Below are 57,671 nucleotides of genomic sequence, written 5' to 3' on the forward strand. Positions count from 1 at the left end.
TGCAAACCGCGGCAGGCCATTCCTCACGGAACAGGTCGAGAATAACTGATCGCGCTATTACAAGGGTGGGCAAAGCGAAGCGTGCCCACCATCGTTCTCCATGAGAGAAATGGTGGGCACGGCGCTTTCGCGCCTTTGCCCACCCTACGGCAGTGTCGCGCCGCTCACTTGAACCAGTGCACCAGCGCGATGCTGATGCCGAGCAGCAGCAGCAGCGACAGCGTTACGGCCGCCGTCACCCGCCCCCCGACATTGGCAAGCACCTTCACATCGACACCCAGGCCTAGCGCAGCCATCGACACCACCGTGAGAAAACCCGTGATCCGCGTGATCGGGGCAACCACCGTGCCCGGCACGATCTCCAGCGAGCGCAATGTCGCCAGCGCAAGGAAGCCGAGGATGAACCACGGGACCAGGCGGAAAAAGCCGACATTGCTCTTCTTGGCGTCGCTGTGCCAGCGCGAGGCGGTCAGCGAGAGGCCGACGACCACCGGCCCGAGCATCAGCACGCGCATCAGCTTGACGAGCGTGCCGATCTGCGTCGAGACGAGTCCCGCCGGCACCGTCGCGGCCAGCACCTGCGGCACGGCATAGACGGTGAGGCCTGCGAGGATACCGTATTGCGTGGCCGATAGCTGCAGCAGCGGAATCAGCAGCGGCAGGCCGAGCACCATCATCACGCCGAGAATCGCGGTGAAGGAGATCGAGGATGCGATCTCGTCATTGTTGGCGCCGATGATCGGCGCCACCGCGGCGATCGCCGAATTGCCGCAGATCGAGTTGCCGCAGGCGATCAGGATCGAGAGCCGCGTCGAGAGACCAAGCAGGCGGCTGATGCCGAAGGAGACGCAGAGCGCGATCACGACGACCGCTGCGATCGAGGCCAACAGCGCGACCCCGGACGCCGCGATAGCAGCAAAGCTGATCGAGGCCCCCAGCAGCATGACGGCGACTTCGAGCAGTTGCTTGGCGCTGAAGGCGATGCCGGACTGCCAGCGCGGCGCGGGCTTCCAGAAGCTGCGCACGGCCATGCCGAGCAAGATCGCCATCACCAGCGCCTCGACATAGGGATGTTCGAAGACGCCCAATTCCGCCCGTTCGAGCAGGGCCGAAACGCCGGCCACGGCGATGCAGAGGAGGATCCCGGGAATCAGCGCGACGATCCGGCCAGTGGCCGTGGTCGGCTTGGCGTCGGCCGGGCTGGATGCTTGATTCTGCGACACAAATCTCTCCCAAGGAGAAGGATTTATACGCAGCGCCATCCGATTGGGAAATAAGTTTTCGACATATCAGGGCTCAGGGAAGTTCTATCCTCAGCCCGGAATAATCTGGCTCTGAAGGTCAGGCGCCCTTTAGAAGATCAGGCGCGCCTTAGAAGATCAGGCTCTTGGCCAGCGAGGCGACGCGGCTGAACCCATCGTAGACGCCGGGCTCGAAGAAGGCCGCACGCGCCAGCACGATGCCGGCAACCAGCGACCAGAACAGGCCGGTGCCAACCCGCAGCAGCAGCTTCGACCCGCGCGAGCGCGGTTGGGTGTCCGTTGCGGACACCAATTGCTCGCCGAAAGGCTCAAACCTGGTGCGTTCCATAGCAGTCAATCCATCAATTTCTGATGGAAATGTCGTCGTTTCGGCCCCAAACAGCAATGGAAGCGATTGGCTTTTTTGCCTCCCGGCGGGGAAACTCCTTCCGCAGGACGGGCACGGGACAATAGTTTTCTTCTTCCGGCCTGGAAAACCGCTGCGCACTTTTCCGGATCATGCTCTATGCCGCCAGCCCGCTCCCCACCGGAGCAAATTCCAGCCCGAGGCTCTCCGCCACCGCCTTGTTGGTGATGCGGCCGCGATGCACATTCAGCCCGCTGCGCAGATGTGGATTTTCCAGCACCGCGGCAAAACCCTTGTTCGCGAGCATCAAGCCGAACGGTAGCGTCGCGTTGTTCAGCGCCTGGCTCGACGTCACCGGCACTGCGCCGGGCATGTTGGCGACGCAATAATGCACAATGCCGTCGACCACATAAGTTGGTTCTGCATGCGTGGTCGGGTGCGAGGTCTCGAAGCAGCCGCCCTGATCGATCGCGACGTCGACCAGCACGGCGCCCGGTCGCATCGATGCCAGCATCGCACGCGTGACGAGCTTGGGCGCACTCGCGCCCGGCACCAGCACCGCGCCGATCACGACGTCGGCAGCGAACACCTCCTCCTCGACTGACTCGATGGTGGAGAAGCGGGTGCGCACGCGCCCTGCAAAGAGGTCATCAAGCTCCCGCAACCTTGGAATGGAGCGGTCGATCACGGTGACCTCGGCGCCAAGGCCCGCGGCCATGCGCGCGGCTTGCGTTCCCACCACGCCGCCGCCGAGCACGACGACCCGCGCCGGCTGCACGCCGGGAACGCCGCCCAGCAGCAGCCCGCGGCCGCCGGCCGAACGCTTGAGCGCGGCGCCGGCGGCCTCGATGGCGAGGCGGCCGGCGACTTCGCTCATCGGCGCAAGCAGGGGGAGGTGACCGGCCGCGTCGGTGACGGTTTCATAGGCTATCGCAGTACAGCCGGAGGCGAGCAAACCCCTGGCCTGTTCGGGATCCGGCGCAAGATGAAGGTAAGTAAACAGGATCTGGCCTTCGCGGAGCTGGGCCCACTCGCTTTTCTGGGGCTCCTTCACCTTCACGATCATGTCGGACTTCGCGAAGATGTCGCGCGCGCTGTCGGCAATGGTGGCCCCTGCCCGCCTATAGACTTCGTCGGATGCGCCGATGCCGCCACCCGCGCCGCTCTCGACGGTCACCTCGTGCCCGGCCGCGACATATTCGCGGACTGCGCCCGGGGTGAGCCCGACGCGATATTCCTGCACTTTGATTTCCTTGGGCACACCGACGCGCATCCCTGGCCTCCTTTTGATTCACCTCATGATCGTAGCGACCTGCCCGGTTTGGTTTCGTGCAAATATCCGCTAGCTTTGCCATCCCTGCGCCGGTTTCCGGCGCGCAAACGCCCTTTCACGCTGGAAACGAAACTTTGGCCCTCGACCGGAAAGATCTCGCAATCCTCGCGGAACTCACGACCAATGCGCGGGCCAGCCACACCGAGCTCGCCAACAAGGTTGGGCTATCAAGCACCGCGCTCGCGCGGCGCCAGAAGGCGCTGGAAGACGACGGCTATATCCAGGACTATCAGGCCACGCTCGACCTCGCGCAGTTCGGCCTTACCACCACGGTGCTGGTCCGCATCGCGTTGGAAAGCCAAAGCGACGAGGCGTTGAAGGCGTTCGAGGCGGAAGTGGTGAAATGCCCGTCCGTCGTGCGCTGCTTCCTGATGTCGGGGACCGACGACTACATCCTGATTGTGCTCGCCCGCGACATCCAGGATTTTGAGCGCATCCACCGCATGGAGCTGTCGCGCCTGCCGCGCGTCGCGCGGGTACAATCGAGCTTCGCGCTGCGCGAGGTCGTCAACCGCGCCGTGCCGAATGTGGTGTTCGGCGAAGCGAAGCGCTGATCGCAACCTCTCGGAAAGGCGAACTACCGGCAAGGGAATCAAAAGGAACCAACCGGTCGGTGGTCCGTTGGGCGCTATTGGCCGGCGGAGGCGTGCCCCCGCGTCAACACGGCTGACGTCCGGCACGGTCGCCGTCGCAGGGAGCAGGACATGGGCGATGTCACGCATCAAATTTCCGAACGCATTCCGATCCATTTTGTCGTCAACGGCGTCAGTCACACGCTCGATCTCGTGCCATGGACCACGCTGCTCGATGCCTTGCGCGACCATCTTGCGCTGAGCGGCACCAAGAAGGGCTGCGACCATGGTCAGTGCGGCGCCTGCACGGTGCTGGTGGACGGCCGGCGAATCAATTCCTGCCTCACGCTCGCCGTCATGAAGGACGGCGCGAAGATCACGACCATCGAAGGCCTTGCCAACGACGGCGCGCTGCATCCACTGCAACAGGCGTTTATCGACCATGACGCCTTCCAGTGCGGCTATTGCACGCCGGGACAGATATGTTCGGCGGCCGGACTGCTCGTCGAAGGCCGTGCCAAAGATACCGACGAGATCCGGGAGTTGATGAGCGGAAACCTCTGCCGCTGCGGCGCCTATCCGAACATCGTCGCCGCCATCCAGCAGGCAATGGGCCAGCCATGAACAACTTCCAATACGCCCGAGCCAATGATGTCGCCGACGCGATTCGCCTGCTCGCCGCCGATCCCAGCGCAAAACTCATTGCCGGCGGCACAAATCTGATCGACCTGATGAAAGAGAATGTCGAGCGCCCCTCCCGGCTGATCGACATTTCCCGCCTGCCGCTGCGCAAGGTCGAGGAGACGTCCGACGGGTCCCTGCGCATCGGCGCGCTGGTGCCGAACTCGGACCTCGCCTACCACCCACTGATCGAGCAGCGCTATCCCCTGCTCGCCAGCGCCATTCTGGCCGGCGCATCGGCGCAATTGCGCAACATGGCCTCCGTCGGCGGCAATCTGATGCAGCGAACGCGCTGTGCCTATTTCTATGACACGGCCACGCCCTGCAACAAACGACATCCCGGCAGCGGCTGCTCGGCGATGGACGGCCTCAACCGCAACCATGCGATCCTGGGTACGAGCGCCGCCTGCATCGCGACCAATCCATCCGACATGAGCGTGGCGCTGGCCGCGCTCGATGCGCGCGTGCACATCGCAGGTCCCTCCGGCGAACGCAACATCGCGCTGACCGATTTCCATCGGCTGCCCGGCGACAAGCCTCATGTGGATACCAATCTCGGCACCGGCGAGATCATCACGGCGATCGAGCTGCCGCAGCGCGGCTTTGCTCAAAACTACAGCTACCTCAAAATTCGCGACCGCATGTCCTATGCTTTTGCTCTGGTCTCGGTTGCCGCCGCGCTCGAATTGGAGGGCAACGCAATCAGCGGGGCACGCGTGGCGCTCGGCGGCGTGGCTCACAAGCCCTGGCGCAGCCTCGAAGCCGAAGCTGCGTTGCGCGGTCAGGCCGCGACGCCCGATCACTTCTCGCACGCCGCGGATCTCTTGCTCCAGGGAGCAACGGCCCGCTCACATAACGGCTTCAAGGTCGAGCTCGCACGCCGCGCCATCGTGCGGACGCTGACACAGGCGGCGAACGCCACACCGCAATCCCAGGCTCACAAGAAGATCGCGTGAGGACCCTATGAACGCTTATGTCGGAACGCCAACGTCGCGTGTCGACGGCCGAGCCAAGGTCACCGGGGCCGCCAAATACGCCGGCGAATTTCCGGCGGACGGGCTCCTCCATGGCTTCGTGGTCGAGGCCACCATTCCATGCGGGCGCATTGCCCGCCTCGACACCAGTACGGCACTCCAGGTCGAAGGCGTACTCGACGTGCTCACGCATGCGAACCGTCCGCCACTGGCCGACAAGGACGATTCGTGGAAGGACGAAGTAGCGCCCGAGGAAGGCTCGCCTTTCCGTCCGCTTTATGATGACACGATCAAGTTCAATGGCCAGCCGATTGCGTTGGTCGTGGCGGAGGACTGGGAAACCGCGAAATTTGCCGCGACTCTCGTGCGGGTCGAATATGAGCAGCATGGTTTTGCGACCGACCTCGAAGGCGAGCGCAGCAACGCTGCCGAGAAGGACAAGCCGCACAAGCCGCGGGGCGACGCCGTAGCGGCTCTTGCGGGAGCTTATGTGCGCCACGAGGCGGACTACGTGATACCGACCGAGCATCACAATCCGATGGAGCTCTATGCGACTACGGCGGTCTGGGACAGCAATGGCAAGCTCACGATCTACGACAAGACTCAAGGCGTCCAGAACGTCCACAAATTTCTCTGCGGGGTGTTCGACAAGAAACCGGATGACATTCGCGTGGTCTCGCCATACGTCGGCGGCGCCTTCGGCTCCGGCTTGCGGCCGCAATATCAGGTGGTGTTGGCAACGCTCGGCGCGCTCGCGCTGAAGCGGTCCATTCGCGTCGTGCTGACGCGGCAGCAGATGTACGGGCTCGGATACCGGCCGATGACCATCGAGCGCGTCGCGCTCGGCGCAAAATCGGATGGTACGCTCGACGCCGTTACGCACGCGGCCATTGCCGTCACCTCGCGCTACGAGGATTTTGCGCGCAACGATACCGGCTGGGCCGAACAGCTCTACAAGAGTCCGAACAGCCGCTTCGCGCACAAGCTGGTTCACCTTGACGTCTCCACGCCTTGCGATATGCGCGCACCGGGCGCGGCGTCGGGCGTCTGCGCGCTCGAATGCGCCATGGACGAGCTCGCCGTCGCGCTCAAGCTCGACCCGGTCGAACTGCGGCTGAAGTGCTACTCGGATCGCGACCAGAGCGAAAACCTGCCCTACACCAGCAAGCAGTTGCGCGAATGCTACGCGCGCGGCGCGGACGCCTTCGGCTGGAGCAGACGCAATCCTGTGCCGCGCTCGATGCGCGACGGCAAGGAGCTGGTCGGCTGGGGCATGGCGACGGGTGTGTGGGAAGCACTGCAGATGCCGGTCGCCGTCCGTATCGCGCTGACGTCGAACGGACATGCCGAGGTGTCATGTGCCGCATCGGACATCGGCACCGGCACCTACACCATTGTCGCTCAGGTCGCAGCCGACGCACTCGGCCTGCCAATCGAGAACATCAGCGTCAGGCTCGCAGATTCCAGTCTGCCGCAGGCGCCTGTCGAGGGCGGCTCCTGGATGGCCGCCTCGAGCGCACATGCGGTGCTCGCAGCCGCCGAGGAAGTGCGCAAGGAGCTGTTAGCTCTGGCCGGGAAGATGCCAGGCTCGCCGGTCGCCGGCGCCGAGCTTGTCGATACGGTGCTGACCGACGGCAGCATTGCCAGCGCCAGCGACAACAGCCGCGCAGTCTCGATCGCCGACGCGATGCGCCATGGCGGCGTCGAGCGCATCGAGAAGGAGAAGCTCAACCAGTTCGGTGAGGACAAGAAACACGCGCGCAACACCCATTCGGCCGTCTTCGCCGAGGTCAAGGTGGACGAAGAGCTAAACGTCATTCGCGTGACGCGGGTCGTGAGCGCCGTTGCGGCCGGGCGGATTCTGAACACCAAGACCGGCCGCAGCCAGATCATGGGCGGCGTGGTCTGGGGGATCGGGATGGCGCTCCATGAGGAGACGGTGATGGATCATCGCTTCGGTCGGATCATGAACGCGAACATCGCCGAGTACCACATTCCCGTGAATGCGGATGTTCACGACATCGACGTGATCTTCGTCGACGAGCCGGACGCGCACATCAACGGGCTCGGCATCAAGGGCATTGGCGAGATCGGCATCGTCGGCGTCCCGGCGGCGATCGCAAACGCCGTCTATCACGCCACCGGCAAACGCATCCGCCGCTTCCCGATCACATTGGACAAGCTGCTGGACTGAGCCGATGGTCATCCGACCCGGCCCGCTCGGGATCGCGCTCCCTGTCATCCAGCTGTCATCAAATGTGTCGAGACCTGTCGGTCTCGCACATTCGGGACATGACATGGACTATTTCAAGCGCTTCAACTTCCTGTTCGCCGCACCTGTGTTCGACGCCGACGACCTCGAAGGTGTCCGCTTCAACCAGATCATCGAGGAGATCCAGCGTTCCGGCTTCGAGGTCGTTCGCGCCCGCAAGCTGGAGGACGCGGAGATGGCGGTGCAGACCGATGCCGCAATCGGCTGCATGGTGGTGGACTGGGGCAAGAAGGGCCTGGAGGGCAAGACCTCGGCGCTGATCAATTTGATGCGGCGGCGCGGCCTCGATTTCCCGATCATCCTCCTGATCCGGCGCAAGCGGTTCGAGGATCTGCCGGTCGAGGTGCTCGACTTCATCGACGGTTATGTCTTCCTGTCCGAGGAGACACCGACCTTCATCGCCAAGAACCTGATCAGCCGTCTGAAGCAATATGCGGAGACGCTGAAGACGCCCTTCTTCGGCGCGCTGGTCGATTATGCCGAAGAGGGCAACCAGCTCTGGACCTGTCCAGGCCACAATGGCGGCGTGTTCTACAACCGCAGCCCGATCGGGCGGGTGTTCGTCGAACATCTCGGCGAGTCCGTGTTCCGCGACGACCTCGACAATTCCGTGCTCGACCTCGGCGACCTCCTCACCCACGAAGGTCCCGCGCTAAGGGCGCAGAAGGAAGCCGCCCAGATTTTTGGCGCGGAAAAGACCTATTTCGTGCTCAACGGAACCTCGACATCGAACAAGATCGCGCTCGGCGCTCTCGTCACCGACGGCGATCTCGTGCTGTTCGACCGCAACAATCACAAAGCCGCTCATCATGGCGCGCTGATGATCAATGGCGGCGTTCCGGTCTACGTGCCGACCATCCGCAACGCCTGGGGCCTGATGGCCCGATGCGCTGGGACATGCTCGACGAGAAAACCTTGCGCGAGACGATCCGCAATCATCCCTTGGTGACGGACAAGGACGCCTGGCGCAAGGAGCGGCCGTTCCGCGTCGCCGTGGTCGAGCAGTGCACCTATGACGGCACCATTCACAGCGCCGAGATGATCTTGAAGCGCATCGGCCATCTCTGCGAGCACATCCTGTTCGACGAGGCTTGGGCCGGCTTCATGAAATTCCACCCGCTCTATGCCGGCCGCTTCGCCATGGGGCTGACCAACCTTCCCCCCGAGGCTCCCGGCATCATCGCGACGCAGTCGACCCACAAGCAGCTCGCGAGCTTCTCGCAGGCATCCCAGATCCACATCAAGGATCGTCACATCCGCGGCCAGAAACGGCGCGTCGAGCACCGCCGCTTCAACGAAAGTTTCATGCAGCACGCTTCCACGTCGCCATTCTACCCGCTGTTCGCCTCGCTCGACGTCGGCGCACAGATGATGAAGGGCCGCTCCGGCGAAGTGTTGTGGGACGACACGATCCGGCTCGGCATCGAGTTGCGCAATAAAATCCGCGCGATGCGCCGGGAGTTCGAGGAGAAGGAGCAGACTCCGGACCGCCGCTGGTTCTTCGAACCCTTCGTCCCCGACCGCGTCGCAATTCCCGACGTCAGCCGCGCCGGCGCCGCCCACAACGTCGCCTGGGAAACACTCTCCACCGACGAACTCGCCACCAACCCTGCGCTGTGGCAGCTCTCCCCCGACAGCGCCTGGCATGGCTTCCCTGGCCTCAGCGAGGGCTTTGCCATGACCGATCCGAACAAGCTGACGCTGCTCACGCCCGGCTTCGATCGCATCACCGGCGCCTATGTCGAGCACGGCATCCCCGCGCCGGTCGTCGCGCAATATTTGCGAGAGAACCGCATCGTCCCCGAGAAGAACGACCTCAACTCCCTGCTCTTCCTGCTCACTCCGGGCGTCGAAGCAAGCAAGGCGGGCACGCTGATCTCCGGTCTCGTCGCATTCAAGCGGCTGCACGACGACAATGCGCTGCTGGCCGACGCCATCCCGGAGTTCTGCCAGCGACGGCAGGCGCGCTATGCCGGCGTGCGGCTGCGCGATCTCTGCGGCGATATGCACCGTTTCTTCCGTGCCGCCGACGTCAGCGCACTCCAGGCCCGGCAGTTCATGCCCGAGCACATGCCTGACATCGCGATGTCGCCCCGCGATGCCGCGCGCTACCTGTTCCGCAACGATGTCGACTATCTGCCGATCGAGGCGATCACGGGCCGCATCGCCACCACGCCCTTCGTGGTCTATCCGCCCGGCATCGCAACCATCGTGCCCGGCGAGCGGCTGACGGAACGGGCCAAGCCCATGCTGGATTATCTCAAGATGTTCGAGACCTGCTTCAACACGTTCCCGGGCTTCGATGTGGAAATCCAGGGCGTCTACAAGGAGATCGATGCGCAGGGGCGCATCGGGCTCTATACTTACGTCGTTGCCGGGTAGGTGCCGATGAACGAAACTGCGATTGCGCGCCCGGATGACGGGCCAGTCGTGGTCCGGCCCTCACGCGAGAGCGACGTCGATGCGATGCTGGCGATCTACCGCCATCACGTCCGCAACGGCGTGCCGCGCGATGTCGAGGGAACCGGTGCGCCCGAGCCGGACGATCTGCGCGATCGGCGCAAGAACCTGAAGCAGACCCGCCTGCCGCATCTGGTCGCGACCTTTCGTGGTGAAGTCGTGGGATATGCCTATGCGGTACTGTTCCGCAAGCGTCCAGCTTATCGCTACGCCGCCAAGCATTCGATCTATGTGCACCACGACCATCTCGGCCGCGGAGTCGGACGGCTATTGCTGCAGGAGTTGATCGACGCGTGTGCGGCGGCCGGCTTCCGCCAGATGATCGGCTATATCGATGCCGACAATGCCCCCTCGCTGGCGCTGCACGAGAAGTTCGGTTTCGCGCGCGCCGGCCTGCTCTGCGGTGTCGCCTATCGCAACGGTCACTGGTCCGACACCGTCATGGTACAGCGCTCGCTCGGTGCGGGCGTCACCGCGCCGCCGCCCGTCACGGCGCCCGGCCGCTAGGCCCTCACGACGGAAAGTCAGCCGGTCTGACCTGGATGCGGTCGGCATGCAAGGACCAGTGGTGCAGTGCCTGGTCCTCGCAAAACCTCGCCTTCGCCCGCTCTCTGGCTTCGTTCTCGTCGGAAGCGTCGATCTCGAGCGTGCCCTGGCACACCTCGATCTGCCGGCCGTACTGGCCGAGCACGTCCTTCATGAACCTGACCACATAAGTTGACATGGGACCTCCTGCCTGCCCCGGCGGCGCTCACTCTAATCCCATTTAGCCGGATTGCGGGAGGGAGATTTTGATGCGGATCAAGGTCGGGGCGCGGTTCCCGCCCGCCGACAGTCGTCGGCTCAATCCGTCAACCACCCTCGCCCTGCCTAGGGGCCTGCGGAAGGCGCGCGCGACACGAGCGCCCGCGCCGACATCACGTCGTGATGTCGAGTAGCGACTCTGTCGTTTCTGAATAGGCCTGAATGACCTTCGCATTGGCAATGAAGCTGTACTTCGCGGTCGCCAGTTGAACGAATTCGCTGGCGAGATCGACATTCGGCGCGGCGACCAGGCCGTCCTGGTTTGCGAAGGGGGCGCTTGGGTCGGATTGTGCGGTAAAGCTCGGCGAAACCGCCGACACGGTCGTGAACGTACCGCCCGGCGTCGAGCCGCTCGATTGGTCGACCTGATCGACTCGCAACGGCACATAAGCCGCGGGAAACGTCGGACTAATGCTCGAACTGACCGCACTGGCCGATGTGCTCGATCCGCCTGACGCAGGTAGCGGGCCTGTCGTGCGAATGTTGGCGATATTGCTCGCGGCCACGTTCACACGCAAACTCGCCGCGGAAAGTCCGGATGTCGCAATCGAAAATATGCTCATGAACCCTGATCTACAGGACAAGTCATACGTGTTCACTCACGCCATCAGTAAAATCCGCCGCTTTCTGTTTTCATCCTCGTAACCAGCGATCGGAGCACGATCAGACTTCGCGCGCCCTACGCCGGCATCACACCAAACGCCTGCTTGAACCGCTCCGCATAGCGCGGCCAGACCTCGGGATTGATGATGCGCGGCGGGCGCTTACCGTCGAGCGTATCCAGCACCTGCTCGGCGGCGATGCGGCCCATGTTCTGGCGCGCCTCGATCGTGACGCCGGCCGTATGCGGGCTCGCCAGCACGTTGTCGAGCTGGAGCAGCGGATGCTCCGGCGGCGGCGGCTCCTTCGACCAGACGTCGAGACCGGCGCCCGCAATGCGCTTGTCACGCAACGCCTGGAGCAGCGCATCCTCATCGTGGATGAAGCCACGCGCCGTGGTGATAAAGTACGCATGCGGCTGCATCAACCCAAACTCGCGCACGCTGATCATATTGCGGCTGCCCTTGTCGAGCGGACAGGAGATCGAGACGAAGTCGGCGCGGCGCAAGAGCTCGTCGAGCTCGACCTTCTCGCCGCCCCGCTCGGCCATCATTTCGGCCGTCAGGTACGGATCGTAGGCCAGCACCTTCATGCCGAACAGGCCCTTGCACAGCGCGGCGATGCGGCGACCGACATTGCCGAGGCCGATGATGCCGACGGTCTTGTGCTCGATCTCGTTGCCGACGAGTTCGTTGCGGTTGACGTTGGACTCCCTGCGGAGCTTGCGGTCGGACTGGATGATGCGCTTGGACAGCGTCAGCATCATCGCCAGCGCATGCTCGGCGACGGAATGGGCGTTGCCGCCGGACTGGTTGACGACCAGCACGCCGGCATCGGTGCAGGCCTCGACGTCAACAGGATCGAATCCAGCGCCGTTGCTGGAGACGAGCAGCAGGTTCGGCGCGCGCTTCAGGAAGGCAGCATCGACATGGAAATGCGGGGCCAGTTCGTCACGGGCGGCGCCGATCTGGTAGACATGAGCCGCTTCGATGATCGGCGCGAAATATTCCTCGGGGCTCTCGTTCTCGATGCGATCGAGCCGGACGTCGGGCCGCGCCTTCAGAATGTCGATATAGATCGGATTGGCCAGATATTTAACGTAGAAGACGCGCTTGCTGTTGACGGACATCAGGACCCTTCCGGCTTTCTCCAGGAGATCCGCAGGGCCAGCGCGGCGCGCGATCCTTTCATACGTTCCTCCGTTCTCTTGTTATTGCCGCTTATGACACGGCGGCACCGGCCGCGGCAGGCCGTCTGGCGCAGATCACGGTGCAGCCCGGACATGTTGACAATCCCGCTGCCTGCGTCAAGTTCGGCAGACCGCCGCGACGGCCAAGACGATGGCCACGACAAAGGCAAAAGACCAAGAAGCATGCGCGGCCGAAGGGAGAACGCAATGCCGATTGCGGAGCAACAGACCTCGTCCGAGGCGGCGCAGACCTCCAGCGACAAGAGCTGGCACGGCATCGTCCTGCAAACGCTGAAGCGGAACGAGATCAGCCTCGTCCCTTACGTGCCCGACCGCGTGCTGACGCCGCTGATCAAGAACCTGCACGCCGATCCGTTCTTCACCACCTTTGCCACCGCCCGCGAGGAGGAGGCCGTCGGCATCGTCTCGGGCGCCTGGATGGGCGGACGACGGGGCGCGGTGTTGATGCAGACCTCGGGGTTTGCGACGCTCGCCAACGTGCTGGCCTCGCTTGCGGTGCCCTACCAGATTCCGCTGATCATGTTCGTGTCTGAGCGCGGCACGCTCGGCGAATTCAATTACGGCCAGTCACTGGTCTGCCGCACCATGCGTCCGGTGCTGGATTCCCTGGCGCTGGAGCATCACACCATCACTCGGCTCGACGAGCTCGAATTCATTGCCGACCGTTCGATCAAGCAGGCCATCACGACGCAGGCGCCAGTCGCGCTGATCCTCAACCCGCTGCTCACGGGCGGCAAGGTGTTCGACAAGTGAGGACGGCCAAATGAAGACAGACGCGCGCAACACCAAAGTGATGAGCCGCTTCGACGTCACCTCGCGCCTGATCGCGAAACTCGAGCACGAGGAAGCCGTGATCGGCGGCATCGGCAACACCAATTTCGACCTCTGGGCCGCCGGCCACCGTCCGCAGAATTTCTACATGCTCGGCAGCATGGGCCTCGCCTTCCCGATCGCGCTGGGCGTGGCGCTGGCGCAACCGGACCGGCGCGTCTTTGCGCTCGAAGGCGATGGTTCGCTCCTGATGCAGCTCGGCGCGCTCTCGACGATCGCGGCGTTGAAGCCGAAAAATCTCGTCATGATCGTGATGGACAACGGCATCTACCAGATCACCGGCGCGCAGCCGACACCGGCCGCGAACGTAGCTGACATCGTCGCCATCGCGACCGGCTCCGGGCTTGCCAACAGCGCCTGGGCCGCGGACGAGGAGGATTTCGAGCGTCTGGTCGAGGAAGCCATGTCGGCTGGCGAGCCCAGCCTGATCGCCGTTCGTATCGATGACAAGCCCGGCGTCGGCGCCACCCGACGCGATCCCGTACAAATCCGGGAACGCTTCATGCACGGCCTGGGCGTGCGCGAGCCGCTTTAACGTTTCGTCATTAACTACACGGCGATCTGATCCCGGCGCCTCGGCAAGCTGCTGCAATCCGTGCTAAGCGGTGCGGATGTCCATTTTGGTTCGCTCCTCTGCCTGGCTGCTTGCCGCCGCCGTCGCCTTTGCAACCCTCGGTCCGCCCGGCCTGCGGCCCCATTCCGACCTTGGCCAGGACGGCGAACATGCCCTTGCCTTCGTCCTGGTGGGACTAGCCTTCGGCTTCGCCTATCCGCGCCGCCGCCTGTCGGCGACAGCCATCGCCGTGGTGCTGATCGGCCTGCTCGAACTGATGCAATTCTGGGCACCGGGACGACATCCGCGGCTGGAGGACTTTCTGGTCGATGCCGGCACCACCTGCATCGGCTTCGCGCTGGCGGCCATCGCCGATTGGGCCATGACGCGGTTTCGCGTAAATTCGGCCCTCTCGAGTCAAGGCCCCGCGGAGTGACGCTCCGCAGGGCCCGTCTCTTCAAAGCTCACGCTCCGATCGATCAGTCGATGATCTTGACGACGCGGCGCGTTCGCGGCTCCACGATCACGCGGCGGTCGTTTACGACCGCATAGCGATATTCGGTGTAGTTCGGCACGGGCCGCAGCACCACGGTCGGCGGCAGCGGCTCGCCGACCACGACGCGCTCGTGGACCACAACCGAATCATCACGCGGAATTCCGCCGAGGATCGCATTCGGGATTTCCAGACCAGCGCCGACCGCCGCCCCGACGGTACCACCGACCATCGCTCCGACCGGGCCGCCGATGTCGCCGCCCGCGCGTGCGCCGTTCCTGGCGCCCTCTTCGGTCGTCGACTGAGCAAAGGCCGCACTCGACGCCAGCAGCGACGCGGCAGCCAACGAAATCGCAAGACGGGTTTTCATGTGCTTATGTCTCCAGTGATTGTTGTGCGCCTTCAACCGCGGGGCCGGATCATTGTTCCGGTTCCCCGCCCGATCTAGACGGCACCAAAACCGGAGACTGTTACCCGGTAACAGTTCAGGCCGCCGCGATCTCGTGGCCCGCCATCAGTTCCAGCGCGCGCACCATCGCCGAGTGATCCCAGCCCTTGCCGCCATGCGCGGCGCAGGACGAGAATAGTTGCTGCGCCACTGCCGTGCTCGGCAGCGACAGGCCGAGCGCGCGGGCGCCTTCAAGCGCGAGGTTGAGATCCTTCTGGTGCAGCTCGATGCGGAAGCCGGGATCGAAATTGCGCTTCACCATGCGCTCGCCATGCACTTCGAGAATCCGGGACGACGCAAAGCCGCCCATCAGGGCCTGCCGCACCAGCGCCGGATCCGCACCGGCTTTCGACGCGAACAGTAGCGCTTCGCTGACCGCCTCGATCGTCAACGCGACGATGATCTGGTTGGCGACCTTCGTCGTCTGGCCGTCGCCATTGGCGCCGACGCGGGTGACGTTCTTTCCCATCCGGTCGAAGATCGGCTTCATGGTGTTGAAGGCGCGCTCGGGGCCACCGACCATGATGGTGAGGCTTGCCGCCTTGGCACCGACCTCCCCGCCTGACACCGGTGCATCGAGATAATCCGCGCCGAGCGCCTCGATCTTCTTCGCAAATTCCTTGGTCGCCAGCGGCGAGATCGAGCTCATGTCGACCACGATCTTGCCCTTGGAAACGCCGCCCGCGACGCCGTCCTTGCCGAACAGCACGGCCTCCACATGCGGGGTATCCGGCACCATGATGATGACCGCATCCGCCTCCTCCGCGACCTCCTTGCTTGACTTGCAGTCAACGCCGCCGGCCGCGATCAGCTCGGGTGCGACCGGCCCGACATCGTGCAGGAGAACGCGATGGCCTGCGGCCAGAAGATGACCGGCCATCGGCCGTCCCATGGTGCCAAGTCCGATAAAGCCGATGTCGATCATGTCTACGGTTTCCTCAGGTCTCGAAAGTCTGCGCGGCGTGCCAGGACAGGCCTTCCAGCGTCGTAGTGCGCGGCTTGTATTCGCAACCGATCCAGCCGCGATAGCCGATCGCGTCGAGATGGCGGAACAGGAAGGGAAAGTTGATCTCGCCGGTGCCGGGCTCGTGACGACCTGGATTGTCGGCGAGCTGGATGTGCGCGATCTGCGGCAGATATTCCTGCATGGTACGGGCGAGATCGCCCTCCATGATCTGCATGTGATAGATGTCGTATTGGACAAACAGATTGTTTGAGCGCACCTCGGAGACCAGCTGCACGGCCTGCTCGGTGCCGTTGAGGAAGAAGCCGGGAATGTCGAGCGTGTTGATCGGCTCGACCAGAAGCTTGATGTTCTCGCGCGCCAGGGTCGAAGCTGCAAACCGCAGATTCCCGACCAGCGTTTCGTTGAGCTCACGCGGGTCGGCATCGACAGGCGCGATGCCGACGAGACAGTTGAGCTGCTCGCAATCGAGTGCCTTGGCATAGTCGATGGCGCGAAACACGCCGTCCCGGAACTCGCTGACACGATCCGGCAAGATCGCGATGCCGCGCTCGCCTGCCGCCCAATTGCCGGCCGGCAGATTGTGCAGCACCTGCGTCAGCCCATGGCGGTCGAGCTGCTCGCGCAAAAGCGCCTTGTCGAAATCATAGGGGAAGAGGTACTCGACCCCGGAAAAGCCCGCCGCTTTGGCCGCGGCGAAGCGGTCCACGAACGGCATTTCGTTGAAGAGCATGGTGAGGTTGGCGGCGAATTTCGGCATGATGCTATCTCCCTATTCCGCCGGCTGCAGCACGCCGGGCCGCGCGGTCGCGACGTCGTCGAGCGGCAGATCCAGCACCTCCTCGAATTCGACGATGTTGTCGATCTCGGTGCCCATCGCGATGTTGGTGACACGTTCGAGGATGAACTCGACCATCACGGGCACGCGATGCTTGGCCATCAATTCGCGCGCGGTCGCGAACGCCGCCTGCGAGTCTTTCGGGTCGGTGACGCGGATCGCCTTGCAGCCGAGGCCTTCGGCGACCGCAACATGGTCGACGCCATAGCCGCCGAGCTCGGGCGCGTTGATGTTCTCAAAGGAGAGCTGGACGTGATAGTCCATGTCGAAGCCACGCTGGGCCTGGCGGATCAGGCCGAGATAGGAGTTGTTCACGACGACGTGGATGTAGGGCAGATTGAATTGCGCCCCGACCGCGAGCTCTTCGATCAGGAACTGGAAGTCGTAGTCGCCGGAGAGCGCGACGATGTCGCGATCCGGACACGCCGCGCGCACGCCGAGCGCCGCGGGCAGCGTCCAGCCGAGCGGCCCGGCCTGCCCGGCATTGATCCAGTTGCGCGGCTTGTATACCCCCAGAAACTGCGCCCCGGCAATCTGCGACAGGCCAATCACGGAGACGTAGCAGGTGTCACGGCCAAAGGCCTTGGTCATCTCCTCGTAGACGCGCTGCGGCTTGATCGGAACGTTGTCGAAATGGCTCTTGCGCAACATCGTTTTCTTGCGGTCGCGGCAGGAAGCGGGCCACGCCTGGCGCTCGCGCAACCTGCCTGACCGGCGCCACTCCCTGGCGACGGTGACGAAAAGCTCAAGGGCGGCCTTGGCATCCGAGACGATGCCGAGGTCGGGGTTGAACACGCGCCCGATCTGGGTCGGCTCGATGTCGACATGCACGAAGGTGCGGCCCTTGGTGTAGGTCTCGACCGAGCCGGTGTGGCGGTTGGCCCAGCGGTTGCCGATGCCCAGCACGAAATCGGATTCGAGCATGGTGGCATTGCCGTAACGGTGGCTGGTCTGAAGACCGACCATGCCGGCCATCAGCACGTGGTCATCGGGGATGGCCCCCCACCCCATCAGCGTCGGCACGACCGGCACGTTGGCGATCTCGGCGAATTCCACCAGCAAATCCGAGGCGTCGGCATTGATCACGCCGCCGCCCGCGACGATCAGCGGCCGTTCGGCCGCGTTGAGCATCTCCAGCGCCTTCTCCACCTGCTTGCGCGTCGCGGTGGGCTTGTAGACCGGCAACGGCTCATAGGTCTCGTCGTCGAACTCGATCTCGGCGAGCTGCACGTCGAGCGGCATATCGATCAGGACCGGGCCAGGCCTTCCCGAGCGCATGATGTGAAAGGCCTGGCTGAACACGCGAGGCACCAGCCCGGGCTCGCGCACGGTCACCGCCCATTTGGTCACGGGCTTTGCGATCGATTCGATGTCGACGGCCTGGAAATCCTCCTTGTAGAGCCGCGCCCGCGGCGCCTGGCCGGTGATGCAGAGGATCGGGATGGAGTCGGCGATCGCCGAATAGAGCCCGGTGATCATGTCGGTGCCCGCCGGCCCCGAGGTTCCGATGCAGACGCCGATATTGCCCGCCTTGGCCCGCGTATAACCCTCGGCCATGTGCGAGGCCCCCTCGACATGGCGCGCCAGGATATGGCGGATCGAGCCGCGCTTCTTCAGCGCCGAGTAAAGCGGATTGATCGCGGCCCCGGGAACGCCGAAGGCAGTCGAGATGCCTTCCTTCTCCAGAATTCGCACGGCAGCATCGATGGCTCGCATCTTCGCCATATCGGACCTCGCTTGAGTTGCATTGGCTCGAGCGAGATCATCGGGCCCGCGAGGGCTTCACTCAACGAGATCGATTTTATTTTCCACGATGCGGCAGCCGCGAAAAAATCGCGGCGGCTTCAGTCGGTTAGGTCGAGACTCGCGTGAAAGCGCTCACTCGAACAGCGGCGCCAGCTCCATCTGCGGCACCAGCACGAGGCCCTTGTCGGTGATGCGAATTTCCGGAATGACCGATAGAGGAATCAAATTGAAGCCCATGTAGGGGATGGTGCAGCCGGCTTCCGCCCATTCTTTCTTCAGCACCTTGACCTCTTCCGCCACTTCGGTAACGCGCTTGTCGGACAGCAGACCGGCGATCGGCAACGGCACCAGCGCCCTCACCTTGCCCTCGGCGACGAGGCAGACGGCGCCCTGTTGCTCCTTGATGGCGGCCACCGCGACCTGCATGTCGGCCTCGTTGGTACCGGCAACGATGATGTTGTGGCTGTCGTGCCCGACGCTGGAGGCGACCGCGCCGCGCTTCAGGCCAAAGTCCTTCAAGAGGCCATAGGCGACATTGCCGGCCGATTTGCCGTGGCGCTCGACCACCGTGACGAAGCACAGGCTGTAGCGCGCGAACAATTCCGGCCAATCCTTGGCCGGCTCGATCTCGATCTTCTCATGGATCAGCGTGATGCCGGGCAACGCGGTCTTGATGGCGTTGACGGTGCAGGCCTTCGCCGGCAGCTCCGGCGTCAGCTTCAGCTTCTCCGGCAGCTTCACGGTCGCGTAGGCCGCCTTCGGGTATTGATATCGCTGCGACAATGCCTGATCGAGCCGCGGCGTGATCTTGCGGTTCTCGACCACCAGCTCGCCGCCATACCAGGTGCATTGCGGCTTCAGATTGTCGTCCATCAGCACCAGATCGGCGCGGCGCCCCCCGCCGAGCCCGCCGATATCGCTGTCCATGTTGAAGCGCGTCGCGCCATGCAGCGAGCCCATCGACCAGGCCTGCTCGGGCGACATTCCCGCCTTCACCGCCTCCCGCACCACCCAGTCGAGACCGAACAGCAGGAGATCATCGGCGTCGCGATCGTCGGTGCACGCGGCCGTGCGCTTGTGCGAAGCGCCGAGCTCGGTGATAGTGCGGATCGCCTGCGGCAGCGAGTGCCACGGTGTGGTCGGCGGTCCCCCGCGCAGGAAGACCCAGACCCCGGCATCGAGCAAATCGTCGGCGATGTCGCGGTCGATCGCCTCATGGGTATCCGTGACGCCGGATGCCGCATAAGCCGCAACGAATTCGCGGCCATAGACATGGCCGGACACCGGCCGCCCACGCTTCAGGGCGGCGGCGAGGATGGCGTGGCTGCGCTCATCGCCCATGGTCACGGGCACGAAATCCATCTTCTCGCCGAGCCCGACAGCCTCCGGCCAGCGGTCGAACAGGCCGGCGATCTTGTCCGGCGTGAGGTCGCCGCCCGCAGTCTCCAGTGCGGCCGAAGTCGCGGGCACCGTGCTCGGCACTGTCAAGAAGATCGACAGCGGCGCCTCGCGCGCGTCCTCCAGCATCGCCTCGACGCCGGCGACGTCCATGACGTTGCCGATCTCGTGGCTGTCGCAGAAGATCGTGGTGGTGCCGTTGAGCAGGGCGGCCTCGGCATAGGCGCAGGCCGTCACCATCGAGGATTCAATGTGGATGTGCGGATCAACCAGGCCCGGCGCGATAATGCCGCCCGCGGCATCGTAGGTCGTGACGCCGCTCCAGGCCTTCTTGGCTATTCCAGCCGGCTTCACCGCCGCGATGCGGCCGCCGGTGATCCAGACCTCACGTCCCTGATGGATGCGCTCCGAATAGGTCGAAAGCACCCGCGCGCCGGTGACGACGAGATCCGGCGCGACCCGCGCCGAGGCCACATCGGCGAGACGCCGGGTCATCGAATGCAACGGTGCGACGGCGAAGCGGGTAAGTCTGGTCATCGGGACCCTCGCGTGGCGTTACGGTCCCGCGATGGTTACGCCCTGCGCCAGACCGGGCAAGCGCAAATATAACGGCACGCCCTGCTTACGCTTTAGGCGGCGAAGCGCCTGCCGCCCCTGACCTCGCGGGCCTGCGCGAGTTCCGTCGTCTCGGGGCCGCTGCGGCAGTGGGCTTGACCCGAATCCGCATTGACCTCCCGTTCTGCTCGTCGATCTCGAAGGAATTGGTCTTGCGCACGAGGTCGCTCAGCTTGCGGAAGCCGAACGTTCTCGGATCGAAATCGGACGCGAGATTGGCAAGTTGGCGGCCGACTTCCCCGAGCGTGACCCAGCCGTCCTCGCTCTCCATCTGGGTGATGACCTTCTTGATGATGGGGGTCGCGGCATCGAGCGGCTGAAGCGATTTCGATCTCGAAGCGGCGTCCTGGGTGTGCGCCGGCGCGGCAAGCAGGTTCTCCGTGTAGACGAACCTTCGGCAGGCCTGCCGGAAGCTCTCCGGCGTCTTCTGTTCGCCGAACCCAAAGACATCGATGCCCTGCTCCCGGATCCGGGCGGCCAGACGGGTAAAATCGCTATCCGACGACACCAGGCAAAAGCCGTCGAACCGGCCGCTGTGAAGCAGGTCCATCGCGTCGATGACCAGGGTGATGTCGGAGGCATTCTTTCCGGTCGTATAGGCAAACTGTTGCTGCGGGATGATGGCGTGTTTGGAAAGGATGTCGGCCCAGCCCCTGGACCTGGCATTGGAGAAGTCGCCGTAGATGCGGCGAACGCTGGCCTCGCCGATCTTGGCAATCTCCTCGAACAGTCCATCGGCAATCTTTGCCGAAGCGTTGTCGGCATCGATCAGGACAGCGAGACGGGGCGAACGGAGCTCTGACGGCATGACTTTTCCTAAAAAGGAGGCGACAACGGTGCGTGGATATACCGATGTCGGGGCAGCTGCCGCCAGAGCTGATTTCTTCAACGGGCCACGACGGACCGCGAACCGGGGTCAGGCTGGCTTCGCGACCGGGGTCACACCCCCGAGCGCGGCCGTCAGTTCCGCCGCAACCTCGCGCACCACACGTCCGATCTCCGGCAGCCGCGCATCGGTGACCCTGCTGGTCAAGCCGGAAACGGAGATCGCCGCCAACGGCTCGGCAAGCGCGTTGTAGACCACGGCGGCAACGCAGCGCAGGCCGATCTCGGCTTCCTCGTCGTCGATCGCAAAACCCTGCTTGCGGATGGTCGCGAGCTCCTTGAACAGGTCGCTTGGTCGCACGATCGATTTCTCGGTCAGGCGTGGCATGCCGTGATGGCGGATGACGGCACCGACGTCCTCGTCGGAATAGGTCGCGAGCACCGCCTTGCCGACGCCCGACGTTACCATCGGAACGCGGCCGCCGACCTTGGTCAGCGAACGCATGATTTCACGGCTCTCCATGCGGGTCAGCACGATGATGAACTCGTCGTCGACCACGGCGAGATTGGCGGTCTCGCGGGTGAGATCACGCAGCTTGCGCAAATAGGGAATAGCCTGGGCGCTGAAATTGCGCCGCCGGGCAAAGCTCGCGCCCACCGTGAAGCTGCGCACGCCGACATGCCATTTGGATTCGGCGCGGTCGAACTGCACGAAGCGGCGGCTTTCCAGCGTCGCCAGCAGGCGGTGTACGGTCGAGGCCGAGAGCCCGGTGCGAACGGCGAGATCGCTGAGGCGATAGCCTTCGTCGTCTTCGGACAATGTTTCGAGAATCGACAGCGCGCGATCAACGGATTGCACGCCGCCGTCGCGCGCGTCGTGGTCAGGCTCCGATGACGATCGGGGCTCGATCGATTTGCGTCGGATCACGTTCTTGCTCATCGCGACCTGCATTGCCAATCAGACAAGACGCGAGCCGCCTGCCCTCCCTCGCCCCGTTCTAACGGGGAGAGGGTCGGGGTGAGGGGCTATCTCCGCGAATACGGTGAGAGACGGACTTGTGGAGAGTGCCCCTCACCCGGAATTTGCTGTGCAAATTCCGGCCTCTCCCCGCAGGCGGGGAGAGGCGAAGGCAGCCTCAGAGCAGCCCTGCTCCGCGCGCCCATTTGTACTTGGCGCCGAGGACTTCGACCGGCAGCTCGGTCGAATACGCATAGGCCGGGATGCCGTTCTGGTAGAGATATTCGGCGGCCTCCTCGACCTCGACGTCGCCGGCGAGCGAGGCGACGATCGGCTTCACGAAGCCCTTGGCCTCCATCTCCTTCTTCACCTCGACCATGTTGCGGGCGAACACCATCGGCGGCGTGACGATGGTGTGCCAGTAGCCGAGGATCAGCGAATGAATGCGCTCGTCCGTCAGGCCGAGCTTCACCGTGTTGACGTAGGTGATCGGCGGCTCGCCGCCGGTGATGTCCACGGGATTTCCGGCCGCGCCAAACGGCGGGATGAACTTGCGGAAGGCAGCATCGAGATCTGCCGGCATCGACATCAGCGACAGGCCGTTGTCGACGCAGGAGTCCGACAGCAGCACGCCCGACCCGCCGGCACCGGTGATGATCAGCACGTTCTCGCCCTTCGGCGTCGGCAGCACCGGCACGCCGCGGGCGAATTCGAGCAGTTGCCGCAAGCTACGGGCGCGGATCACGCCGGACTGCGCGAGGACGTCCTCGTAGATCTTGTCGTTGCCGGCGAGCGCGCCGGTGTGCGACGAGGCCGCCTTCGCGCCGGCCGAGGTGCGGCCGGCCTTGAGCACGATGACCGGTTTTTTCTTGGAGACGCGCTTTGCCGCTTCCGCAAAGGCGCGGCCGTCCTTGAGGTCTTCGCAGTGCTGCGCGATCAGGTTGGTGTTCGGATCCTGCTCGAAGAAGGCGAGCAGATCGTCCTCGTCGATATCGGACTTGTTGCCGAGGCCGACGATCGCGGACACGCCCATCTTGGCCGAACGCGAGAAGCCGATGATGGCCATGCCGATGCCGCCCGACTGCGAGGACAGCGCCGCGTGGCCCTTGACGTCATAGGCGGTGCAGAAGGTCGCGCAGAGATTGGCAGGCGTATAATAGAAGCCGTAGATGTTCGGGCCCATCAGGCGGATGTCGTACTTCTTGCCGACTTCGACGATCTCGGCCTGCAGCTCCGGCGCGCCGGCTTCCGCGAAACCGGACGGGATCAAGACCGCGCCGGGAATTTTCTTCTCGCCGCATTCGGTGAGCGCCGCGGCGACGAACTTCGCGGGAATGGCGAACACTGCGGTGTCGATCACGCCGGGCACGTCCTTGACGCTCTTATAGGCCTTGTAGCCGAGGATCTCGGCGGCCTTGGGATGAATCGGGTAGATGTCGCCCTTGTAGCCGCCGTTGATGAGGTTCTTCATCACGGAATTGCCGATCTTGCCGTCTTCGGCCGAAGCGCCGACCACGGCAACCGCCTTCGGCTGCATGATGCGGCTCATGGCCGCGACGATCTCTTCGGTCGGGCGCGGCTTCGGCTTGGGCACGTAAGCGAAGTCGACGACGATGCGGACGTCGGCCGCGATCGCGTCCTTGGCCGTCGCGAACACCGGGTTGAGATCGAGCTCGACGATCTCGGGGAAATCGGTGACGAGCTGCGAGACCTTGACGATGACATCCGCAAGCGCGGTGCGGTTCACCGGCTCGCCGCCGCGAACGCCCTTCAAAATCTCATGCGCCTGGATGCCGTCGAGCATCGACAGCGCGTCTTGTTTGGTCGCGGGCGCGAGGCGGAAGGTGATGTCCTTCAGGACTTCGACCAGCACGCCGCCGAGGCCGAAGGCAACCAGCTTGCCGAACGAGGCATCGGTGATCGACCCGACGATCACTTCGGTGCCGCCGGCCAGCATCTGCTGCACCTGGACGCCCTCGATCTTGGCGTCGGACTTGTACTTCCTGGCGTTGGACAGGATCGTCTCGTAGGCCTTCTCGGCGTCTTCGGCCGTCTTGAGGCCGACGATGACGCCGCCGGCTTCGGTCTTGTGGAGAATGTCCGGCGAGACGATCTTCATCACCACTGGAAAGCCCATCGAGGCGGCCATTTTGCCGGCCTCGCCGGCCGATTTCGCCACACCCTCCTTCGGCACTGGAATGCCGTAGGCGTCGCAGACCAGCTTGCCTTCCGGCGCGGTCAGGCTGGTGCGCTTGTCCGCCTTGACCTGGTCAAGCACCTTGCGGACGGCATCTTTGGAATTGGACATGTGGCTCTCCCTTGACCTTGGTTCTTGCGTTCTCAAAGCGCGCGCGTGTTGCGGCTGCCCGTGATGCTTTCCATTCGCCGCGCTCTGTTCCATGTCGCGGAACGGAGTGGCATAAAGCCGAGATTACTCCGCCGGCTTGGATCAAAAATGGCTGGCGATGGCATTTGGTATGCCAGAAGCCAACTTGTCAAGCTGCAGCGCACCTTAGAACGCTGCAAAAAATAGGCAGCTTGACATTCTGGTATTTGGTATGCCAAAAACTTTCCCGTTAATAATCCTGTAAAAGACGACTCCCACTGGAGGAGATTCGTCGTGTCACTGCGGAAACCAACCAAGGCGTTGCCGAACATGGCCGAGGCAGATATCGCAATCGTTCGTATTGCCCCGGAGTCGAGCTTCAAGAACAAGGCGTATGACGCCTTGAAGGAAGCCATCCTCAAGATGGACATCTACTCGACACCCGAGCCGGTGATGCTCGACGAGCGGGCGTTGTCCGAGCGCCTGGGTGTGAGCCGCACGCCGATCCGCGAAGCCATCGCGATGCTCGAGCAGGACGGCTTCGTGAAGACGGTCCCGCGCCGCGGCATCATGGTGGTGCGGAGGACCAAGAGCGAGATCGTCGACATGATCCGCGCCTGGGCGGCGCTGGAGAGCATGGCGGCCCGCCTCATCACCGCCACAGCGCGAAAGAAAGACATCACGGCGCTGCGCGACTACTTCAAGGATTTTGGTAAAGACCGCCTGCCCGAGGATCACGTCGAGGAATATTCGCGCGCCAACATCGCCTTCCACCAGGCGCTGATCTCGCTGTCGGAATCACCGGTGCTGGTCGATCTCACCAACGACTTGCTGCTGCACGTGCGTGGCTATCGGCAACTGACCATCGGACGCAAGGACCGTACCGCGACGTCGCTCCCCGAGCATCTCGGCATGATCGAAGCCTTGGAGGCGCGCGATACCGAGCTCGCCGAGAAGCGCGCCCGCGATCACACCCTTGGCCTTGCCGCTTACGTCGAAGCGCATGGTCAGGAACTCTTCTAGCCAGCAACGTTCACCAGAAGGGCGAGGCATCGCCCCTAAAGCCTGAAACGGCATCTTGAGACCAGGGAGACAAGGCCCATGCTGAATACCGCGACCAAGTCCGAAGCACCGGGCACCGAGCAGGAATTGACGGATGGCTTTCATCTCGTCATCGACGCGCTCAAGCTGAACGGCATCAACACCATCTACAATGTGCCGGGCATCCCGATCACGGATTTGGGCCGCATGGCCCAGGCGGCCGGTATTCGCATGATCTCGTTCCGCCACGAGCAGAACGCCGGCTATGCGGCGGGCATCGCCGGCTACCTCACCAAGAAGCCCGGCATCTGCCTCACCGTCTCCGCTCCCGGCTTCCTCAACGGTCTCACCGCGCTCGCGCACGCCACCACCAACTGCTACCCGATGATCCTGATCTCAGGCTCCTCCGAGCGCGAGATCGTCGACCTCCAGCAGGGCGACTACGAAGAAATGGACCAGCTGGCGATCGCCAAGCCGCTGTGCAAGGCAGCCTATCGCGTGCTGCACGCCCAGGACATCGGCATCGGTCTTGCCCGTGCCATCCGTGCCGCCGTCTCCGGCCGTCCGGGCGGCGTCTATCTCGACCTGCCGGCAAAGCTGTTCGGCCAGGTGATGAACGCCGATGCCGGCCGGAAGTCGCTGGTCAAGGTGATCGACGCGGCTCCCGCGCAGATCCCCTCGCCCGCTTCGATCAAGCGCGCGCTTGATGTTTTGAAGAGCGCAAAACGTCCGCTCATCATCCTCGGCAAGGGCGCGGCCTACGCGCAGGCCGACGAGGAGATCAAGACCTTCGTCGAGAAGAGCGGCATTCCCTTCCTGCCGATGAGCATGGCCAAGGGCCTCCTCTCCGACACGCATCCGCAGTGCGCAGGCGCCGCCCGTTCGACGGTGCTGAAGGAATCCGACGTCGTGCTGCTGATCGGCGCCCGACTGAACTGGCTGCTCTCGCACGGTAAGGGCAAGAACTGGGGCGAAGCGCCCAAGAAGTTCATCCAGGTCGACATCGAACCGCGCGAGATGGACTCCAACGTCGAGATCGTCGCGCCCGTCGTCGGCGACATCGGCTCGGTCGTTTCCGCCTTCAACCAGGCGATGGCGTCGGGCTGGACCGCGCCGCCGGTCGAATGGACCAAGGCGATTTCGACCAAGCGCGAAGAGAACGTCGCCAAGATGGCGCCGAAGCTCATGAACAACAAATCGCCGATGGACTATCACGGCGCGCTCGGCGTGCTGAAGAACGTCATCAAGGATCATCCCGAGGCGATCCTCGTCAACGAGGGCGCCAACACGCTCGACCTCGCCCGCGGCGTCATCGACATGTATCGCCCACGCAAGCGTCTCGACGTCGGCACCTGGGGCGTGATGGGCATCGGCATGGGCCAGGCGATCGCGGCTACGCTCGAGACCGGCCATCCCGTGCTCGCGGTGGAAGGCGACTCGGCCTTCGGCTTCTCCGGCATGGAAGTGGAGACCATCTGCCGCTACAATTTGCCGATCTGCGTCGTCATCTTCAACAATGACGGCATCTATCGCGGCACCGACGTCAACGGCGCCAATGCCGATCCGGCGACGACGGTGTTCGTCAAGGGCGCCCGCTACGACAAGATGATGGAAGCCTTCGGCGGTGTCGGCGTCAACGCCACCTCGCCGGACGAGCTCAAGCGCGCCGTCAACGAAGCCATGGCCTCGGGCAAGCCGACGCTCATCAACGCCGTGATCGATCCGGCCGCCGGTTCCGAGAGCGGCCGCATCGGCAACCTCAATCCGCAGAGCGTTCTGCAGAAGAAGAAGTAACCAGCCGCCGGGTCATTCCCCGCGCAGGCGGGGAATCCAGTAATCGCCAGATCATCCTTGAGGCGAGCACTGAGGCCCAACTGAACCTTCAGCGAATAATGGATGCCCGCCTTCGCGGGCATGACGGAAACAGAAGAGTAACAGGAGCAACACGATGACAAAAGCGCTCGAGGGCGTTCGCATTCTCGACTTCACCCACGTCCAGTCCGGGCCGACCTGCACGCAGTTGCTCGCTTGGTTCGGCGCCGACGTGATCAAGGTAGAGCGCCCGGGCGTGGGTGACATCACCCGCGGCCAGCTGCAGGACATCCCGAACGTGGACAGCCTGTATTTCACTATGCTCAACCACAACAAGCGCTCGATCACGCTCGACACCAAGAACCCCAAGGGCAAGGAAGTCCTCACCGAGCTCATCAAGAAGTGCGACGTGCTGGTCGAGAACTTCGGCCCCGGCGTGCTCGACCGCATGGGCTTCCCCTGGGAGAAGATCCAGGCGATCAACCCGAAGATGATCGTCGCCTCGATCAAGGGCTTTGGCCCCGGACCGTACGAAGACTGCAAGGTTTATGAGAACGTCGCACAGTGCACCGGCGGCGCCGCCTCCACCACCGGCTTCCGCGACGGGCTGCCGCTGGTCACCGGCGCGCAGATCGGCGACAGCGGCACCGGTCTGCATCTGGCGCTCGGCATCGTCACCGCACTCTATCACCGCACCCATTCCGGCAAGGGCCAGAAGGTGACGGCTGCGATGCAAGACGGCGTGCTCAACCTCGCGCGCGTCAAGCTGCGCGACCAGCAGCGCCTCGCCCACGGCCCGCTCAAGGAATACAGCCAGTTCGGCGAAGGCATTCCGTTCGGCGATGCCGTGCCGCGTGCCGGCAACGATTCCGGCGGCGGCCAGCCCGGCCGCATCCTGAAGTGCAAGGGCTGGGAGACCGATCCCAACGCCTACATCTACTTCATCACCCAGGCCCCGGTCTGGGAGAAGATCTGCGACGTGATCGGTGAGCCCTCCTGGAAGACCGATCCGAACTACGCCAAGCCGGCCGTCCGCCTGCCGCGCCTGAACGAGATCTTCGGCCGCATCGAACAGTGGACGATGACGAAGACGAAGTTCGAGGCGATGGAAATCCTCAACAAGGACGACATCCCCTGCGGCCCGATCCTGTCGATGAAGGAGATCGCCGAGGACCAGTCGCTGCGCGCGACCGGCACCGTGGTTGAGGTCGACCACCCCACCCGCGGCAAGTACATCTCGGTCGGCAACCCGATCAAGCTGTCGGACTCCCCCAGCGATGTGGAGCGCTCCCCGCTGCTCGGCGAGCACACCGACGAGATCCTGCGCACCGTGCTTGGCTTCTCGGACCATCAGGTGGCCGATATCCACAAATCCGGCGCGCTCGATCCGCCGCAAAAGCAGGCCGCCGAGTAAGCGGGCTCATCTTACAACGCGAAAGGCCGCCGGCTTCGGCGGCCTTTTTGTTGACGCGGAAGGGGCTGCATCGCACGATCGGCACGCTTGCCGCGCCGCGAAGGCTGGATTAAAGATTGGTTCGCGAGGAACAGACGCGGCGGCCGGCCGTTGCTCCCTCGACCGGCGTGCTCCCGGGAATGAGAGCATGCCCGGAAATGCTAGCATGCCATCTCCACAGCGAGTGCAGCACGCCTCGCAAAGACCCTGCCCCACGCTGAAGAACTGGTCGCCTTCGCTTCCGAGGATGGCAAGTCGGCCTTTCAGTTCGGGCACGGGTGGCGTCGCGTCCGGCACTCGCCAGGACCACGCTCTTTGATCAAATTGAGGGCTTAAATGTCGAAAGATCAATCCTCTGATCGCGCCAAGCGTGAAGCCAACAAGGCGTTCAAGCCTGCGACAACGCAGAAGCCGATCAATGATTATGCGAAGGACCAGAACTCCTTCAACGAAAATCGCGAACGGCTGAAAGCGGAGCGATTGGCCCGCGAAGCGAAGCCGGGAAGCCGTTCCGAATAAGCGCGGACGGTACCAGGCTCCGACGGCGAATTCCGCTGAAGCGGGGGCGCCGAAATCCGCCTGATCTACAGCATCGAGAGCACGACGATTCCGTCTTCAACTGCCCCGGAAGCGAGCTGCGCCCGCGCCATGCGCTCTAACTCGGTCCGGTTCTTGCGAAGATAACTGAAAGCCTGCTTCTGCGTCAGGAACGTCGTCGCAAGACGGCACATCTGTCGTCCTGCGCCAAGCGCGAGAAAGAAGGTGATGGTGCCACCGCCATCCGACTTGATTCTAGGCACGATCCGCACTCTTTGGCATGTGATCGGCCCTCTCCGAATTGTCGTCGCCGCAATGGAAGGCAGCTATGGCGTCACCTTCTTCTTGCGTTTCGTCGGGGTGGCCGCGGGCAACGATGCCTGAAGGGCGGCGTCTGCCGCTTCCTTGGCTTCGCGCAGCTCTCGAAGCCGCGCCATGTTCTTGCGAACATCGACGGCTTGCTTTCCAACATCCACCATCGCCCGAGCGCCTTCCTCAGCGGCCAAACGCTGACGGTTAGTACGCGCGATGCTTTCGGGTGACGGTTCGGCCGGTCTCTTGGCGCTCATTATTCACCCTGCTCTGCAACGGACAAAAACCCGCTCAATCCTGGGATCGAGCGGGTGGCATGGCCGTTTCAGTACATCCGTGAAACGGCACCAAGGCTTTAGGCCAGCGAGAGATTCTCAGCGCTGACCTTGCCCCGCATCTTGTCGGTCTTGAGCTCGAAGTTGACCTTTTGGCCTTCAGCGAGACCTGCAAGACCAGCCCGCTCGACCGCGCTGATGTGAACGAACACATCGTTGCCGCCGTCGTTCGGCTGAATGAATCCAAAGCCCTTCTGGCCGTTAAACCACTTCACAGTACCTGTCGTCATTTTCTTCTCCAAAGCGCATACGCGCAGGTTCCGCGTGATCGTCACGCAGAACAAATTCTATTCGTCGATGTCTATGGAAAAGGAGCCCGCGGGCGCATTCAACAAGGCACAGCGGCTGAACGAACAGCCTCAACGTATACCTCATCCTCACCATTTGCAAGGCTTGACCGAATTTAACGCCTCGGGAGCCCGGCTAGGGACATGACGCCACGCTGCCGAGCACTCATCGTTCGGCGCCAGCTGCTCTGGGAGGGCTGCCGAGCGCCACATGCGTCGGCTCCGCCGCACGGAGACCAGATCGCGCCCGATGAAGCTTTCGTAGCGGCTCTGATTTTCTCGGCGACGATCTGCAACCCAACCCGATCACGGTTTGCAATATCCGAATTCAGAGTATTTTGGGGGCGCTCGACGCGTTCTCCAATTCAGAACGCATGTATCGCAATAATGCATTTTCACAAAACGAGGGGGTAATCTAGGCTTGATCGATGCCAAGCCGTACGGCGCGCAATGGAGCGCGACGACGGAGGGACCGATACCGACCGATGCGGCTATTTTTTACTCAGACGTCGCCATACGCCCGCAAGGTAAGAGTCGCCATTCATGAGCTCGGATTGAGGCTTGCCGACTGGTTTGAACGCGCGCGCGTTCGCTCATCCATGATCGCGATACGGCCATGCTGAGTTTCGAACCCGGAACGGTCTTCAGCAGCCGTCACCTCGCCGACATTTTCAGCACCGCCCCGATGCGCACAATTTTCGGTGAGCGCAATTCGCTTGAGTCCATGCTTCTGGTCGAGGTCGCGCTGGCGAAGGTTCAAGCGCAGCTCGGTGTGATTCCTGCCGAGGCTGCTGCTGCGATCGCCTCCGCTGCACGTGCTGAACTACTCGACCTCGACGAATTGGCGGCGGGAACTTTGCGCGCTGGTTTGCCGGTCGTGAATCTGGTCGAGCAGTTGATCCGACTCACCGGCAACCCCCATGGCGAATTCGTCCATTGGGGCGCCACGAGTCAGGACATCATGGACACCGCGCTCGTGGTGCAGATCCGCGACGCGCTCGAGCTCATCCACCGCGATCTGGAGCGCCTGATATCGACGCTTGCGGATCTGGCGCGTACCCACCGCGATACGCCCATGGTCGGCAGGACGAAACTTCAACACGCGATTCCGATCACCTTCGGATTCAAGGTTTCCGTCTGGCTGTCGGGCCTGCTGCGCCACAGGCAACGTCTCGCCGAACTCAAACCAAGAGTCCTCCAGGTCCAGTTCGGCGGTGCGGTCGGCACTTTCGCATCACTCGGCGACAATGGCGACAGCGTCCGCGCTGCGTTGGCCAGCGAACTCGAACTCGGCGAACCTCTGGTGGCATGGCACGCCGCGCGCGATAGTTTGGCCGAGACGGTTTGCCTGCTTGGGCTGATCTCCGCGACCTTGAGCAAGATCGCGACCGATGTCGTGTTGATGGCGCAGACTGAGGTCGGCGAAGTGCTGGAGCCAGGCGGCCAGGGCCACGGCGCCTCCAGCACCATGCCGCACAAGCGCAACCCAATCATCTGTGAGCAGATTCTCAGCACCGGACTGTCGTTGCGCCGGCTCGCGAGCGCCATGCTCGACGCTTCGGTCCACGACCATGAACGGGCGACGGGACCGTGGCAGGCCGAATGGTCGCTGCTGCCGGAAGCATTCGTACTGGTCTCCCGGGCCTTGGACAACGCTGTTCGCCTCTGCGGCGGACTGGTCGTCAGACCCGATGCGATGCAGGCCAATCTCGGGCGGACACAGGGTCTCATCGCCGCCGAGGCCGTCATGATGGCGCTGGCTCTACACGTCGGGCGCCATCATGCGCACGAGATGGTGAGCGCGGCATGCACGCACGCGATCGCTTCGGGCCTGACATTGGCCCAGAGCCTTTCGCGCGATCCGGCCGTGACGGCCCACATCGCCCTGCATGAGATCGAGGCGGCTGCGGACCCGGCTCGATACATCGGCCTGTCCGCCCGTGAGGTCGATCGTGTCCTCGCGGCCTGTGCCGATCGACCGGCCAGTGCTGCGCAAGACGACGCCCCTGATGCGGAGTGAGGCCATATGATTCTGAAACGCAAGCATACGGCCCTCCTCGCAGCTGCGATGCTGTCAATGTTGAATGCGGCACATGCCGAGTCGCCCTTCCCATCACGGCCGATCACGTTGATCGTCCCGTTCGCGGCTGGCGGCCCGAATGACGTGATGAGCCGGATCGTGTCCGAACACATGTCGCGAAAACTCGGGCAGCCGATCATTGTCGAGAACATCGCCGGGGCGGGCGGCACGACCGGCTCAGCGCGCGTCGCAAAAAGCGCGCCCGACGGTTATACGCTCGTCAGCGGTCACGTCGGGACGCATGCGGCATCGGTCGCGCTGTATCCGAATCTGCGTTACGACCCGCTGGTTGATTTCACGCCGATTGGCCTGGTCGCGGAAACGCCGATCCTCGTCGTCGCTCGCCGCGACCTTGGCGCGGACAGCATGGCGTCGTTCATCGCGATCGCCAAGGCGCGCGGCCCGGACCTCACCTTGGCCCATGCGGGTGTCGGTTCGATCAGCCACATCAGCTGTCTGCTGTTCACCTCCGTGATCGGATTCAAGCCGGTCGAGGTGCCATATCGGGGATCAGCACTGGCGATGACCGACCTGATCGCCGGCCGCAGCGACTTCAGTTGTGGATTGTTGGGCGACGTTCTTCCCTTCCTGGGTGACAACAATCTGCGTTTCCTGACCGTTTCGGCCGCAGCGCGGGTTCCGCAATTGCCGGAGACACCGACGGCCAGGGAAGCAGGGCTTCCACAGTTTGTCGCATCGAGCTGGTTCGCGTTCTACCTGCCGAAAGGCGCGCCTGACGCCATTCGCGACCGGTTCTCGGATGCGCTTTGCGCAGCGCTCGACGATGACGGCGTGCGGAGACGGCTCGAACTGGTAGGCTTGATCCTGCCACCGCCGGACCAGCGAGGCCCCGAACCGCTCAAGCGACGGATGACCGAAGAGATCGCGCGCTGGCAGGACATCGTCAAAACCGCGCAGATTCGACTCGATCAATAAGTGCGACCGATGCAGTCGAGCGCGTGATCGCCGGCCAGCTTTCGCCGTCGGCGCATCAGCCGCAGGCGGGCGGAACAATCCGACGATCCCCGGCTACAATCTCGCATTCACCATGACGCCGCACGACGTGGCGGCAGTCTGCCAATCATCCATCAAAAAAATCGAGACGCCCTGTCGGATCGGCGGTATCTGATCCGTCATCTAGACATGAATGGGCAATAGACGCTGACGTCGAGCCCGGCGATTCATGAGGAAGATGATCATGCCCAGCACTGTCCGCCTGCACCGCGTTTTGACGACCAGCCCGGAGAAAGTCTATCGCGCCTTCCTGGAGGCGGATGCGCTGGCGAAATGGCTTCCGCCGAACGGCTTCACCTGCACGGTCCATCATTTCGAGCCGAAGGTCGGGGGTACGTTCAAGATGTCGTTCCGTAACTTCACGACGGGCAACAGCCACGCCTTCGGCGGCGAATATCTCGAGCTCGTTCCCGGCGAACGTCTCCGCTACACCGACAGGTTCGACGACCCCAATCTGCCCGGCGAAATCCAGGTCACCGTGATCCTGAAGAAGGTATCCGTCGGCACTGAGCTGGATATCACGCAGGCCGGCATCCCCGACGTCATTCCGCCGGAGGCTTGTTATCTCGGCTGGCAGGAATCGCTGCGCAATCTGGCGAAGCTCGTCGAGCCTGAGATCAAGCAATAGCGTCTGAGGTAGAGCGAGCGCCTCGTCCTTCGAGACGACCGCTCCGCGGTCTCCTCAAGATGAGGCTAGCGGCAACAGCGCTCGTCGAGACTGCGGCCACATACTCCGACCTCATCCTGAGGGCCCGCCAAAGGCGGGCGTCTCGAAGGATGGGCCGCCGAAACGGTCGCCAAGTGCGATGGCCAGCTCACGACGGGAACCAGCGATCGAGTGTCATCTCAGCGAGCCTACGCCCCTGCCTTCGGCGCAATCCCGCCGCTTGCGGTCCAGCGGTCGGGGTCCGGGCTGTGTCCGATCAAAGCAAGGCCGTAGGCGATCGACTCGAACTGATCGCCCGACATCAGCCGTTCGTTGCCGAACCGCTCGGCGAACAGTTTTCGAACGGCCGGCACGAAGGACGTGCCGCCGGTCAGAAACACCTTTTCGATCTCGCGCGCGGTGATGCCGGCTTCGCCAAGCACCTTGTCGACGGTGGCCCCGAGCCTCGCGATATCGTCGGCAATCCAGGCTTCGAAATTCTTCCGCGTGATGGTCGAGCCAATGTCGACCCCGCCGCCTTTGAAGCGGAACTCCACCTGATCCTGCGCCGACAGCGCGACCTTGGCGTCGGATACCGCGCGGTACAACGAAAAGCCGAGGTCGAGATCGACGATGGTGATGAAATCCTCGAGCAGAGCCGGCTTCACCGCGGTGCGCGCAAGCTCCCGGAGTTCGCGCAGGTCGCCGTTGCTCTTCATCATCGCAAGCTGATGCCAGCGCGCGAGATTGGTGTAGTGGCCGGTGGGGATCGGCAGCACCTTGTCGAACGAGCGGAAGCTCGAGCCCTTGCCCAGCCGCGGCGAGACGACGTGATCGACGATGCGGTAATCGAACGTGTCGCCCGCAATCCCGATGCCGGCATGGCCGAGCGGCTCGGCGCGCAAGGCGCCGCCGGCACGCGAGAACCGCATCACGGAGAAATCGCTGGTACCGCCCCCGAAATCCGCAACCAGCACGGTCGCATCCCGCTCCAGGCGGCGAGCGAAGGAGAACGCTGCGCCCACGGGTTCGTAGACATAGCGCGCGTGGCCGGCGCCAAGGCGCTCGAACGCGGCCCGGTAGCGCTGCATCGCGAGCGCCTCGTCAGGATTGCCGCCGGCGAAGCGGACGGGGCGACCGACCGTGATGGTGGACGTCTCGAAGCCGAATTTATCGCCGCCATGGCGCGCCAGCGTCCGCAGGAACGCCGCCAAAATGTCCTCGAACTTGTAGCGCTGCCGGAACACCTGGGTGGTGTTGAAGCTGGAGCTCGCGGCGAAGGTCTTGAACGACTGGAGGAAGCGGTAGACATGCCGCCCTTCCAGGAACTGCTCGATCGCCCACGGGCCGCCTTCGGCCTGGGCGCCGGCTCCCGGCCGGTCCTCCCAGAAACACAGCGCCGATACGAAGACACTGTGGCGCTGTCCGCCATGGTCGAAGCGGATGGCCTCGACCCGGCGGTCGTCCGCCGCAAGGGCCACGACCGTGTTGCTGGTCCCAAAATCGATGCCGATCGAGACGGCGGGCGAGGCGCTCGACATGAACCACTCTGACAGATGATTGGAAGGGGGCAGACCACTAGCGGCTTCGTGTGCCGCTGCCAAGGCTCCGTTTTTGGACATCGACGGTCAAATGGTTCAGTTTCGGCGGGGTTTGGGCATATCCCCGCTCAAATCGGCCCATTTAACGGATTATTATGCTGCAATGCGAAGAGCTAAATGCTGCTATGCAATGGCATGTATAGACATTGGCATCTGGTATACATAGATTGCCCTTCGAAATGAGACAGCAGCACTGACCGTCTCAAGAAAGGGATTTTCGATGTCCAAGACCGCTTCCGTCGCTCTCGCGCCCTCATCCTCGCTGTTCGCCCGCTTGATGGCCACGATCGACCGCCTCCTGATGGCGAGCGCCGAGATCTCGAATCACAATGGCGACCTGCCGCGCTTCGGCCTGTAAGCCGGGCAGCCTCCCGCGCCGCCGCGCAGCGGCACGGTTTTAAATCGGTTCGCATACGACTTTTGATGAATGGCCCCGGATGACGGGGCCATTTCTACTTGTGCTGTCCTGAGTCACAGCCGCCACCGGGCAAGGTGCTGCGGCATTTGCGCACGGTGACCGGACCAGCGCTTGAAGCTTGGCATAATGCATACAAGAATGCCGTTCCAGCGCTCGCAGAAAAATGAGAGGCGCCACGGGAGGCTTTATGACGGACATGGTGCAAGCAACCGCCCCGACAGCCGCGCGCGTTAGCGACACGTATCGCTGGACGCAGTTGGCGGTTGGCGTCGCGGCGATGGTGATGATCGCCAACTATCAATATGGCTGGACGTTCTTCGTCCCCGACATCCAGAAGAAATTCGGCTGGGATCGCGCGTCGATCCAATGGGCCTTTACGCTGTTCGTGCTGTTCGAGACCTGGCTCGTGCCGATCGAAGGATGGTTCGTCGACAAATACGGTCCGCGCATCGTGGTGCTGGTCGGCGGCGTGCTTTGTGCCGCCGGCTGGGCGATCAACGCGGAGGCGACCACGCTCAACGGCTACTATCTCGGCATGATCATCGCAGGCATCGGCGCCGGCGGCGTCTACGGCACCTGCGTCGGCAACGCCTTGAAGTGGTTTCCGGACAAGCGCGGTCTTGCCGCGGGCATCACCGCCGCGGGCTTCGGTGCAGGCTCCGCGCTCACCGTCGCGCCGATCCAGGCCATGATCAAGGACAGCGGCTTCCAGACCACATTCCTCTATTTCGGCCTCGGACAAGGCATCATCATCTGCATCCTCGCCTTCTTCCTGCTGGCGCCGAAGGCAGGCCAGGTGCCGAGCGTGGTGGCGAACGCCAATCTGCAACAGAGCCGCCGCAACTATCAGCCGACCGAGGTGCTGCGTCAGCCGATCTTCTGGCTGATGTACTTCATGTTCGTGATCGTCGGCGCCGGCGGCCTGATGGTGACGGCCAATTTGAAGCCGATCGCGGCCGACTGGAAGATCGACAACGTGCCGGTCACGTTGATGGCGGTGACGATGACCGCGGTGACCTTCGCGGCCACGATCGACCGCGTGCTCAACGGCCTGACGCGTCCGTTCTTCGGCTGGATCTCCGACATGATCGGCCGCGAGAACACGATGTTCATCGCCTTCGGGATGGAAGGTATCGGCATCTGGATGCTCTACCTCTGGGGCCACGATCCGCTCTGGTTCGTGCTGCTCTCGGGCTTCGTGTTCTTCGCCTGGGGTGAGATCTACTCGTTGTTCCCCTCGACCTGTACCGACACGTTCGGCGCCAAGTTCGCGACCACCAATGCCGGCCTGCTCTACACCGCGAAGGGGACGGCCGCGCTGCTGGTCCCGATCGGCAATTACATGCAGCAGTCGTCGGGCAGTTGGGACAACGTGTTCATCATCGCGGCCGGCGCCAACATCCTGGCCTCGGCGCTGGCGATCGCGGTGCTCAAGCCCTGGCGCAAGGTCGTGGTCGCGCAATCGACCGTCTGACGCACTCCAAAAGCGCTTCTCGCGCAAGACGCCCCGGCCCCCCCGCCGGGGGGGGGGGGTTTGGGGGGGGGGGGGGGGGCCCCCCCCGCGCGCGCCCCCCCCCCCCCGTTTTTTGGGGGCCCCCCCCCGGGCCCCCGGGGGGGGGCCCCCAACCCCCCCCCCCCCCCCCCCCAAACCCCCCCCCCCCCCCCCCCCCCCCGCCCGCGGGGCGGGGCGTCTTCGTTTTGCGCGAAGCTTGCGCGATCCCGCCGTGCTGCAAACGGAACTCGCATTTTGTCGCCGGCCCGCCAAGATAAGGCTTGCAATCTGGGATATGGTATACCAAGCTCGCGATCGCGCTTGCGACGATAAGCCACAATATTGCGACATCAGGTCATCTTGTGACCGGTGCCGAACCAGACAGGCGCTCGGGAGGTTTTTGATGATTTCCAGCACCGATGGCGCTGTCACAGCCGCGCCTCTTCGCACAGGTTTCCGTTGGCTCCAGCTCGTCATGGGCATCGTCTGCATGGCGATGATCGCCAACCTGCAATATGGCTGGACGCTGTTCGTCGATCCGATCGATCACGCGCACCATTGGGGACGCGCCGCGATCCAGCTCGCTTTCACCATCTTCGTCGTCACCGAAACCTGGCTGGTGCCGATCGAGGCCTGGTTCGTCGACAAATACGGCCCGCGCATCGTCATCATGTTCGGCGGCGTCATGATCGCGCTGTCGTGGATTCTCAACTCCTATGCCGATAGCCTCACCTTGCTCTACGCGGCCGCGATCATCGGCGGCATGGGCGCGGGCGCGGTGTACGGCACCTGCGTCGGCAACGCGCTGAAATGGTTTCCCGATCGCCGGGGCCTTGCCGCCGGTGCGACTGCCGCCGGTTTCGGCGCAGGCGCTGCACTCACCGTCGTGCCGATCGCCGCCATGATCGCAACGAGCGGCTATCAGCACGCGTTCCTCACCTTCGGCATCGGCCAGGGCGTCATCGTCTTCGTGCTCGCCTTCTTCATCCAGCCGCCGCGGATTTCGATCCCGCCGAAGAAGAAGCAGCTCAATCTGCCGCAGACCAAGATCGACTTCACACCGCCCCAGGTGCTGCGCGCCCCTATTTTCTGGGTGATGTATCTCGTTTTCGTCATGGTCGCCTCCGGCGGCCTGATGACCGCGGCGCAGATCGCCCCGATCGCGCACGACTTCAAGATCGCCGACACGCCGGTCACGCTCGCCGGCTTCCAGATGGCGGCATTGACGTTCGCGATCTCGCTCGACCGCATCTTCGACGGTTTCGGACGGCCCTTCTTCGGCTTCGTCTCCGACACGATCGGCCGCGAGCACACCATGTTCATCGCCTTCGGCACCGCCGCGCTGATGCTGCTGACGCTGTCGGCCTATGGCCACGTGCCTGTCGTCTTCGTGCTCGCCACCGCGGTCTATTTCGGCGTGTTCGGCGAGATCTACTCGTTGTTCCCTGCCACGTGCGGCGACACCTTCGGCTCGAAGTTCGCGACCACCAATAACGGGATGCTCTACACGGCGAAGGGGACGGCGTCCCTGCTCGTTCCGCTCGCGAGCGTGATCTCGGCCACGTATGGCTGGAAGGCCGTGTTCGTGGTCGCGGTGGCACTGAACGCGACGGCGGCGCTGATGGCGCTATTCGTGATCAAGCCGATGCGCCGCTCCTTCATCCTCGGCAAGGAAGCCGAGAGCGCCAACGCCGCGACGGGGAACGCCAAGACCGAGACGGCATAACGAACACGCATCTTGCACGGGTGAGACAGGGGCGCAGCGATGCGCCCCTTTCTTTTTGGCTTACGGCAAACGTCAGCATTGCTGCCGCAAGATTTTTCGGATGAGCCAAATCGAGTGCTTGACGATTGGCATTATGTATACCACACTTGCTTCATCATTCACCCAAGGAGGTTGCAATGCTGGTCGGAGACATTCTGCGCAAGAAGACACCGCGCGTTGTCACGGTGCGAATGAACGAAACCGTGGGTATCGCCGCCAAGCTGATGCGCGCCAACAATATCAGCGCACTGGTGGTGAAGGACGTGGTCCGCTCCGAGGGCAATACCGCGGTCGGCATGTTCACCGAGCGCGACGTCGTGCGCGCCGTCGCCGAGCACGGCGCCAATGCCGTCAACGTCAAGGTCTCGCAGCTCGTCTCGGTGCAGCAGCTCGTATCCTGCACGTCGAGCGACACGATCGAGCACGTCCGCCATCTCATGAACCGGAATCACATCCGGCACCTGCCCGTCATCGACGATTACAGCCTCGTCTCGGTCATCAGCATGCGTGACATCGCGTCCTTCATGGACGAAGCGATCAACGGCACGCCGCAAGCAGCTTAAAGCGCCTCACTTCCCCTGCGACTACCGGACCCGGCTCGGAGCCTTCCGAGCCGGACCGGATCTTTCGTCCCGAAATCCGGCTTCCGCTGCTTCGCGAGGATTCCATGAAGATCTGCATCTACGGCGCCGGAGCAATCGGCGGATATCTCGGGGTTCAGCTCGCGCGCGCGGGCGCCGACGTCAGCCTGGTCGCACGCGGCGCGCACCTTGCCGCGATGCGCGAGCGCGGCCTGACGCTGCTCGCGGGCGAGGAGCAGCACACCGTGCATCCGCGCTGCACCGACGATCCGGCCGAGCTCGGCGTGCAGGACTATATCATCATCACGCTGAAGGCGCACTCGATCACCGGCGTGATCGAGACGATGCAGCCGCTGCTCGGCCCCCACACCCGCATCGTCACCGCCGTCAACGGCATCCCCTATTGGTACTTCTACAAGCATGGCGGCCAATACGAGAATTCGACGCTGGAGAGCATCGACCCCGGCGGACGGCAGTGGCGCGAAATCGGCGCCGAGCGCGCCATCGGCTGCATCGTCTATCCCGCCACCGAGATCGAGGCGCCCGGCGTGATCCGTCACGTCTACGGCAACAACTTTCCGCTCGGGGAGCCCTCCGGCGAGACCACCCCGGACGTGCAACGCCTCGCCGATCTCTTCGTCGCAGCCGGGCTGAAAGCGCCGGTGCTCGACCGCATTCGCGACGAGATCTGGCTCAAGTTGTGGGGCAATGTCTGCTTCAACCCGATCAGCGCACTCACCCATGCAACACTCGACGTGATCTGCACCGATCCGGCCACTCGCGCGCTGTCGCGCGCGATCATGATGGAGACGCAAGGCATCGCCGAGACGTTCGGCGTCAAATTCCGCGTCGACGTCGAGCGCCGCATCGAAGGCGCCCGCAAGGTCGGCGCGCACAAGACCTCGATGCTCCAGGATCTCGAGCGGGGCCGCCCGATGGAGATCGACCCGCTCGTCACCGTCGTGCAGGAGATGGGCCGCCTCACCGGCGTCGCCACCCCCGCGCTCGATTCCGTGCTGGCGATGGTGACCCAGCGCGCCCGCATCGCCGGTCTCTACGACGGCATCTCGACGCCATCGGATCCGCGTGCACTGGCGGTGGCGTGATGGCTGGCGAGATCAAACATTGGCTCCGCTTCCGCAAGAGCGGTACGACCGGCTTCGGCACGCTGAATTCGTCAGGCATCAGCGTGCATGAGGGCGAGATGTTCGGCCGCCATGCAGCCACCGGCAAAACGCTGGCGCTGTCGGAGGTCGAACTGCTCGCGCCCTGCGTGCCCAGCAAGATCGTCGCGCTCTGGAACAATTTTCACGCGCTCGCGGCCAAGCTCAACCAGCCCGAGCCGCCGGAGCCGCTCTACCTCCTGAAGGCCACCACCAGCATCACGACACCCGGCGCGGTGATCCGCCGTCCCTCTTATTACGACGGCAAGACCACGTATGAAGGCGAGCTCGGCATCGTCATCGGCAGGACCTGCGCGCGGGTGTCGCCGGCGGAAGCGGACGGCTTCATCTTCGGCTACACCTGCGTCAACGACATCACCGCCAACGACATCCTGACCAGCGATCCCACTTTCCCGCAATGGGCACGGGCCAAGGGCATCGACGATTACGGCCCGTTCGGCCCCGTCATCGCCACCGGTCTCGATCCGGCAAAGCTGGTGGTGCGCACCATCCTCAACGGCGCGGAGCGGCAGAACTATCCGATATCGGACATGATCTTCACCGCGCAGGAGCTGGTCAGCAGGATCTCCCATGACATGACCCTGCTCCCCGGGGACCTCATTGCCGTCGGCACCTCGGTCGGCGTCGGCGTGATGAAAGAGCCGGTGAACACGGTAACCGTCGCGATCGAGGGCATCGGCGAGCTGACCAACGAGTTTCGGCTGTAGGGCACTCTGTCATTCCGGGGCGCGGGCAGCGCCGAGCCCGGAATCCATTGGGCGGTAGAGACTGCAGTTCAACGGATTCCGGGCTCGCGCTGCGCGGGTCCCGGAATGACGGCGGAGGGAGCCAGCGCCCCCGCGGAGGAAAACCCGGCAACTTCCACACCCGCGCTCCACCGATCGGCTGACGCATTCAGCCGTGGATCGTGCGACTGGACCTGTCCGGCAAGCCTCCGCCGCCCTTGATCTCGGTTCCGCTCTCCAATAGCAATTATGGCGATAATGTGTGCCGGCGTGAGGAAGTCACGATGTGGCTGTTTTTCCTGGTTGCCTGGTTTGTTCTGCTCACTGCCATTGCGATCTTCGCCCAGCAGGCGCTCGGTTACGATATCGGCCACCTGCCTGCCTGGTTCGGAGGCCTGCCTGTCCCGCAACGCATTGCGACCGGCGCGATCCTGGCCTTGGCGCTCGCATTGATCGGCGCCTCCGCTTGGCGGCTCTCGCGCCAGGACCGGCGCCTCGACACATTGCGCGACCGCCTCAAGAAGACCCGCGAGGATGTCGTCGTCGCCCACGCCCTGCAAAACCACCTCGACGCCACCGTCCGGCACCTGATCGAGAGCGATCCGCGGGAGGCCGTCTCCGCCCTGCACGACAAGCTGGGCGAGACCGAGCAGCGGGCCCTGCTGCAGCGGGGCCGCAACGAATCCACCGACATGCACGACCAGCTCGCCGAAATCCGCCGGCGCCAGCAGGAACTGCGCGACATGGTCGGCAAGGTCGCCGAGCAGCGCCGCGCCGTCGAGCCGGTTTTCACCGAGATCCGCGACCGCCAGAACCAGCTCGAACGCTCGCTGCACAACCTTGAGACCGACGACCGCAAGAACAACCTCGCCGACCGGCTGAAGGACATCGCGCGCGACGTATCGACGCTGCTGTCCCGGGTCGGCACCGTCCAGAACACCTTTGCGACCCTGAACCAGTACAAGGAAGATCTGGCGAAGTCCCACGCCGAGCTGGTGCCGTTGCGCGCGTCGGACGCCGGCCTCAATGCCTTGATCGGCGAGCTGAGCCTCGGTCATGAGCGCCTCGCCAAGAGCGTCGACGAGCTCGAAACCGGCGGCGAAGCCCCTCTCGGCGCCCGCGTCGAGACGCTGTCGAAGAACAAGATCGAGATCGAGCAGCGCCTGGCCCGCATCGACGACAGCTTCCACATCCTAAAAGGCATCGGGCTCGATTTCGAAGAGCTCGGCCAGCGCCAGGCCCAGCTCGAGCGCTCGCTCGCCGGTGTCGAGACCGACGCCGACGGCAAGACGCTTGTCGACCGCCAGAATGCGCTGAACGATTTTGTGCTCCAGTCGCGCCAGCGCCTCGGCGCGTTACAGGAAACGCTGGCGACGCTGAACGCCTTCAAGGCGGAGCTGTCGAAGTCGCAGGCTGACCTCGTCCCGCTGAAGGCGCCCGTATTCGGAATCGAAGCCATGATCGCGGACGTCGGTACCACGCGCGATCTCCTCGCCAAAACCGTCGGCGAGATTGAGGCGAGCGGCGACGTCACCCTCGCCTCGCGCGTCGACGCGCTGACCAAGAGCAAGCGCGAGGTCGAAGACCGCATCGCCCGCATCTTCGACAATTTCAACGCGCTCGACGGCTTGCGAAAAGACATCGGCGGCATCTTCTCGACGATCCGGAACAGCCTCAACCGGATCGGGTGAAGGCACCCGATCCTTCGGGATGGTTCGAACCGCGATCCCCATCCGCGCGACCAATCCGGACATGCGCTTGATCCTCGGCCTCCTCTCCGCCCTCCTCGGCGCGCTCGCCGGCTGGTTCGCCCTTGCCGCACTGGTGATCGCGCTGGCCGGGCCAGACCGCGATGGCGGCATCGCCATGGGCGCCTTCTTCGACATCGGTCCGATCGGCGGTGTGGTTGGCCTGATCGCCGGCATCTGGCTGTTCGTGCGCTTCGGCCTGGTCCGGAATGCAACGCCACAGCCGCCCGCGGAAACCTCCGACACCACGCCTCACCGCACCACGCGGCTCTCCGCACCCTTTGCTCTCACTGTTCTACTCATCGCGGCAATCCTTGGCTATTGGGGCTGGTACGAACTCATCCGCTCGCCCTATCTCAGTCACGGCTACATGACGCTCCACATCGAGTTTCGCCTTCCCGCTGGCATGACGCTGCCGGACAAGGCGGAGGATGTGCACATCGAGGTCGAGGAAGCGACCAGGTATGCCAATGCCGATTTGCCTCCGAACTGGCGCGCGCATGAAGGCGAGCGCAAAGCGATCATTGCCTCCACGTCGTTGTCGTACAAAACGCGTCATCGCGCCGTTAGCCTGACGCTTCCGGGTTCGCCGACGCAGAGCTGGCCGATCGATCTCCCCTCCGATCCTGATCCCACCCCTGGCTTTTCACCCTGGCGCGTGGCGGGCGACCCCTCACCGGCGAAGATCGAGATGCATTTCCGCCTCAGCGCCGATCACTGAGCGAACGAGTTGCGCGAGGGCGAAACATTCAGACACATCACATTTCGGCGCGCCCGGCAGATGCCGCCAACATGTCGCGCGGATGCCGCACTGTGGTCGCATTCGGCCGCCCTTCTGTGAGGCGTGTCTGGGGGCACGGCGGTGCCGTGTTTGGACCAAACCTTCTAGGGGTATGACTGTGAAGAAGATTGTATTTGTCGTGGGTGCTACGCTTGCTCTGGTGACGGTTGCGAATGCTGCGGATCTGCCGCGCCGCCAGCCCGTTCCCGTCTATTCCGAGCAGGCGCCGATCGGCAAGATGCCGATTGGCAAGAGCCCGGTTGGAAAGGCCCCGATCGGCAAGGCGCCCGGCCCCGTCGCGGCGCGCTACTGACGCGTTAGCGAAATACGCGCAGAAGCAAAGCTAGACTCTGCGTGAGTGGCCGACAGTCGAGGGGCATAGCGTGACGAACAAACCTGATCGATCGGGACCCTGCATCCTTGCGGGATTCGCGCTCGCGGCCCTGCTCGCGTGCACGACACCCTCGGCCTCCGCCCACGAAGCGAACAAGCGCGTTGCTGACGCAAACGCGCTTGCCACCACCGACACCGCATCACGGCCGGCGCCGCAAACGGCGCGGCGCGCGGTCGCGCGCGCGGAGAAAGGTCCGTACTACGTCGATTTCCGCGCCCGCACGGCAGCGAGCTGGGGCCACGCCTTCGTCTGGTACGGCAAGACCAGCGAGCGCGCCGTCGAGGTGGCAGGGCTCACGCCGGCCGGCGACACCTGGGCCTATGTGCTCGGTCACCTCACCTGGGTGCCGGCGGAGACCGGCGCGAGTTACGGCGATCTCGACCCGGACTATCTGACCGCGAACTACCGCGTCTATCTGAACGAAGCCGACGCCAAGCGCGTGTTTGCCTATATCAAGAAACTGCAGGCGAGCTCGCCGGTCTGGAACGCCGAGACCACCAATTGTACCGGCTTCATCGGCGACATCGCCGAGTACATGGGATTGAAGGTCCCCTACCGCTGGCAGCGCCCGGAAAACTTCGTCAACAGCCTCAAGGAAATGAACGGCGACCGCCAGATGGTGCGGCTGTCGACGGAGTAGCCCCCCAGGGCGCACCACGCGACGCCGTCATTGCGAGCGCAGCGAAGCAATCCAGAGTCCCTCCACGGGTAGAGTCTGGATTTCTTCGCTGCGCTCGTAATGACGATGCCGAAGCAATTGGGGCACGATGGATTGGCGGAGTGCCCGTCGGGCAAAACACCCGCACAAATTTCCCACCCCGCCTGTCAATCCCCATCGTCCAAAATATTCCACTTTACCGAAATTCGGATTTGTCGTATCTACGACACACCCTGACCCGGGACAAGGGGCGGATCGCGATCGTCACGAACCGCGGGTTAGGCAGCGATGGACGCGACGGCGTCGAGCGCGGGGAGCCTTGCAGGGCGGGAAACCGTGAGCACAGGCTTTCGCGCCTGCGACACGGCGCCGACAGCGTCTTCGCATGGCTTCGGGTGCGAGCACACGCCAGCTCTCGAAGGCCCAGCGAGGACGTGCGCGGACGGCGAAGTCGTGTGGTCCTGACGCCCGGGGTCTGTGCGTCAAGTCCTGTAGTGATGCGTGCTGCCCGACTGGGCGGACGCGTCAGCCATCTGCGGGGCGACGGGGGCAATAGTGCATCGCTCCCCGGGGAGAGCACGAAGTAAGCCGTAAACCACCGCGCAGGGAAGGCCGGGCGATTGGCTGACCTGTGGTCCACCCCGTGTGCATTCCTTTGGCGCACGGACTTGCGGGTGCCAGCCGGCGCCCGGCCTTCCCTGCGCCCTTGTTACCGCAAGGGTGATGCGACCAAGCAAAGCTCGGGCGGAATACGCCGCGAGAGGGCGAAGGCGTGCCTTGCGAGAAAATGCAAGTTGATGGTCTCCGAAAGCTCCTCATCCTCCGTCGGTGTTGAAGCAGCGGCGCACAAAAACCCTCGTGCGCCCGGTGCTACCACCTCAATTATCCGCCCTGCGGAATCCCCGCACTCCCCGCATGATCGCCCCGCCTCCACCGCACGCCCTTCCAATAGACTTTTCCCGACCTGGGCGGCATCCTGCCGCCATCAAACGATAACAGAGCGCCACACAGGCGGAGGAAACAGATCATGCTGCAGACACGGTTCACCAAACTCGTCGGTGTCGAGCACCCGATTGTCCAGGGCGGCATGCAATGGGTCGGGCGTGCCGAGCTGGTCGCCGCCGTCGCCAATGCCGGCGCGCTCGGCTTCATCACGGCGCTGACCCAGCCGACGCCGGAGGACCTCAGGAAGGAGATCGCCCGCTGTCGCGATCTCACCGACAAGCCGTTTGGCGTCAACCTCACCATCCTGCCCGCGATCAAGCCGCCGCCTTATGCCGAATATCGCGCCGCCATCATCGAGAGCGGCATCAAGGTGGTCGAGACCGCCGGCAACAAGCCGCAGGAGCATGTCGACGAGTTCAGGAAGCACGGCGTCAAGGTCGTGCACAAATGCACCAGCGTCCGTCACGGGCTCTCGGCCGAGCGCATGGGCGTCGACGCCATCTCGATCGACGGGTTCGAATGCGCGGGCCATCCCGGCGAGGACGACACCCCCGGCCTGATCCTGATCCCGGCCGCCGCCAACAAGATCAAGATCCCGATGATCGCCTCCGGCGGCTTTGCCGACGCCCGCGGCCTCGTCGCCGCACTGGCGCTCGGCGCCGAAGGCATCAACATGGGCACCCGCTTCATGGCGACGAAAGAGAGCCCCATTCATCAGCTCATCAAGGAGAAGATCGTCGCCAATGACGAGCGCGAGACCGAGCTGATCTTCCGCACCATGCGCAACACTTCCCGCGTCGCCAGGAACGAGATCTCGACCAAGGTCGTCGCGATGGAGAAGGAAGGCGCCAAGTTCGAGGACATCCGCGAGCTCGTCGCCGGCGCCCGCGGCAAGATGGTCTACGCGACCGGCAACTCGGATGAAGGCATCTGGTCGGCGGGCCAGGTCCAGGGCCTGATCCAGGACATCCCAACCTGCGCCGAACTGATCTCCCGCATCGTGCGCGAAGCGGAGGCCATCATCCGCAGCCGGCTCGAAGGCATGATCGTTCATCCGACAGCGCAGGCTGCGGAGTAATCACTGCAAGAAGCGAGAGCAACACATGAAGGCTTATGTCTACGGCCCTGGTGGCGCTACAATTTCCGACGTCGCTCAACCAAGGCCTGAAGGCACGCAGGTGCTGGTCCGCGTCCGCGCCTGTGGCCTCAATCGCGCCGACACCGGCATGCGCAAGGGCCACGCCCATGGCGCGGCCGGCGGTGCTGGGACCGTGCTCGGCATGGAATGGGCCGGCGAGGTCGCCGCGCTCGGACCGGATGCCAAAGGCGTCAAGGTCGGCGACCGCATCATGGGTTCGGGCGGCGCGGCGTTTGCCGAATACACGCTGGCCGATCACGGCCGGCTGTTCCGCGCGCCCTCGAACATGAACTTCGAGGAAGCCGCCACCCTGCCCGTCGCACTCGCGACCATGCACAACGCCGTCGTCACCATCGGCGGCGTGCAGCCCGGGCAAGCCGTCCTGATCCAGGGCGCAAGCTCCGGCGTCGGCCTGATGGCGATGCAGATCGCGAAACTCAAGGGCGCCAGGCTGGTGATCGGCTCCTCGACCGATGCGGCTCGCCGCGGCCGACTGAAGGAGTATGGCGCCGACCTCGCGGTCGATTCCTCCGACCCCACATGGGTCGACGAGGTGCTGAAGGCGACGAACGGCGAAGGTGTCGACCTCATCGTGGACCAGGTCTCGGGCAAGGTCGCGAGCCAGAACCTCGCCGCGACGAAGGTAAAAGGCCGCATTGTCAATGTCGGCCGGCTCGGCGGCACCCATGCCGATTTTAACTTCGACCTGCACGCGGCGCGCCGCATCGACTATGTCGGCGTCACCTTCCGCACCCGCACCATCGCGGAGATCCGTGAGATCTTCGACGAGGTCAAGAAGGACATCTGGGGCGCGGTCGAGTCACGAAAACTGCAGCTGCCGATCGACAAGGTGTTCGCTTTCGACGACATCGACAAGGCGTTCGAGCACATGGAGGCCAACAAGCATCTCGGCAAGATCGTCGTGACGCTGCCTTAACATTCGAGGGGCCAAAGACCTCGGTCTCGTAGGGTGGGCAAAGCGAAGCGTGCCCACAATGTGTCAGCGTCCCCGAAAGATGTGGGCACGGCGCTCCGCGCCTTTGCCCACCCTACAAAACCAGGGGGGTCATCGCTCCTGCAACTCACTAGCGTCTACGCCTGTGGATCGTCGCTTGATGTTCAGTCACAGGCTGCTAAATCCCCCGCCATGAGCTCCCAACATAACAAGACCTCGGTCGCAGCGATCTCGATCTTCGCCAGTGGCGGCATGGCGGCGGCCAAGTTCGCGGTCGGGATCGCGATCGGCTCGCTGGCGCTGATCTCGGAGGCGCTGCATTCGTCGATCGACCTGGTCGCGACCATCATCACCTGGGCGGTGGTGCGGGTATCCGACAAGCCGGCGGATGAGGAGCATCATTACGGCCACGGCAAGCTCGAAAGCGTCTCGGCGCTGGGCGTCACCGCCCTGCTCTATGTGCTCGCCGGCGGCATCCTGGTGGAGTCCTACAGCCGGCTGCGCGAGGGAACCGCGCCGCCGACCATTTCGGCCGTGCCGTTCGTGGTGCTGGTGATCGACATCGTCGTCAATCTGTGGCGCGCCCGTGCCCTGCACCGCGCCGCGCGGGAGACCAGGAGCCAGGCGCTCGCCGCCGATGCGCTGCATTTCGCCTCCGACGTGATGGGCTCGTTCGCCGTGATCGTGGGCCTGATCCTCGCTGGCCTCGGCTTCTGGTGGGGCGACGCGGCGGCCGCCGCCGCGGTGGCCGTGATGATCGCCCTGCTCGGCCTGCGCATGGCCGGCTCGACCGTGCAGACGCTGGTCGACCGTGCCCCCGAAGGCGCGCATGAGACGGCCACGGCCGCGATCCGCAGCGTACCGGGTGTGATCGACGTCGAGCGGCTCCGCGTGCGCATGGTCGGGGCCACCACATTTATCGACACGATCGCAAAGGTGCCGCGGACTTACCCCATCGACCGGGTCGAGGACATCAAGCGCAGCGCGCAAGCAGCCGTCGAGAAGGCGTTCGGCGATACCGACCTCACCTTCACCGCAGTCCCCGTGGCGCGCGACAACGAGACCGTGCGCGACCGCATCATGGTCATCTCCCACAATTCGGGCCTCGCCATCCACCACGTCACCGTGCACGACCTCGGCGCCAAGCTGATCGTCAGCATCGACCTCGAGGTCGACGCCGGGATGCAGCTCGATGCCGCCCATGACATAGCCAACACCCTGGAACGCAACATCCAGGAAGAGTTCGGCGCGGACGTCGAGGTCGACGTCCACATCGAGCCGCTCGAACCGGAACTGCCGTTCGGGGTCGACGCCGCACCGGAACGGGTGCGGGTCATTGCGGCCGCCCTGACGGAATATGCCGCCGGCGGCGAGATCCACGACATCCACAATGTCCGCGTCCGCAACACCGACGCCGGCGAGATCGTCAACTTTCACTGCCGTGCCGAGCCGTCGATGAGCGTGATCCGGGTGCACGAGCATGTCGATGCGATCGAGCGCGCGTTGCGGCGCGCGTTCCCGAGCGTGAAGCGCGTCATCAGTCACGCAGAACCGCCGCGCGCGTGACAGAGAATGTGCGAGGAGTCACACGTTCTCGTTTCGGACTCGCCGCGCACGTAAGTTTGCGGACGCGCGACGCACAAACTGCGCGTTGGATAAGAATAAATTCGCGTTAACGATTCGTTGACTCTCGACAGCCCGCGAAATCTGGATTCAAATCGACCATGATTCGGAAGCGATGTGGGGCTGCTTCCGAACTCAAGTTGCAAGCAGGTTTCCAGGGGGCTTTAGGCATGTCGCGTGCAGACGCCGCGAACGCGTGCGTCCAATCCGATTCGATCAAAGGATTGGCGCAATCGATCGCGAAACCTGCCTATCATCGGCTCCTGATCGCGGAGCCTGCGCTGCGCCGTGCCGTGCCGACGCTCATCATCGCGTTCCTGATCACGATCTGCCTCGGCGCATTCGTGCAGGTGGTCGACCAGACACGCCAGAAGCGGCTGGTGATCCGCCATGATATCGCGGCGCTCGCCGACCTGCTCGCCGAGCGCGTCGACCGCCTGACCTCCGCGCGACAGGAGCGGCTGAAGAACATCGAGAGCCTGCCGGCGCTGCTGCCCGATCTCATTCCATCCTGGGGCACCGCCTCGGGCCGCCACGTCATCGTCACCTCGGCCGGACTCGACCGCCGCATCCTCGCCCGCATCCCGGTCGACAGCGATCCCTCGGGCAACGACCGCCTGCTCGACGCAATCACGACGGCGCAACTGCTGGCGGCGCCCCCGCGCGACGGCAGCATCTCCGACATGACGCTGCCGAACGGCAACGCTGCAATGGCGACCTCGCGGCAGATCAAGTCGCTGCCCGGCTTCGTCACCGTGATCCAGGAGCGCAACGAGCCGATCTGGGGCTCGGACGCCGCGCTGTCGGTGACGCTGTCGGCCACCACCGGCTTCGTGGTCCTGATCCTCGGCTTCGCCTTCCACTGGCAGTCCACCCGTGCCCGCGAGGGCGACCTGATCAACGACGCCGTGCGCGGCCGCATCGACACCGCGCTCAACCGCGGCCGCTGCGGGCTGTGGGACTGGGACCTGTCGCGCGGCCGCATCTTCTGGTCGCAGTCAATGTTTTCGATGCTCGGCCTCGACGGCCGCAACGAGCTCCTCACCTTCGGCGAGGTCAACGCGCTGGTGAAGTCCGACGACATCGATCTGTTCGAGATCGCCGACCAGCTCATCTCCGAGAAGATCGACCACATCGACCAGACCTTCCGCATGCAGCATGTCGACGGCCACTGGATCTGGCTGCGCGTCCGCTGCGAAAAGACCAGCGGCGCGACCGACTCCAGCGTTCACCTGATCGGGATTGCCGTCGACATCACCGAGCAGAAGAGCCTCGCCGAGCGGACTGTGGAAGCCGATTTGCGCCTGCGCGACGCGATCGAGACCATTCCCGAAGCCTTCGTGCTGTGGGATGCGAGCGACCGCCTGGTGCTCTGCAATTCGCACTTCCAGCGCCTGCACAAGCTGCCCGACTCCGCCGTCATCCCCGGCACCTCCTACGAGACGGTGCTCGAGGTCGGCCGCATGCCCGAAGTCCGCACCCGGCACAACGAGACTGCGAGCCAGGGCCCGGGCGCGCGTACCTTCGAGGCGCAGCTCGACGACGGCAGCTGGCTGCACATCAGCGAGCGCCGCACCAAGGACGGCGGCTACGTCTCCGTCGGCACCGACATCACCCGCATCAAGGAGCACGAGCAGAAGCTGGTCGACAACGATCTACGCCTGCGCGCCACCGTCATCGACCTCAAGCGCTCGCAGGCAGCCCTGGAGCGCCAGGCGGGCGAACTCGCCGATCTCGCCGAGAAATATCAGCGCGAGAAGACCCGCGCCGAGGAAGCCAACCAGACCAAGTCGAAATTCCTCGCCAATATGAGCCACGAGCTGCGCACGCCGCTGAACGCGATCATCGGCTTCTCCGAGATCATGGGCTCGGGCATGTTCGGCGAGCTCGGCTCGGAGAAGTACCAGGAATACTGCCACGACATCCTAACCAGCGGGCATTACCTGCTCGAAGTCATCAACGACATCCTCGACATGTCCAAGATCGAGGCCGGCCGCATGAAGCTCGACATGGAAGAGCTCGACCTGGCGCAGACGCTGGCGGAATCCCTGCGGGTCGTCACCGGCCGGGCACAGGACAAGCACCTGACGCTCGACGCCGACATCGCGAAATCCATCTCCGTCGTCGCCGACCGCCGCGCCACCAAGCAGATCATCGTCAATTTGCTCTCCAACGCCGTGAAGTTCACGCCCGACGGCGGACGTATCGTGGTGCGCAGCCGGCAGCTCGACGACAGGATCGTGCTGATGATCGCCGACACCGGTATCGGCATCGCGCCGCATTCGCTGGCGCGGCTCGGCCGCCCCTTCGAGCAGGTCGAGAGCCAGCTCACCAAGACCTATCACGGCTCGGGACTGGGGCTGGCGATCGCCCGCTCGCTGGCGCAGCTTCATGGCGGCTCGATGCGGCTGCGCTCAAAGCTGGAGGTCGGCACCGTCGTGCGCGTCACCCTGCCCCGCGACGCGATGAAGTCGGCGTCAGGAATATCGGCTGCGGCCTGATGGCTACGATTGCAGCGACGGCGCGACTTCCCGCGCGACATTGACCAGCGCAGCGATCAGCGGCGTCATCGGATCACGCTGCGGGATCACCATGCCGATGCTGTAATTGACATCGGGATCGGTGATCGGGATCGAGCGCACGGTGTCGGACAGGCCGAGCGTCTCGGCCAGCTTGGCCGGCATCACACTGGCCCAGCGCCCCGTCTTCACATGGGTAAACAGCACGAGCAGCGAATTCGAGGTCAAGGTCGGCGTCGCCTCCGCGCCGACGGAGCGCAACGCGCGGTCGATGATGCGGCGGTTCTGCATGTCGGGTGTCAGCAGGCACAGCGGCACCTGCCCGACCTCCTTCCACGTCACTGTCTCGCGATCGCCGAACATTCCATCCGGCGCGGTGAGCAGGCGATAGCTCTCGTTATAGAGCGGAATGGTGCGCACCTTGCCGATCGGCTCGTTCTCGATATAGGTCAGCCCCGCATCCACCTCGAGATTCTCGAGCAACCCCAGCACCTCGGACGAGGTCGTGGAGCGGATACTGAAGCGCACCTCGGGATGCCTGGCGCGGAACGGCGTCGTCAGCGCAGCGACCATACCGAGCACGGTCGGGATTGCGGCAATACGGATCTCGCCCGAGAGCTGATGCTTCAGCCCGTTGATCTCGTCACGCATCGCGCGGGCATCGCCGACGATGCGCCGCGCCCAATCCAGCGCCCGCTCGCCTTCCGGCGTAAAACCCTGGAAGCGGGAGCCGCGCTGGACCAGCATCACGCCGAGGATCTCCTCGAGCTGCTTCAGCCCGGTCGACATCGTCGGTTGCGTCACGCCGCACATTTCGGCGGCCCGGCCGAAATGCCGTTCCTTCGCCAGCGCCAGCAGCAGTTCAAGCTTGTCGAGCAACCGTCATCCCCTCCGATCGTGTGGCGGCATGCAAGCTAGCATGCCCTCCCCCTTCCAACACGCAAAAACCGCCCGGCGGACGGCTCCAATCGCAATTTCAAATCGAGTGATTGCCATCGCAAATCGATCGGAATCCGCAATCGCAGCATGAGACAGCTTTATTGATCTTCGAACGATTCCAAATAGTTTGCGATCAGCAGACGCTCCGGTCGAGAACGAAGAATGACAGCGGTTTACGAGCCTTGGGACGAAACGCGCGGCGCCGAGATCATCGCCGAACACAGCAAGCAGGAAGGCGCGACGCTGGTGATTCTACACGCACTCCAGGATGCGTTCGGCTACGTGCCGGCGGCAGCCATTCCTATAGTGGCGCACGCGCTCAATCTGTCGCGCGCCGAAGTGCATGGCGTGTTCACGTTCTACCATGATTTTCGCCACAAGCCGGCCGGCCGCCATGTGCTGAAACTCTGCCGCGCGGAGGCCTGTCAGGCGGCGGGCGGCGACGCGCTGGCTGCGCGTGCGGAGGCAAAGCTCGGCGTGTCGCTCGGCCACACCACGGCCGATGACCGCGTCACGCTGGAGCCGATCTACTGCCTCGGACTGTGCGCGACCGCGCCCTCCGCGATGCTCGACGGCCGGCTGATCGGCCGACTCGATGAAAAGCGTATCGATGCTCTCGTTGCAGAGGCGCAGCGATGAGCATCCGTCTATATGTCTCTCGCGATGCGGGTGCGCTTGCGGTCGGCGCCGACGAGGTCGCGCTGGCGCTGGAGCAGGCTGCAGCCAAACGTGGCATTGCCGTCGAGATCGTCAGGACCGGCTCGCGCGGCCTGTACTGGCTCGAGCCGCTGGTCGAGGTCGCGACGCCGCAGGGCCGGATCGCGTTCGGCCCTGTGACCGAGACCGATGTGCCCTCCCTGCTCGACGCGCTCGCGAGCAACACGCCGCATCTGCTGCGGCTCGGGGCCACCGACGAGATCCCCTGGCTCAAGCGCCAGACCCGCCTGACCTTCGCGCGCTGCGGCGTGATCGACCCGCGCTCGCTCGACGACTACCGTGCCCATGGCGGCTACAAGGGCCTGGAGCGCGCGCTCTCGCTCGGCTCGGATGCGATCCTCACTGAGGTCACTGCATCGGGCCTGCGCGGCCGTGGCGGCGCAGGCTTCCCGACCGGCATCAAATGGAAGACGGTCGCGCAGGCGAAAGCGGATCGCAAGTTCATCGTCTGCAACGCCGACGAAGGCGACAGCGGCACCTTCGCTGACCGCATGATCATGGAAGGCGATCCCTTCCTCGCCATCGAGGGCATGACGACCGCCGGCATCACCGTCGGCGCGACCAAGGGTTACATCTACATCCGCAGCGAATATCCGCACGCGATCGAGGCGATGAACGCAGCCATCCAGGCTGCGAAGCGCGACGGCTATCTCGGCGCGAACATCGGTGGTTCCACGTACAGCTTCGATCTCGAGGTCCGCGTCGGCGCCGGCGCTTACGTTTGCGGCGAAGAGACCTCGCTGCTGGAAAGCCTCGAAGGCCGCCGTGGCCTCGTGCGCGCAAAGCCGCCACTGCCCGCCCATCACGGCTTGTTCGGCAAGCCGACCGTCATCAATAACGTGCTGTCGTTCGCCGCCATTCCCTTCATCCTGGCCGAGGGCGCCAAGGCCTATGCCGATTTCGGCATGGGTCGCTCGCGCGGTACGATGCCGATCCAGCTCGCCGGCAACATCCGCCACGGCGGGCTGTTCGAGACAGCCTTCGGCGTGACGCTCGGCGAACTCGTCGACGACATCGGCGGCGGCACGTTCACGGGCCGCCCAATCCGCGCGGTGCAGGTCGGCGGTCCCTTGGGCGCCTACTTCCCGCGCGCGCTGTTCGACACCCCGTTCGACTACGAGGCCTTCGCCGCGCGCGATGGCCTGATCGGCCATGGCGGAATCGTCGTGTTCGACGATAGCGTCGACATGCGCAAGCAGGCGCGTTTCGCCATGGAATTCTGCGCCATCGAATCCTGCGGCAAGTGCACGCCGTGCCGGATCGGCTCGACCCGCGGCGTCGAGACGATCGAGAAGATCATCAACGGCGAGCGCGTGAGCGAAAACCTCGCACTCGTCGAAGACCTCTGCAACACCATGAAATTCGGCTCACTCTGCGCCCTCGGCGGCTTCACGCCCTACCCCGTGCTCAGCGCATTGAAGCACTTCCGGGAGGATTTCATCCCGACCCCGACTACTCTTCAGGCCGCGGAATAGGAGAACGACAATGTCTCTGATCGAAGAAATCGACTTCGGTACGCCGCGCGCCAAATCGAACACGATGGTGACGCTCACCATCGATGGCAAGCAGATCTCGGTGCCCGAGGGCACCTCGGTCATGCGCGCGGCCATGGAATCCGGTCACCAGATCCCGAAACTCTGCGCGACCGACATGGTGGATGCGTTCGGCTCATGCCGTCTTTGCGTGGTCGAGATCGAGGGCCGCGCCGGTACGCCGGCCTCCTGCACCACGCCGGTGCTGCCGGGCCTGGTCGTGCACACCCAGACCGATCGGCTGAAGAAGCTGCGCAAGGGCGTGATGGAGCTCTACATCTCCGACCATCCGCTCGACTGCCTCACTTGCGGCGCCAACGGCGATTGCGAGTTGCAGGACATGGCCGGTGCGGTCGGGCTGCGTGACGTGCGCTACGGCTACGAGGGCGAGAACCACGTCTTCGCAAAATCCAATGGGGAGGTGAACGCCGCCTGGATGCCGAAGGACGAATCCAACCCGTACTTCACCTACGATCCCTCCAAGTGCATCGTCTGCTCGCGCTGCGTCCGCGCTTGCGAAGAGGTGCAAGGCACCTTCGCGCTGACCATCTCCGGCCGCGGCTTCGACAGCCGCGTCTCGCCCGGCATGAGCGAGAGTTTCCTCGGCTCCGAATGCGTCTCCTGCGGCGCGTGCGTGCAGGCCTGCCCGACCGCGACGCTGACCGAGAAATCCGTGATCGAGATCGGCCAGCCCGAACACTCGGTCGTCACCACCTGCGCCTATTGCGGCGTCGGCTGCGCCTTCAAGGCCGAGATGCGCGGCGAGGAAGTCGTCCGCATGGTGCCGTACAAGGACGGCAAGGCCAATCGCGGTCATTCCTGCGTCAAGGGCCGCTTCGCCTGGGGTTACACCAACCACCGGGAACGCATCCTCAACCCGATGATCCGCGAGCGGATCGAGGATCCCTGGCGCGAAGTGTCGTGGGACGAGGCATTCTCGTTTGCAGCCGACAGGATGCGCGGCATCCAGAAGAAATACGGCCGCGACGCTATCGGCGGCATCACGTCGTCCCGCTGCACCAATGAAGAAACCTATCTGGTGCAGAAGCTGATCCGCGCCGGCTTCGGCAACAACAATGTCGACACCTGCGCCCGGGTCTGCCACTCCCCGACCGGCTATGGCCTCTCGACCACGTTCGGTACCTCCGCCGGCACGCAGGATTTCGATTCGGTCGAGGACACCGACGTCGTCGTCGTCATCGGTGCCAATCCCGCTTCGGCCCACCCGGTGTTCGCCTCCCGCCTGAAGAAGCGGCTGCGCCAGGGCGCCAAGCTGATCGTGATCGATCCGCGCCGCACCGAGATGGTTGAATCGCCGCATGTGAAGGCGCTACACCTGCCGCTGATGCCCGGCACCAATGTCGCGGTGATGACGGCGCTGGCGCATGTGATCGTCACCGAAGGCCTCGCCAACGAAGCCTTCGTGCGCGAGCGCTGCGACTGGAACGAGTTCGAGGAATGGGCGGCGTTCGTCGCCCAGGCGAACAACAGCCCGGAAGCCACCGCCATCCTCACCGGCGTCGATCCGAAGGATCTGCGCGAAGCAGCGCGCCTCTACGCCACCGGCGGCAACGGCGCGATCTACTATGGTCTCGGCGTCACCGAGCACAGCCAGGGCTCGACCACCGTGATCGCGATCGCCAACCTCGCGATGGCCACGGGCAATATCGGTCGTCCCGGTGTCGGCGTGAACCCGCTGCGCGGCCAGAACAACGTGCAGGGCTCCTGTGACATGGGCTCGTTCCCGCACGAGCTTCCCGGCTACCGCCACATCTCGGGCGACGCCGTGCGGGACCAGTTCGAGGCGCTGTGGAACGTCAAGCTCAACCCCGAGCCGGGCCTGCGCATTCCCAACATGTTCGACGCCGCGGTCGAAGGCACGTTCATGGGGATCTACGTGCAGGGCGAAGACATCCTGCAATCCGATCCC

At 64.1% G+C, this 57,671-nt stretch carries 52 protein-coding genes and 1 pseudogene (1 of these 53 running past the window's edge); 34 read left to right on the forward strand and 19 right to left on the reverse strand.

All coding sequences use genetic code 11. The annotated features are described in order from the left end of the window. Window positions 1-164: 164 nt before the first annotated feature. The 3 genes from AC0L30_RS07930 to ald all read right to left on the reverse strand — a co-directional run bounded on the left by AC0L30_RS07930 (window position 165) and on the right by ald (window position 2,881). Complete coding sequence (locus tag AC0L30_RS07930) at window positions 165-1,223, reverse strand: YeiH family protein (RefSeq protein ID WP_354164478.1); 1,059 nt, start codon at window positions 1,221-1,223, stop codon at window positions 165-167. A 148-nt stretch (window positions 1,224-1,371) separates the two neighbouring features. Next, window positions 1,372-1,590, reverse strand: coding sequence for a hypothetical protein (locus tag AC0L30_RS07935; protein ID WP_007593267.1), 219 nt, complete (start codon window positions 1,588-1,590; stop codon window positions 1,372-1,374). Between the two features lie 175 nt (window positions 1,591-1,765). Beyond that, entirely contained in the window at window positions 1,766-2,881 is a 1,116-nt protein-coding gene (gene ald, locus AC0L30_RS07940; RefSeq protein WP_473365737.1) for an alanine dehydrogenase, read from the reverse strand. Window positions 2,882-3,015: 134 nt separating this feature from the next. Here ald and AC0L30_RS07945 point away from each other — a divergent pair, with 134 nt between their 5' ends. From AC0L30_RS07945 to AC0L30_RS07970, 6 genes and pseudogenes are all read left to right on the forward strand, one after another. After that, window positions 3,016-3,495, forward strand: coding sequence for an Lrp/AsnC family transcriptional regulator (locus tag AC0L30_RS07945; RefSeq protein ID WP_007593271.1), 480 nt, complete (start codon window positions 3,016-3,018; stop codon window positions 3,493-3,495). 150 nt (window positions 3,496-3,645) lie between these two features. Beyond that, window positions 3,646-4,137, forward strand: coding sequence for a (2Fe-2S)-binding protein (locus AC0L30_RS07950; RefSeq protein ID WP_473404109.1), 492 nt, complete (start codon window positions 3,646-3,648; stop codon window positions 4,135-4,137). Further along, window positions 4,134-5,150 (forward strand): FAD binding domain-containing protein, encoded by a 1,017-nt coding sequence (locus AC0L30_RS07955; RefSeq protein ID WP_473404110.1) that lies wholly within the window; start codon window positions 4,134-4,136, stop codon window positions 5,148-5,150. The genes AC0L30_RS07950 and AC0L30_RS07955 overlap by 4 nt, the downstream gene beginning before the upstream one ends. Window positions 5,151-5,157: 7 nt before the next feature. After that, window positions 5,158-7,362, forward strand: coding sequence for a xanthine dehydrogenase family protein molybdopterin-binding subunit (locus tag AC0L30_RS07960; RefSeq protein ID WP_473404111.1), 2,205 nt, complete (start codon window positions 5,158-5,160; stop codon window positions 7,360-7,362). Window positions 7,363-7,465: 103 nt separating this feature from the next. Then, window positions 7,466-9,822: pseudogene (locus AC0L30_RS07965) on the forward strand (Orn/Lys/Arg family decarboxylase). A gap of 6 nt (window positions 9,823-9,828) precedes the next feature. Next, complete coding sequence (locus tag AC0L30_RS07970) at window positions 9,829-10,407, forward strand: GNAT family N-acetyltransferase (RefSeq protein ID WP_007593282.1); 579 nt, start codon at window positions 9,829-9,831, stop codon at window positions 10,405-10,407. 4 nt (window positions 10,408-10,411) lie between these two features. On the opposite strand, the gene AC0L30_RS07975 is transcribed toward AC0L30_RS07970, so the two are convergent. Both AC0L30_RS07975 and AC0L30_RS07980 read right to left on the reverse strand, forming a co-directional pair. Continuing rightward, window positions 10,412-10,624: a hypothetical protein gene (locus AC0L30_RS07975; RefSeq protein WP_007593289.1), complete on the reverse strand. Its 213-nt coding sequence runs from the start codon at window positions 10,622-10,624 to the stop codon at window positions 10,412-10,414. Between the two features lie 193 nt (window positions 10,625-10,817). Further along, window positions 10,818-11,216, reverse strand: coding sequence for a flagellar basal body rod protein FlgC (locus AC0L30_RS07980; RefSeq protein WP_354201307.1), 399 nt, complete (start codon window positions 11,214-11,216; stop codon window positions 10,818-10,820). Between AC0L30_RS07980 and AC0L30_RS07985 the strand changes: the two genes are divergently transcribed. Next, complete coding sequence (locus AC0L30_RS07985; protein WP_354201310.1) at window positions 11,116-11,349, forward strand: hypothetical protein; 234 nt, start codon at window positions 11,116-11,118, stop codon at window positions 11,347-11,349. The genes AC0L30_RS07980 and AC0L30_RS07985 overlap by 101 nt on opposite strands. A 34-nt stretch (window positions 11,350-11,383) precedes the next feature. Here AC0L30_RS07985 and AC0L30_RS07990 read toward each other — a convergent pair whose 3' ends face one another. Further along, on the reverse strand, window positions 11,384-12,433 hold the full coding sequence (locus AC0L30_RS07990) for a hydroxyacid dehydrogenase (RefSeq protein WP_354164458.1): 1,050 nt from the start codon (window positions 12,431-12,433) through the stop codon (window positions 11,384-11,386). A 267-nt stretch (window positions 12,434-12,700) separates the two neighbouring features. Here AC0L30_RS07990 and AC0L30_RS07995 point away from each other — a divergent pair, with 267 nt between their 5' ends. From AC0L30_RS07995 to AC0L30_RS08005, 3 genes are all read left to right on the forward strand, one after another. Then, window positions 12,701-13,267, forward strand: a complete 567-nt coding sequence (locus AC0L30_RS07995; RefSeq protein WP_007593293.1) for a thiamine pyrophosphate-binding protein — start codon at window positions 12,701-12,703, stop codon at window positions 13,265-13,267. A gap of 10 nt (window positions 13,268-13,277) precedes the next feature. Then, entirely contained in the window at window positions 13,278-13,880 is a 603-nt protein-coding gene (locus AC0L30_RS08000) for a thiamine pyrophosphate-dependent enzyme (protein ID WP_007593294.1), read from the forward strand. Window positions 13,881-13,956: 76 nt separating this feature from the next. Beyond that, the gene (locus tag AC0L30_RS08005) at window positions 13,957-14,334 is read left to right on the forward strand and encodes a VanZ family protein (protein WP_354127494.1); all 378 of its coding nucleotides are present in this window, start codon (window positions 13,957-13,959) and stop codon (window positions 14,332-14,334) included. A gap of 43 nt (window positions 14,335-14,377) precedes the next feature. On the opposite strand, the gene AC0L30_RS08010 is transcribed toward AC0L30_RS08005, so the two are convergent. The 8 genes from AC0L30_RS08010 to AC0L30_RS08045 all read right to left on the reverse strand — a co-directional run bounded on the left by AC0L30_RS08010 (window position 14,378) and on the right by AC0L30_RS08045 (window position 24,491). Further along, window positions 14,378-14,761, reverse strand: coding sequence for a DUF1236 domain-containing protein (locus AC0L30_RS08010; RefSeq protein WP_007593296.1), 384 nt, complete (start codon window positions 14,759-14,761; stop codon window positions 14,378-14,380). Between the two features lie 115 nt (window positions 14,762-14,876). Next, window positions 14,877-15,764: a 2-hydroxy-3-oxopropionate reductase gene (locus AC0L30_RS08015; protein WP_219680918.1), complete on the reverse strand. Its 888-nt coding sequence runs from the start codon at window positions 15,762-15,764 to the stop codon at window positions 14,877-14,879. Window positions 15,765-15,777: 13 nt separating this feature from the next. Then, entirely contained in the window at window positions 15,778-16,563 is a 786-nt protein-coding gene (hyi, locus tag AC0L30_RS08020) for a hydroxypyruvate isomerase (protein WP_007593299.1), read from the reverse strand. Between the two features lie 12 nt (window positions 16,564-16,575). Beyond that, window positions 16,576-18,366, reverse strand: coding sequence for a glyoxylate carboligase (gene gcl, locus AC0L30_RS08025; RefSeq protein ID WP_007593300.1), 1,791 nt, complete (start codon window positions 18,364-18,366; stop codon window positions 16,576-16,578). A 153-nt stretch (window positions 18,367-18,519) separates the two neighbouring features. Further along, complete coding sequence (locus tag AC0L30_RS08030; RefSeq protein WP_473254630.1) at window positions 18,520-20,322, reverse strand: adenine deaminase; 1,803 nt, start codon at window positions 20,320-20,322, stop codon at window positions 18,520-18,522. Between the two features lie 85 nt (window positions 20,323-20,407). Continuing rightward, a complete protein-coding gene (locus AC0L30_RS08035) occupies window positions 20,408-21,208 on the reverse strand; it encodes an NYN domain-containing protein (protein WP_007593304.1) in 801 nt (266 codons plus the stop codon). Between the two features lie 108 nt (window positions 21,209-21,316). Then, a complete protein-coding gene (locus tag AC0L30_RS08040) occupies window positions 21,317-22,165 on the reverse strand; it encodes an IclR family transcriptional regulator (protein ID WP_007593306.1) in 849 nt (282 codons plus the stop codon). 196 nt (window positions 22,166-22,361) lie between these two features. Next, window positions 22,362-24,491 carry an acetate--CoA ligase family protein gene (locus AC0L30_RS08045; protein ID WP_007593308.1) on the reverse strand — a complete coding sequence of 710 codons (2,130 nt, stop codon included), beginning with the start codon at window positions 24,489-24,491 and terminating at the stop codon, window positions 22,362-22,364. A gap of 348 nt (window positions 24,492-24,839) precedes the next feature. Here AC0L30_RS08045 and AC0L30_RS08050 point away from each other — a divergent pair, with 348 nt between their 5' ends. The 4 genes from AC0L30_RS08050 (at window position 24,840) to AC0L30_RS08065 (ending at window position 29,334) form a co-directional block, all read left to right on the forward strand. Beyond that, window positions 24,840-25,532: a GntR family transcriptional regulator gene (locus AC0L30_RS08050; protein WP_197031202.1), complete on the forward strand. Its 693-nt coding sequence runs from the start codon at window positions 24,840-24,842 to the stop codon at window positions 25,530-25,532. Window positions 25,533-25,610: 78 nt separating this feature from the next. Continuing rightward, complete coding sequence (oxc, locus tag AC0L30_RS08055; RefSeq protein ID WP_007593310.1) at window positions 25,611-27,344, forward strand: oxalyl-CoA decarboxylase; 1,734 nt, start codon at window positions 25,611-25,613, stop codon at window positions 27,342-27,344. A gap of 154 nt (window positions 27,345-27,498) precedes the next feature. Then, window positions 27,499-28,776 carry a formyl-CoA transferase gene (gene frc / locus AC0L30_RS08060; protein ID WP_007593311.1) on the forward strand — a complete coding sequence of 426 codons (1,278 nt, stop codon included), beginning with the start codon at window positions 27,499-27,501 and terminating at the stop codon, window positions 28,774-28,776. 375 nt (window positions 28,777-29,151) lie between these two features. Then, window positions 29,152-29,334, forward strand: coding sequence for a hypothetical protein (locus tag AC0L30_RS08065; RefSeq protein WP_007593314.1), 183 nt, complete (start codon window positions 29,152-29,154; stop codon window positions 29,332-29,334). Window positions 29,335-29,399: 65 nt separating this feature from the next. On the opposite strand, the gene AC0L30_RS08070 is transcribed toward AC0L30_RS08065, so the two are convergent. The 3 genes from AC0L30_RS08070 to AC0L30_RS08080 all read right to left on the reverse strand — a co-directional run bounded on the left by AC0L30_RS08070 (window position 29,400) and on the right by AC0L30_RS08080 (window position 30,229). Next, window positions 29,400-29,624 (reverse strand): hypothetical protein, encoded by a 225-nt coding sequence (locus AC0L30_RS08070; RefSeq protein ID WP_007593316.1) that lies wholly within the window; start codon window positions 29,622-29,624, stop codon window positions 29,400-29,402. 54 nt (window positions 29,625-29,678) lie between these two features. Further along, a complete protein-coding gene (locus AC0L30_RS08075) occupies window positions 29,679-29,921 on the reverse strand; it encodes a hypothetical protein (RefSeq protein ID WP_007593322.1) in 243 nt (80 codons plus the stop codon). Between the two features lie 98 nt (window positions 29,922-30,019). Next, the gene (locus tag AC0L30_RS08080) at window positions 30,020-30,229 is read right to left on the reverse strand and encodes a cold-shock protein (RefSeq protein ID WP_007593324.1); all 210 of its coding nucleotides are present in this window, start codon (window positions 30,227-30,229) and stop codon (window positions 30,020-30,022) included. A 673-nt stretch (window positions 30,230-30,902) separates the two neighbouring features. Between AC0L30_RS08080 and pcaB the strand changes: the two genes are divergently transcribed. The 3 genes from pcaB to AC0L30_RS08095 all read left to right on the forward strand — a co-directional run bounded on the left by pcaB (window position 30,903) and on the right by AC0L30_RS08095 (window position 34,008). Next, complete coding sequence (gene pcaB / locus AC0L30_RS08085) at window positions 30,903-32,306, forward strand: 3-carboxy-cis,cis-muconate cycloisomerase (protein ID WP_473404112.1); 1,404 nt, start codon at window positions 30,903-30,905, stop codon at window positions 32,304-32,306. Between the two features lie 6 nt (window positions 32,307-32,312). Then, the gene (locus AC0L30_RS08090) at window positions 32,313-33,302 is read left to right on the forward strand and encodes a Bug family tripartite tricarboxylate transporter substrate binding protein (RefSeq protein ID WP_007593328.1); all 990 of its coding nucleotides are present in this window, start codon (window positions 32,313-32,315) and stop codon (window positions 33,300-33,302) included. 262 nt (window positions 33,303-33,564) lie between these two features. Continuing rightward, window positions 33,565-34,008, forward strand: a complete 444-nt coding sequence (locus AC0L30_RS08095) for an SRPBCC family protein (protein WP_007593330.1) — start codon at window positions 33,565-33,567, stop codon at window positions 34,006-34,008. Between the two features lie 227 nt (window positions 34,009-34,235). Here AC0L30_RS08095 and AC0L30_RS08100 read toward each other — a convergent pair whose 3' ends face one another. Then, window positions 34,236-35,567, reverse strand: coding sequence for an Hsp70 family protein (locus AC0L30_RS08100; protein WP_035995042.1), 1,332 nt, complete (start codon window positions 35,565-35,567; stop codon window positions 34,236-34,238). A 280-nt stretch (window positions 35,568-35,847) separates the two neighbouring features. Between AC0L30_RS08100 and AC0L30_RS08105 the strand changes: the two genes are divergently transcribed. From AC0L30_RS08105 to AC0L30_RS08170, 14 genes are all read left to right on the forward strand, one after another. Continuing rightward, window positions 35,848-35,985 carry a hypothetical protein gene (locus tag AC0L30_RS08105; protein WP_007593333.1) on the forward strand — a complete coding sequence of 46 codons (138 nt, stop codon included), beginning with the start codon at window positions 35,848-35,850 and terminating at the stop codon, window positions 35,983-35,985. 247 nt (window positions 35,986-36,232) lie between these two features. Next, entirely contained in the window at window positions 36,233-37,519 is a 1,287-nt protein-coding gene (gene oxlT / locus AC0L30_RS08110) for an oxalate/formate MFS antiporter (RefSeq protein WP_007593335.1), read from the forward strand. A gap of 421 nt (window positions 37,520-37,940) precedes the next feature. Continuing rightward, entirely contained in the window at window positions 37,941-39,263 is a 1,323-nt protein-coding gene (gene oxlT, locus AC0L30_RS08115) for an oxalate/formate MFS antiporter (RefSeq protein WP_007593337.1), read from the forward strand. A gap of 176 nt (window positions 39,264-39,439) precedes the next feature. Beyond that, window positions 39,440-39,865, forward strand: coding sequence for a CBS domain-containing protein (locus tag AC0L30_RS08120; protein WP_007593342.1), 426 nt, complete (start codon window positions 39,440-39,442; stop codon window positions 39,863-39,865). Between the two features lie 104 nt (window positions 39,866-39,969). Then, on the forward strand, window positions 39,970-40,989 hold the full coding sequence (locus AC0L30_RS08125) for a 2-dehydropantoate 2-reductase (RefSeq protein ID WP_007593343.1): 1,020 nt from the start codon (window positions 39,970-39,972) through the stop codon (window positions 40,987-40,989). Continuing rightward, window positions 40,989-41,774: a fumarylacetoacetate hydrolase family protein gene (locus AC0L30_RS08130; protein ID WP_007593344.1), complete on the forward strand. Its 786-nt coding sequence runs from the start codon at window positions 40,989-40,991 to the stop codon at window positions 41,772-41,774. Before AC0L30_RS08125 ends, AC0L30_RS08130 begins: the two co-directional genes overlap by 1 nt. A gap of 302 nt (window positions 41,775-42,076) precedes the next feature. Continuing rightward, window positions 42,077-43,483 carry a hypothetical protein gene (locus AC0L30_RS08135; protein WP_007593345.1) on the forward strand — a complete coding sequence of 469 codons (1,407 nt, stop codon included), beginning with the start codon at window positions 42,077-42,079 and terminating at the stop codon, window positions 43,481-43,483. 19 nt (window positions 43,484-43,502) lie between these two features. Further along, a complete protein-coding gene (locus AC0L30_RS08140; protein WP_007593346.1) occupies window positions 43,503-44,261 on the forward strand; it encodes a hypothetical protein in 759 nt (252 codons plus the stop codon). Between the two features lie 172 nt (window positions 44,262-44,433). Next, window positions 44,434-44,634, forward strand: a complete 201-nt coding sequence (locus AC0L30_RS08145; RefSeq protein ID WP_007608336.1) for a hypothetical protein — start codon at window positions 44,434-44,436, stop codon at window positions 44,632-44,634. Window positions 44,635-44,704: 70 nt separating this feature from the next. Next, window positions 44,705-45,355, forward strand: coding sequence for a hypothetical protein (locus AC0L30_RS08150; RefSeq protein ID WP_007593348.1), 651 nt, complete (start codon window positions 44,705-44,707; stop codon window positions 45,353-45,355). A 1,045-nt stretch (window positions 45,356-46,400) separates the two neighbouring features. Then, window positions 46,401-47,396, forward strand: coding sequence for an NAD(P)H-dependent flavin oxidoreductase (locus tag AC0L30_RS08155; RefSeq protein WP_007593350.1), 996 nt, complete (start codon window positions 46,401-46,403; stop codon window positions 47,394-47,396). A 25-nt stretch (window positions 47,397-47,421) separates the two neighbouring features. Then, entirely contained in the window at window positions 47,422-48,393 is a 972-nt protein-coding gene (locus AC0L30_RS08160; protein ID WP_007593352.1) for a quinone oxidoreductase family protein, read from the forward strand. A gap of 210 nt (window positions 48,394-48,603) precedes the next feature. Then, the gene (locus AC0L30_RS08165; protein WP_007593356.1) at window positions 48,604-49,977 is read left to right on the forward strand and encodes a cation-efflux pump; all 1,374 of its coding nucleotides are present in this window, start codon (window positions 48,604-48,606) and stop codon (window positions 49,975-49,977) included. A 227-nt stretch (window positions 49,978-50,204) separates the two neighbouring features. Then, window positions 50,205-52,535 (forward strand): PAS domain-containing sensor histidine kinase, encoded by a 2,331-nt coding sequence (locus AC0L30_RS08170; protein ID WP_007593358.1) that lies wholly within the window; start codon window positions 50,205-50,207, stop codon window positions 52,533-52,535. A gap of 3 nt (window positions 52,536-52,538) precedes the next feature. On the opposite strand, the gene AC0L30_RS08175 is transcribed toward AC0L30_RS08170, so the two are convergent. Next, on the reverse strand, window positions 52,539-53,432 hold the full coding sequence (locus tag AC0L30_RS08175) for a LysR family transcriptional regulator (RefSeq protein WP_007593359.1): 894 nt from the start codon (window positions 53,430-53,432) through the stop codon (window positions 52,539-52,541). Window positions 53,433-53,654: 222 nt separating this feature from the next. Here AC0L30_RS08175 and AC0L30_RS08180 point away from each other — a divergent pair, with 222 nt between their 5' ends. The 3 genes in view from AC0L30_RS08180 to fdhF are tightly spaced (at most 10 nt apart) and all read left to right on the forward strand, a layout consistent with a single transcriptional unit that may run on beyond the window. Next, a complete protein-coding gene (locus AC0L30_RS08180) occupies window positions 53,655-54,131 on the forward strand; it encodes a formate dehydrogenase subunit gamma (RefSeq protein ID WP_007593361.1) in 477 nt (158 codons plus the stop codon). Beyond that, a complete protein-coding gene (locus tag AC0L30_RS08185) occupies window positions 54,128-55,684 on the forward strand; it encodes a formate dehydrogenase beta subunit (protein ID WP_473404113.1) in 1,557 nt (518 codons plus the stop codon). Before AC0L30_RS08180 ends, AC0L30_RS08185 begins: the two co-directional genes overlap by 4 nt. A gap of 10 nt (window positions 55,685-55,694) precedes the next feature. Beyond that, on the forward strand, window positions 55,695-57,671 hold the 5' portion of the coding sequence (gene fdhF, locus AC0L30_RS08190; RefSeq protein WP_473404114.1) for a formate dehydrogenase subunit alpha. Its footprint extends 897 nt past the window's final position; the window shows 1,977 of its 2,874 coding nt (coding positions 1-1,977); its start codon is at window positions 55,695-55,697; the stop codon falls past the right edge of the window.

Source organism: Bradyrhizobium sp. MI1.11, from assembly GCF_055811255.1.

Bases quoted from the DNA above. Each gene is read 5' to 3' on its own strand.
- AC0L30_RS08180 (WP_007593361.1), top strand. From the start codon at position 53,655: ATGACAGCGGTTTACGAGCCTTGGGACGAAACGCGCGGCGCCGAGATC.
- AC0L30_RS08030 (WP_473254630.1), bottom strand. From the start codon at position 20,322: ATGACCAGACTTACCCGCTTCGCCGTCGCACCGTTGCATTCGATGACC.
- AC0L30_RS08075 (WP_007593322.1), bottom strand. From the start codon at position 29,921: ATGAGCGCCAAGAGACCGGCCGAACCGTCACCCGAAAGCATCGCGCGT.
- AC0L30_RS08140 (WP_007593346.1), top strand. From the start codon at position 43,503: ATGGTTCGAACCGCGATCCCCATCCGCGCGACCAATCCGGACATGCGC.
- AC0L30_RS08165 (WP_007593356.1), top strand. From the start codon at position 48,604: ATGAGCTCCCAACATAACAAGACCTCGGTCGCAGCGATCTCGATCTTC.
- AC0L30_RS08005 (WP_354127494.1), top strand. From the start codon at position 13,957: ATGTCCATTTTGGTTCGCTCCTCTGCCTGGCTGCTTGCCGCCGCCGTC.
- AC0L30_RS08045 (WP_007593308.1), bottom strand. From the start codon at position 24,491: ATGTCCAATTCCAAAGATGCCGTCCGCAAGGTGCTTGACCAGGTCAAG.
- AC0L30_RS08120 (WP_007593342.1), top strand. From the start codon at position 39,440: ATGCTGGTCGGAGACATTCTGCGCAAGAAGACACCGCGCGTTGTCACG.
- hyi (WP_007593299.1), bottom strand. From the start codon at position 16,563: ATGCCGAAATTCGCCGCCAACCTCACCATGCTCTTCAACGAAATGCCG.
- AC0L30_RS08145 (WP_007608336.1), top strand. From the start codon at position 44,434: ATGACTGTGAAGAAGATTGTATTTGTCGTGGGTGCTACGCTTGCTCTG.
- AC0L30_RS07950 (WP_473404109.1), top strand. From the start codon at position 3,646: ATGGGCGATGTCACGCATCAAATTTCCGAACGCATTCCGATCCATTTT.
- AC0L30_RS07970 (WP_007593282.1), top strand. From the start codon at position 9,829: ATGAACGAAACTGCGATTGCGCGCCCGGATGACGGGCCAGTCGTGGTC.
- AC0L30_RS07990 (WP_354164458.1), bottom strand. From the start codon at position 12,433: ATGTCCGTCAACAGCAAGCGCGTCTTCTACGTTAAATATCTGGCCAAT.
- AC0L30_RS08010 (WP_007593296.1), bottom strand. From the start codon at position 14,761: ATGAAAACCCGTCTTGCGATTTCGTTGGCTGCCGCGTCGCTGCTGGCG.
- AC0L30_RS07975 (WP_007593289.1), bottom strand. From the start codon at position 10,624: ATGTCAACTTATGTGGTCAGGTTCATGAAGGACGTGCTCGGCCAGTAC.
- AC0L30_RS08080 (WP_007593324.1), bottom strand. From the start codon at position 30,229: ATGACGACAGGTACTGTGAAGTGGTTTAACGGCCAGAAGGGCTTTGGA.
- AC0L30_RS07955 (WP_473404110.1), top strand. From the start codon at position 4,134: ATGAACAACTTCCAATACGCCCGAGCCAATGATGTCGCCGACGCGATT.
- AC0L30_RS08065 (WP_007593314.1), top strand. From the start codon at position 29,152: ATGTCGAAAGATCAATCCTCTGATCGCGCCAAGCGTGAAGCCAACAAG.
- AC0L30_RS08100 (WP_035995042.1), bottom strand. From the start codon at position 35,567: ATGTCGAGCGCCTCGCCCGCCGTCTCGATCGGCATCGATTTTGGGACC.
- AC0L30_RS08135 (WP_007593345.1), top strand. From the start codon at position 42,077: ATGTGGCTGTTTTTCCTGGTTGCCTGGTTTGTTCTGCTCACTGCCATT.
- AC0L30_RS08015 (WP_219680918.1), bottom strand. From the start codon at position 15,764: ATGATCGACATCGGCTTTATCGGACTTGGCACCATGGGACGGCCGATG.
- AC0L30_RS08090 (WP_007593328.1), top strand. From the start codon at position 32,313: ATGATTCTGAAACGCAAGCATACGGCCCTCCTCGCAGCTGCGATGCTG.
- oxlT (WP_007593335.1), top strand. From the start codon at position 36,233: ATGACGGACATGGTGCAAGCAACCGCCCCGACAGCCGCGCGCGTTAGC.
- AC0L30_RS07985 (WP_354201310.1), top strand. From the start codon at position 11,116: ATGCTCGAACTGACCGCACTGGCCGATGTGCTCGATCCGCCTGACGCA.
- AC0L30_RS08095 (WP_007593330.1), top strand. From the start codon at position 33,565: ATGCCCAGCACTGTCCGCCTGCACCGCGTTTTGACGACCAGCCCGGAG.
- AC0L30_RS08040 (WP_007593306.1), bottom strand. From the start codon at position 22,165: ATGAGCAAGAACGTGATCCGACGCAAATCGATCGAGCCCCGATCGTCA.
- AC0L30_RS07935 (WP_007593267.1), bottom strand. From the start codon at position 1,590: ATGGAACGCACCAGGTTTGAGCCTTTCGGCGAGCAATTGGTGTCCGCA.
- AC0L30_RS08130 (WP_007593344.1), top strand. From the start codon at position 40,989: ATGGCTGGCGAGATCAAACATTGGCTCCGCTTCCGCAAGAGCGGTACG.
- AC0L30_RS08105 (WP_007593333.1), top strand. From the start codon at position 35,848: ATGTCCAAGACCGCTTCCGTCGCTCTCGCGCCCTCATCCTCGCTGTTC.
- AC0L30_RS07960 (WP_473404111.1), top strand. From the start codon at position 5,158: ATGAACGCTTATGTCGGAACGCCAACGTCGCGTGTCGACGGCCGAGCC.
- ald (WP_473365737.1), bottom strand. From the start codon at position 2,881: ATGCGCGTCGGTGTGCCCAAGGAAATCAAAGTGCAGGAATATCGCGTC.
- oxlT (WP_007593337.1), top strand. From the start codon at position 37,941: ATGATTTCCAGCACCGATGGCGCTGTCACAGCCGCGCCTCTTCGCACA.
- oxc (WP_007593310.1), top strand. From the start codon at position 25,611: ATGCTGAATACCGCGACCAAGTCCGAAGCACCGGGCACCGAGCAGGAA.
- AC0L30_RS08050 (WP_197031202.1), top strand. From the start codon at position 24,840: ATGGCCGAGGCAGATATCGCAATCGTTCGTATTGCCCCGGAGTCGAGC.
- frc (WP_007593311.1), top strand. From the start codon at position 27,499: ATGACAAAAGCGCTCGAGGGCGTTCGCATTCTCGACTTCACCCACGTC.
- gcl (WP_007593300.1), bottom strand. From the start codon at position 18,366: ATGGCGAAGATGCGAGCCATCGATGCTGCCGTGCGAATTCTGGAGAAG.
- AC0L30_RS08000 (WP_007593294.1), top strand. From the start codon at position 13,278: ATGAAGACAGACGCGCGCAACACCAAAGTGATGAGCCGCTTCGACGTC.
- AC0L30_RS08125 (WP_007593343.1), top strand. From the start codon at position 39,970: ATGAAGATCTGCATCTACGGCGCCGGAGCAATCGGCGGATATCTCGGG.
- AC0L30_RS07995 (WP_007593293.1), top strand. From the start codon at position 12,701: ATGCCGATTGCGGAGCAACAGACCTCGTCCGAGGCGGCGCAGACCTCC.
- AC0L30_RS08035 (WP_007593304.1), bottom strand. From the start codon at position 21,208: ATGCCGTCAGAGCTCCGTTCGCCCCGTCTCGCTGTCCTGATCGATGCC.
- AC0L30_RS08160 (WP_007593352.1), top strand. From the start codon at position 47,422: ATGAAGGCTTATGTCTACGGCCCTGGTGGCGCTACAATTTCCGACGTC.
- AC0L30_RS08155 (WP_007593350.1), top strand. From the start codon at position 46,401: ATGCTGCAGACACGGTTCACCAAACTCGTCGGTGTCGAGCACCCGATT.
- pcaB (WP_473404112.1), top strand. From the start codon at position 30,903: ATGCTGAGTTTCGAACCCGGAACGGTCTTCAGCAGCCGTCACCTCGCC.
- AC0L30_RS08185 (WP_473404113.1), top strand. From the start codon at position 54,128: ATGAGCATCCGTCTATATGTCTCTCGCGATGCGGGTGCGCTTGCGGTC.
- AC0L30_RS08170 (WP_007593358.1), top strand. From the start codon at position 50,205: ATGTCGCGTGCAGACGCCGCGAACGCGTGCGTCCAATCCGATTCGATC.